The organism is Paenibacillus pinihumi DSM 23905 = JCM 16419, assembly GCF_000422505.1.
GTDB classification, from domain to species: Bacteria; Bacillota; Bacilli; order Paenibacillales; family Paenibacillaceae; genus Paenibacillus_D; species Paenibacillus_D pinihumi.
Genome location: NZ_AULX01000018.1, coordinates 115,343 through 173,013 on the forward strand (window position 1 = coordinate 115,343; position 57,671 = coordinate 173,013).

At 51.0% G+C, this 57,671-nt stretch carries 51 protein-coding genes (2 of these 51 running past the window's edge); 31 read left to right on the forward strand and 20 right to left on the reverse strand.

All coding sequences use genetic code 11. The annotated features are described in order from the left end of the window. From H583_RS0104205 to H583_RS0104220, 4 genes are all read left to right on the forward strand, one after another. On the forward strand, nt 1–341 hold the 3' end of the coding sequence (locus H583_RS0104205; RefSeq protein WP_036708451.1) for a hypothetical protein. 736 nt of this gene lie to the left of the window's left edge; the window shows 341 of its 1,077 coding nt (coding positions 737–1,077); the start codon falls outside the window, past its left edge; its stop codon occupies nt 339–341. A 127-nt stretch (nt 342–468) separates the two neighbouring features. Then, the gene (locus H583_RS0104210) at nt 469–1,161 is read left to right on the forward strand and encodes a YjjG family noncanonical pyrimidine nucleotidase (protein ID WP_028559377.1); all 693 of its coding nucleotides are present in this window, start codon (nt 469–471) and stop codon (nt 1,159–1,161) included. Between the two features lie 302 nt (nt 1,162–1,463). Next, nucleotides 1,464–2,030: a beta-class carbonic anhydrase gene (locus H583_RS0104215; RefSeq protein ID WP_028559378.1), complete on the forward strand. Its 567-nt coding sequence runs from the start codon at nt 1,464–1,466 to the stop codon at nt 2,028–2,030. A gap of 662 nt (nt 2,031–2,692) precedes the next feature. Continuing rightward, complete coding sequence (locus tag H583_RS0104220) at nt 2,693–2,992, forward strand: hypothetical protein (RefSeq protein WP_028559379.1); 300 nt, start codon at nt 2,693–2,695, stop codon at nt 2,990–2,992. Between the two features lie 99 nt (nt 2,993–3,091). On the opposite strand, the gene pyk is transcribed toward H583_RS0104220, so the two are convergent. Continuing rightward, nucleotides 3,092–4,507, reverse strand: a complete 1,416-nt coding sequence (gene pyk / locus H583_RS0104225; protein WP_028559380.1) for a pyruvate kinase — start codon at nt 4,505–4,507, stop codon at nt 3,092–3,094. Nucleotides 4,508–4,613: 106 nt separating this feature from the next. Between pyk and H583_RS0104230 the strand changes: the two genes are divergently transcribed. After that, entirely contained in the window at nt 4,614–5,396 is a 783-nt protein-coding gene (locus tag H583_RS0104230) for an AraC family transcriptional regulator (protein WP_028559381.1), read from the forward strand. 190 nt (nt 5,397–5,586) lie between these two features. Here H583_RS0104230 and H583_RS0104235 read toward each other — a convergent pair whose 3' ends face one another. Next, nucleotides 5,587–5,880 (reverse strand): protein kinase family protein, encoded by a 294-nt coding sequence (locus H583_RS0104235; protein WP_245585842.1) that lies wholly within the window; start codon nt 5,878–5,880, stop codon nt 5,587–5,589. A 219-nt stretch (nt 5,881–6,099) separates the two neighbouring features. Between H583_RS0104235 and rnhA the strand changes: the two genes are divergently transcribed. Beyond that, the gene (rnhA, locus tag H583_RS0104240) at nt 6,100–6,768 is read left to right on the forward strand and encodes a ribonuclease H (protein WP_028559383.1); all 669 of its coding nucleotides are present in this window, start codon (nt 6,100–6,102) and stop codon (nt 6,766–6,768) included. A gap of 77 nt (nt 6,769–6,845) precedes the next feature. On the opposite strand, the gene H583_RS0104245 is transcribed toward rnhA, so the two are convergent. The 4 genes from H583_RS0104245 to H583_RS0104260 all read right to left on the reverse strand — a co-directional run bounded on the left by H583_RS0104245 (nt 6,846) and on the right by H583_RS0104260 (nt 11,864). Continuing rightward, the gene (locus tag H583_RS0104245) at nt 6,846–8,195 is read right to left on the reverse strand and encodes a glycoside hydrolase family 30 protein (protein ID WP_036708453.1); all 1,350 of its coding nucleotides are present in this window, start codon (nt 8,193–8,195) and stop codon (nt 6,846–6,848) included. Between the two features lie 124 nt (nt 8,196–8,319). After that, nucleotides 8,320–9,885: an extracellular solute-binding protein gene (locus H583_RS0104250; RefSeq protein ID WP_028559385.1), complete on the reverse strand. Its 1,566-nt coding sequence runs from the start codon at nt 9,883–9,885 to the stop codon at nt 8,320–8,322. 71 nt (nt 9,886–9,956) lie between these two features. Then, nucleotides 9,957–10,838 carry a carbohydrate ABC transporter permease gene (locus tag H583_RS0104255; RefSeq protein WP_028559386.1) on the reverse strand — a complete coding sequence of 294 codons (882 nt, stop codon included), beginning with the start codon at nt 10,836–10,838 and terminating at the stop codon, nt 9,957–9,959. Between the two features lie 111 nt (nt 10,839–10,949). Beyond that, on the reverse strand, nt 10,950–11,864 hold the full coding sequence (locus H583_RS0104260; protein WP_028559387.1) for an ABC transporter permease: 915 nt from the start codon (nt 11,862–11,864) through the stop codon (nt 10,950–10,952). Between the two features lie 483 nt (nt 11,865–12,347). On the opposite strand from H583_RS0104260, the gene H583_RS0104265 reads away from it, so the two are divergent. Further along, nucleotides 12,348–13,367 (forward strand): LacI family DNA-binding transcriptional regulator, encoded by a 1,020-nt coding sequence (locus H583_RS0104265; protein ID WP_028559388.1) that lies wholly within the window; start codon nt 12,348–12,350, stop codon nt 13,365–13,367. 82 nt (nt 13,368–13,449) lie between these two features. On the opposite strand, the gene H583_RS0104270 is transcribed toward H583_RS0104265, so the two are convergent. Beyond that, nucleotides 13,450–14,007 (reverse strand): NUDIX hydrolase, encoded by a 558-nt coding sequence (locus H583_RS0104270; RefSeq protein WP_028559389.1) that lies wholly within the window; start codon nt 14,005–14,007, stop codon nt 13,450–13,452. Between the two features lie 154 nt (nt 14,008–14,161). Between H583_RS0104270 and H583_RS0104275 the strand changes: the two genes are divergently transcribed. Further along, a complete protein-coding gene (locus H583_RS0104275; RefSeq protein WP_028559390.1) occupies nt 14,162–15,544 on the forward strand; it encodes an aldehyde dehydrogenase in 1,383 nt (460 codons plus the stop codon). Nucleotides 15,545–15,751: 207 nt separating this feature from the next. Further along, nucleotides 15,752–15,931 (forward strand): hypothetical protein, encoded by a 180-nt coding sequence (locus H583_RS0104280; RefSeq protein ID WP_028559391.1) that lies wholly within the window; start codon nt 15,752–15,754, stop codon nt 15,929–15,931. Nucleotides 15,932–16,019: 88 nt separating this feature from the next. On the opposite strand, the gene H583_RS0104285 is transcribed toward H583_RS0104280, so the two are convergent. Next, nucleotides 16,020–16,736, reverse strand: a complete 717-nt coding sequence (locus H583_RS0104285) for a DUF421 domain-containing protein (RefSeq protein ID WP_028559392.1) — start codon at nt 16,734–16,736, stop codon at nt 16,020–16,022. A 167-nt stretch (nt 16,737–16,903) separates the two neighbouring features. Here H583_RS0104285 and H583_RS0104290 point away from each other — a divergent pair, with 167 nt between their 5' ends. Beyond that, nucleotides 16,904–17,296 (forward strand): hypothetical protein, encoded by a 393-nt coding sequence (locus H583_RS0104290; protein ID WP_028559393.1) that lies wholly within the window; start codon nt 16,904–16,906, stop codon nt 17,294–17,296. A 260-nt stretch (nt 17,297–17,556) separates the two neighbouring features. Here the strand turns inward: H583_RS0104290 and H583_RS31860 are convergent, their stop codons facing one another. Together H583_RS31860 and H583_RS37125 are read right to left on the reverse strand one after the other, a co-directional pair. Next, nucleotides 17,557–18,537 (reverse strand): hypothetical protein, encoded by a 981-nt coding sequence (locus H583_RS31860; RefSeq protein WP_051235969.1) that lies wholly within the window; start codon nt 18,535–18,537, stop codon nt 17,557–17,559. Beyond that, nucleotides 18,534–18,686 carry a hypothetical protein gene (locus H583_RS37125; RefSeq protein WP_169456461.1) on the reverse strand — a complete coding sequence of 51 codons (153 nt, stop codon included), beginning with the start codon at nt 18,684–18,686 and terminating at the stop codon, nt 18,534–18,536. The genes H583_RS31860 and H583_RS37125 overlap by 4 nt, the downstream gene beginning before the upstream one ends. A gap of 230 nt (nt 18,687–18,916) precedes the next feature. Here H583_RS37125 and H583_RS0104305 point away from each other — a divergent pair, with 230 nt between their 5' ends. The 8 genes from H583_RS0104305 to H583_RS0104340 all read left to right on the forward strand — a co-directional run bounded on the left by H583_RS0104305 (nt 18,917) and on the right by H583_RS0104340 (nt 33,515). Next, entirely contained in the window at nt 18,917–20,677 is a 1,761-nt protein-coding gene (locus tag H583_RS0104305; RefSeq protein ID WP_028559394.1) for a vWA domain-containing protein, read from the forward strand. A gap of 72 nt (nt 20,678–20,749) precedes the next feature. After that, a complete protein-coding gene (locus tag H583_RS0104310; RefSeq protein ID WP_028559395.1) occupies nt 20,750–24,139 on the forward strand; it encodes a tubulin-like doman-containing protein in 3,390 nt (1,129 codons plus the stop codon). 2 nt (nt 24,140–24,141) lie between these two features. Continuing rightward, complete coding sequence (locus H583_RS0104315) at nt 24,142–26,529, forward strand: hypothetical protein (RefSeq protein ID WP_028559396.1); 2,388 nt, start codon at nt 24,142–24,144, stop codon at nt 26,527–26,529. 25 nt (nt 26,530–26,554) lie between these two features. Next, nucleotides 26,555–27,823: a vWA domain-containing protein gene (locus tag H583_RS0104320; RefSeq protein ID WP_028559397.1), complete on the forward strand. Its 1,269-nt coding sequence runs from the start codon at nt 26,555–26,557 to the stop codon at nt 27,821–27,823. Nucleotides 27,824–27,946: 123 nt separating this feature from the next. Continuing rightward, the gene (locus tag H583_RS0104325; RefSeq protein ID WP_028559398.1) at nt 27,947–28,570 is read left to right on the forward strand and encodes a hypothetical protein; all 624 of its coding nucleotides are present in this window, start codon (nt 27,947–27,949) and stop codon (nt 28,568–28,570) included. Between the two features lie 32 nt (nt 28,571–28,602). After that, nucleotides 28,603–29,862 (forward strand): TRAFAC clade GTPase domain-containing protein, encoded by a 1,260-nt coding sequence (locus tag H583_RS0104330; protein WP_028559399.1) that lies wholly within the window; start codon nt 28,603–28,605, stop codon nt 29,860–29,862. Beyond that, complete coding sequence (locus H583_RS31865; RefSeq protein ID WP_051235971.1) at nt 29,862–32,795, forward strand: GAP1-N2 domain-containing protein; 2,934 nt, start codon at nt 29,862–29,864, stop codon at nt 32,793–32,795. The genes H583_RS0104330 and H583_RS31865 overlap by 1 nt, the downstream gene beginning before the upstream one ends. 216 nt (nt 32,796–33,011) lie before the next feature. Then, nucleotides 33,012–33,515, forward strand: coding sequence for a hypothetical protein (locus H583_RS0104340; protein ID WP_028559400.1), 504 nt, complete (start codon nt 33,012–33,014; stop codon nt 33,513–33,515). A 110-nt stretch (nt 33,516–33,625) separates the two neighbouring features. Here the strand turns inward: H583_RS0104340 and H583_RS0104345 are convergent, their stop codons facing one another. Beyond that, nucleotides 33,626–34,294, reverse strand: coding sequence for a peptidylprolyl isomerase (locus tag H583_RS0104345; protein WP_028559401.1), 669 nt, complete (start codon nt 34,292–34,294; stop codon nt 33,626–33,628). 184 nt (nt 34,295–34,478) lie between these two features. Beyond that, the gene (locus H583_RS35130; protein ID WP_051235973.1) at nt 34,479–34,853 is read right to left on the reverse strand and encodes a hypothetical protein; all 375 of its coding nucleotides are present in this window, start codon (nt 34,851–34,853) and stop codon (nt 34,479–34,481) included. A 204-nt stretch (nt 34,854–35,057) separates the two neighbouring features. Here H583_RS35130 and H583_RS0104355 point away from each other — a divergent pair, with 204 nt between their 5' ends. Continuing rightward, entirely contained in the window at nt 35,058–35,768 is a 711-nt protein-coding gene (locus tag H583_RS0104355; protein ID WP_028559402.1) for a class I SAM-dependent methyltransferase, read from the forward strand. Between the two features lie 87 nt (nt 35,769–35,855). Here H583_RS0104355 and H583_RS0104365 read toward each other — a convergent pair whose 3' ends face one another. Then, nucleotides 35,856–36,281 carry a hypothetical protein gene (locus H583_RS0104365; protein WP_028559403.1) on the reverse strand — a complete coding sequence of 142 codons (426 nt, stop codon included), beginning with the start codon at nt 36,279–36,281 and terminating at the stop codon, nt 35,856–35,858. 242 nt (nt 36,282–36,523) lie between these two features. Here H583_RS0104365 and H583_RS0104370 point away from each other — a divergent pair, with 242 nt between their 5' ends. The 3 genes from H583_RS0104370 to H583_RS0104380 all read left to right on the forward strand — a co-directional run bounded on the left by H583_RS0104370 (nt 36,524) and on the right by H583_RS0104380 (nt 39,459). Next, nucleotides 36,524–37,153, forward strand: a complete 630-nt coding sequence (locus H583_RS0104370; RefSeq protein ID WP_245585839.1) for an S-layer homology domain-containing protein — start codon at nt 36,524–36,526, stop codon at nt 37,151–37,153. 303 nt (nt 37,154–37,456) lie between these two features. Continuing rightward, a complete protein-coding gene (locus H583_RS0104375) occupies nt 37,457–38,308 on the forward strand; it encodes an AraC family transcriptional regulator (protein ID WP_051235975.1) in 852 nt (283 codons plus the stop codon). 158 nt (nt 38,309–38,466) lie between these two features. Beyond that, nucleotides 38,467–39,459, forward strand: coding sequence for an aldo/keto reductase (locus H583_RS0104380; RefSeq protein ID WP_028559406.1), 993 nt, complete (start codon nt 38,467–38,469; stop codon nt 39,457–39,459). Between the two features lie 256 nt (nt 39,460–39,715). Here H583_RS0104380 and H583_RS0104385 read toward each other — a convergent pair whose 3' ends face one another. Next, nucleotides 39,716–40,495 (reverse strand): Cof-type HAD-IIB family hydrolase, encoded by a 780-nt coding sequence (locus tag H583_RS0104385; RefSeq protein WP_028559407.1) that lies wholly within the window; start codon nt 40,493–40,495, stop codon nt 39,716–39,718. A gap of 91 nt (nt 40,496–40,586) precedes the next feature. On the opposite strand from H583_RS0104385, the gene H583_RS0104390 reads away from it, so the two are divergent. Beyond that, nucleotides 40,587–41,165, forward strand: a complete 579-nt coding sequence (locus H583_RS0104390) for a GNAT family N-acetyltransferase (RefSeq protein WP_161631188.1) — start codon at nt 40,587–40,589, stop codon at nt 41,163–41,165. A gap of 30 nt (nt 41,166–41,195) precedes the next feature. Here H583_RS0104390 and H583_RS0104395 read toward each other — a convergent pair whose 3' ends face one another. Further along, nucleotides 41,196–42,170, reverse strand: a complete 975-nt coding sequence (locus H583_RS0104395; RefSeq protein WP_028559409.1) for an aldo/keto reductase — start codon at nt 42,168–42,170, stop codon at nt 41,196–41,198. Between the two features lie 115 nt (nt 42,171–42,285). Between H583_RS0104395 and H583_RS0104400 the strand changes: the two genes are divergently transcribed. Next, a complete protein-coding gene (locus H583_RS0104400; protein WP_028559410.1) occupies nt 42,286–44,418 on the forward strand; it encodes a HelD family protein in 2,133 nt (710 codons plus the stop codon). Nucleotides 44,419–44,445: 27 nt separating this feature from the next. Here the strand turns inward: H583_RS0104400 and H583_RS0104405 are convergent, their stop codons facing one another. Both H583_RS0104405 and H583_RS0104410 read right to left on the reverse strand, forming a co-directional pair. Next, on the reverse strand, nt 44,446–45,279 hold the full coding sequence (locus tag H583_RS0104405; protein ID WP_028559411.1) for a hypothetical protein: 834 nt from the start codon (nt 45,277–45,279) through the stop codon (nt 44,446–44,448). A 192-nt stretch (nt 45,280–45,471) separates the two neighbouring features. Further along, on the reverse strand, nt 45,472–46,374 hold the full coding sequence (locus tag H583_RS0104410) for a LysR family transcriptional regulator (protein WP_028559412.1): 903 nt from the start codon (nt 46,372–46,374) through the stop codon (nt 45,472–45,474). 172 nt (nt 46,375–46,546) lie between these two features. Between H583_RS0104410 and H583_RS0104415 the strand changes: the two genes are divergently transcribed. The 4 genes from H583_RS0104415 to H583_RS0104430 all read left to right on the forward strand — a co-directional run bounded on the left by H583_RS0104415 (nt 46,547) and on the right by H583_RS0104430 (nt 51,653). Continuing rightward, on the forward strand, nt 46,547–47,521 hold the full coding sequence (locus H583_RS0104415) for an ABC transporter ATP-binding protein (protein ID WP_028559413.1): 975 nt from the start codon (nt 46,547–46,549) through the stop codon (nt 47,519–47,521). A gap of 24 nt (nt 47,522–47,545) precedes the next feature. Next, entirely contained in the window at nt 47,546–48,634 is a 1,089-nt protein-coding gene (locus tag H583_RS0104420; RefSeq protein WP_028559414.1) for an ABC transporter substrate-binding protein, read from the forward strand. A 63-nt stretch (nt 48,635–48,697) separates the two neighbouring features. Next, nucleotides 48,698–50,368 carry an ABC transporter permease gene (locus H583_RS0104425; protein ID WP_036708461.1) on the forward strand — a complete coding sequence of 557 codons (1,671 nt, stop codon included), beginning with the start codon at nt 48,698–48,700 and terminating at the stop codon, nt 50,366–50,368. Nucleotides 50,369–50,372: 4 nt separating this feature from the next. Next, a complete protein-coding gene (locus H583_RS0104430) occupies nt 50,373–51,653 on the forward strand; it encodes an MBL fold metallo-hydrolase (protein WP_028559416.1) in 1,281 nt (426 codons plus the stop codon). Nucleotide 51,654: 1 nt separating this feature from the next. Here the strand turns inward: H583_RS0104430 and chrA are convergent, their stop codons facing one another. The 3 genes from chrA to chrS are packed head-to-tail and all read right to left on the reverse strand — an operon-like array spanning nt 51,655 to nt 53,287. Beyond that, a complete protein-coding gene (gene chrA, locus H583_RS0104435; RefSeq protein ID WP_028559417.1) occupies nt 51,655–52,191 on the reverse strand; it encodes a chromate efflux transporter ChrA in 537 nt (178 codons plus the stop codon). Beyond that, nucleotides 52,179–52,814, reverse strand: a complete 636-nt coding sequence (gene chrB, locus H583_RS31880) for a chromate efflux transporter ChrB (RefSeq protein ID WP_051235977.1) — start codon at nt 52,812–52,814, stop codon at nt 52,179–52,181. Before chrB ends, chrA begins: the two co-directional genes overlap by 13 nt. A 2-nt stretch (nt 52,815–52,816) precedes the next feature. Continuing rightward, on the reverse strand, nt 52,817–53,287 hold the full coding sequence (chrS, locus tag H583_RS0104445; protein WP_028559418.1) for a chromate efflux transcriptional regulator ChrS: 471 nt from the start codon (nt 53,285–53,287) through the stop codon (nt 52,817–52,819). A gap of 337 nt (nt 53,288–53,624) precedes the next feature. Between chrS and H583_RS0104450 the strand changes: the two genes are divergently transcribed. The 3 genes from H583_RS0104450 to H583_RS31885 form a co-directional block, all read left to right on the forward strand. Beyond that, the gene (locus H583_RS0104450) at nt 53,625–53,981 is read left to right on the forward strand and encodes an antibiotic biosynthesis monooxygenase (protein WP_028559419.1); all 357 of its coding nucleotides are present in this window, start codon (nt 53,625–53,627) and stop codon (nt 53,979–53,981) included. A 174-nt stretch (nt 53,982–54,155) separates the two neighbouring features. After that, nucleotides 54,156–55,586 (forward strand): NAD-dependent succinate-semialdehyde dehydrogenase, encoded by a 1,431-nt coding sequence (locus H583_RS0104455; protein WP_036708464.1) that lies wholly within the window; start codon nt 54,156–54,158, stop codon nt 55,584–55,586. A gap of 338 nt (nt 55,587–55,924) precedes the next feature. Beyond that, nucleotides 55,925–57,671, forward strand: partial view of a putative bifunctional diguanylate cyclase/phosphodiesterase gene (locus H583_RS31885; protein WP_245585843.1) — the 5' portion only. 41 nt of this gene lie beyond the right edge of the window; 1,747 of the gene's 1,788 nt are visible here — the first part of the coding sequence; the start codon lies at nt 55,925–55,927; its stop codon lies beyond the right edge, outside the window.

Genomic DNA, 57,671 nt, shown 5'->3' on the forward strand with positions numbered 1-57,671 from the left:
GCGGCTTTGATCCGAACAGTCTGGATATGCTGATTTTCCCGGAACTTAGCCTGGCGATCTTTGACAGCACTGCACCGCATGAGCATTTTCCTTCACGGGAAGGAGATAGCATCCTGGATGTGTACGGACTTGCAATTCCGGAGGGGACGGATGAGAAGCACAGTGAAGCGGTAGCCGAAGTAAGCGCCCGGTACAAAACATCGATGAAGCAATCGATTGCCCTGCTGGCAGAGGTTAAGCGGCTTCGCGAACGATTGGAAGAGCTGTATAAGGAAGCGGCTGACCCAGCCGCGCTGTCCCTTATTGGCCGGGAATTGCTCTTGGAACTGGAACATGTGTAGTTAGTCGGCCTTTTTAATGACTACAGCCTGTAGCCTGTGATGATTCCATACCGGAATTTACAGGTTGCAGGCTTAATTATGAATCTTATGTTCTGTGGCAGCAAATTTTAAAGAGGGGGGAAGATAAGTGAAATATGACGTCATTTTGTTCGATGTCGATGATACGCTATTTGACTTTCGTGAGTCGGAAAGGAGGGCGCTTCACAACGCTTTTGTAGATTTTAAGCTTTCTGAGGGGGTCAACGACTATTCAGCAAGTTATAAAGAAATCAGCAAGGTGCTGTGGGACGAGCTGGAGCAGGGGAAGATGACCTTGAATGAGCTGGGAGCGGAGAGATTCAGAAGACTGTTTCTGACCCATCAGCTCCCGTTCAATGGGGAGGAGTTCAACAGAATTTATCTCGGGTATTTGGGGGCAGAATCCCATCTTCTTGCGGGAGCGGCAGAAGTGTGCGGGCAATTAGCGGATTGCCGGCTCGCGGTAATTACCAACGGCTTTAAGGAAGTACAGGCCTCAAGAATTACTCTCTCTGTGCTGAGGGACAAGTTCGAACAAATCATCGTATCGGAAGATGCAGGTATTCAGAAGCCTGACAAGGGTATTTTCGATTATGCTTTTGCGAAGCTCGATCTTACGGATAAATCCAGGGTACTGATGGTTGGAGACTCTCTGACTTCAGATGTTCTCGGCGGAAATAACTATGGAATTGACACCTGCTGGTATAATCCGCACCGCAAGCCAAACGTGACAAAAATCATACCGACTTATGAAATTTTTGAGCTTGAAGAACTTGTAAATATTACGGGACAAGCTAAATAGCAATTGATATGTATATTTATGCAAAAATTTATGATTCCTTATTTCAATGAAAACACTATTACTCATCATGAATATTATTAATATCCACAATATCAAGATCAGATAATCATCAGTTAATAGTATAAATATAATTTCACTTCTAAAAGGTTAATTGGATGAATTAAAAACGCATAATTTGGGTTTTTAAGGGAGAATAGTGGGACGGAAGCCCGAAAATTCCAGCGGGAAACCGTTGACGGCGGTCTTGAAACTATGAATAATAGAAACATGATATTTTGCCAATGCCAGAGGAGGCTTTTGAGATGTCAATTATTCCGGATATGATGGCGTTTAATAAAAAGTTTGTAGAAGAGAAGCAATATGAAGCTTACTTGACAAGCAAGGTTCCCAAGAAAAAGGTAGCTGTGCTCACATGTATGGATACCCGGCTTGTAGAGCTGCTGCCTCAGGCATTGAACATTAAAAATGGCGATGCCAAGTTTATTAAAAATGCAGGCGCGATTCTGACTCAGCCTTTCGGCAGCGCAATGCGCAGCATTCTGGTTGCAGTGTACGAGCTGGGTGCGCGTGAAGTGCTGGTTATCGGGCATCACGGCTGCGGTATGACGAATCTGGATACGCAGGGCATGGTCAGCAAGTTTGCAGAGCATGGAGTTGATCCGCTTGCTGTTGAGACCCTGGAGAACTCGGGAATTCGTATGGACAAGTTCCTGCGCGGCTTTACCAGTGCCGAGGAAGGCGTCATGCACAGTGTCAAAATGATCCGCAAGCATCCGCTGTTTCCGAAGGCTGTTCCGGTACACGGTTTTGTCATTGACCCGGAGACGGGCGCGTTGGAACTGATTGTTGAGGATTACAGGGAAGAATAATAATGAACAATGTGATCTATTAGGCTTCTCCATACCGGCTGCTTTGATTCGATTTTGTTTGGTGACGAGTGTGTCGTTGTGCTTGATCTGGACGGGCAAACTTGCGACCAGTATATTTTTGGAGATGGCCTGATAGGGAACGTTATAGCCCGGGTTTCTGCAGATGGACAATCGCTGGGTTGGAGTGCCTTCTTTACCGGCTTCAACCCGTCTGTCCGTGCAGAGCAGCATGGCAAAGATCTGTTTGGCTATACAAGCTGCGGCTGCTTGTTCAAGCTGCCTGTAGACCGTCCAGAAAGCCTGGGCGCACCCCATTTGGGGGCTTTTGTTTTATCTGGGAGTCCCGGCGGGCGGACTGTATTTTTAAGAATTCATTATATAATGATGCTTCGGAATGGTTATGTGATATGTACGTGGACATATTGTTGTCTTGTTTGGCGTTGTATGTTTTCGATGGTTCAAACAGATATTAGATCATATACATAGTTGTAAAGGAGCCTTACAACCATTGCGTAATGGCCGTTCATAAATTCCGAGCATCCAATTCAGGCACCTGCATAGTAAAGTTTGCAATCGGGCGATAAACGGATAAAATAAAAATAAAGGAACCACAAGCTCTGCCTTTTGGGGCGAAACATCTTCGAATGAAGGGAACGATTCGTATGAACGCAAGACTGGAACAATTGGAACAGAGACTGGAAGCGCAGCATCACCGGGACTTATTTCTTCAGACGAAACATACCCTGAAAGCACTGGACGATCTTGCAGAGCAGCATCGGCGTTTTACCTCTATGCAGGCCATTAGCGGCGTGAAGATTGTAGGCAGTGAAGAATCCCTGTTTTACGAAACAATTGCCGAGGCCAAGGAACAGATTGTGGTGACCCTGGAGAGAACATTGAGCGACCTCGAGCATAAAGGGGATAAGCATTACGATAAAAATTTCAAAGATGGCGTAGAGTAGCGGGGATCGGGAATCAACGCAACTCTATACTTGAATTCAAAAAGGAGCACCCTTCAAAAGGTGCTCCTTTCTTATACTAACATCCTGTACTGGGTAAAATTATACTTGCTGAATTTGCAGCAGGTTTGTGCGGCCGGATTCGCCAAGCGGAATGCCCGCCGACAATACAACCGTGTCCCCGGAAGCAATATGCCCATTCTCCAACGCCAGGCGTGTGGAAGCTTCGAACATCTCGTCTGTTGTAGCATAGCTGTCGCCTTTGATCGGTATAACACCGAACAGCAGGCAAATCTTCGCCAGGACATGCTCATGACGGGTAATCGCAAGAATTGGGGATTGCGGACGATATTTCGATATCATGCGAGCCGTAAATCCGCTTTCCGTTGCCGTAATAATAGCCCGTGCTCCCAGTTCCAGCGACGCGCTGACAGCGCCTTGGCTGATGACCTCCGTGATGTTGGGGGTATGCTGGGATTTTTTCTTGGCAAACTGCTGCTGATAATTGATCATGCTCTCTGCTTTGCGAGCGATCGATGCCATCGTCTGTACGGACTGGACCGGGTATTTTCCTGCTGCGGATTCGCCGGACAGCATGACCACATCAGCGCCCTGCAGAACCGCATTCGCCACGTCGCTGACTTCTGCGCGGGTTGGGCGCGGATTAAGCTGCATGGACTCCAGCATGTGAGTCGCAACGATAACCGGCTTGCCAGCCAGATTACATTTGGTGATCATCTCTTGCTGCATCATCGGCACTTCTTCAACCGGTACTTCTACACCAAGGTCGCCGCGGGCTACCATGATGCCGTCAGAAGCATCGAGGATGCTGTCCAGATTGTTCATGCCTTCTTCATTTTCGATTTTGGAGATAATTTGCACATGTCCTGCGCCGTGCTCTTCAAGAATGCGGCGAATTTCCAGGATATCCTCGCCTTTGCGTACAAAGGAGGCGGCAATCATCTCCACATTGTGCTGCAATCCAAATTTGATGTGAGCTACGTCGCGGTCGGTTACACCCGGAAGCGTCGTTTTGATGCCTGGCAGGTTAACGCCTTTTCTTGGTTTGAGCAGTCCGCCGCTAACAATTGCGCAGCGGATTTCCGTTCCTTCGCTGGACAGTACAGTCAAATCAACAAGACCATCATCAATAAGGATGCGGTCGCCTTGCTTCACGACTTGCGGCAGCTCCGCATAGTTTACACCGATGCGGCTCGCGTCGCCGAGAATCTCTTCAGCCGTCAGCGTCAGCTCTCCGCCTGCCTTCAAATCGACAGCTGCTTCCTTCAGCTTGCCGATGCGCACTTCAGGGCCTTTAATATCCATCATAATAGGCACGAATGTATTCAGTTCGCGCGCTGCTTGTCTGACATTTTCAATACGTTTTACATGATCTTCAAGTTCACCATGAGCCATATTTAAGCGGGCAACTGTCATCCCGGCCTGAATCATTTCCTTTAAGACTTCGACCGAATCACATGAGGGTCCCATTGTACAGATGATTTTTGTTTTTTGCATTTGAAGCACCTCCAAGAATAACTTTATTGTAGCTGTTCTTTTGATAAGAAACTATGAACTATAGTATACTAAGTGAAACATAGTACAGTAACGGGGAGCTTGGATGATGATAGGGGTATCTGAGGTTCGTCAGGATCATGGCGTAGAATGGTATGAGGAAGGGCAGATGCATCAGAACGGGTATTGTCTGATTGTTGTAACGTACGGTAAATGTGTCTATTGGGTTAATCATGAGAAGATGATCATGGAAAAGGGTGATCTGCTGCTTCTTTCCAGTAGTGTTCCTTTTTACGGCAAGAGCATTCCGACTGTCTTCCATACCAAATATAAAATCAAATTCCAGGCGCAGGAAGAGGCGCTGAAACTGACAATCCTGCAGCAGCCCGAGCTGCTGAAGCATAAGCTCGGCTGTTATGATGTTGTGGTCGAGCGTCTGAAAGGAATGCTGCATCAGTGGATGGAGAGGCCTTCCTATTACGAGCTGATGGCCACAGCCTTGTTCACCGAAGTGCTGGTGCAGATCAGCCAGGAGCTTGACCGTGGTATTATTCCGACGGAAAAGCACCGCTGTGCAGAACGGATGAAGCATTATATTCAGCAAAACTACCGCGAGAAGGTGACGAAGGAGGAGCTTGGCGACGCCATCCAGAAGACGCCGAACTATGCGGCAGCTCTTTTCCGGCAGGTAACGGGGCAGACCATTAGCGAATATGTGCATCATCAGCGGATCAAGACGGCTCTGTATTTGCTTACCGAATCCAGGCTGACGATAATTGAAATCGCAGAATATCTGGGTTATAGCGATGTGTCTTATTTTTATCGTATCTTCAAAAGGATAACCGGACATTCGCCATCAGATTATTTCCATGAGCGATCCCCGCTTGTATAGGAAAGAACCAGACAATAAGGAGAGATATTGAAGAAATTTATATATAGCAGGTGTGTCTTACGGAGCTTACATGGCCAGCCGCTACACGGCTAGTCATCCTGAACGGGTATTGAAACTGGTAAGGTTGGCAGGCGGAGTCTATTCATGCACAACTGCCGCAGCTTTTGCAAATAGGGCGAACCCTCAGCTGCTAGAGCAGAGGGTCCGTCTTCATAAAGCTTTTGGCCAAATTCTCGGTGTCGCGGTCTCTTTGTGCCGGCCTGTAGTCCTCCAGCACATCGATCAGATATTCTTCCCCATCCTGATAAGCTTTGAAAATATAATGTTCGGGGTCCATAATTTGAACATCATGCCCGCAATCCCGAAGACATTGCTCGAATTCCCTCATGCCGGGCTCCTTGCCTTCCTCCAGATAAATCAATCCTCTGAGCCGCTTCGTCTCATCCTTGCGGATGACCTTGAAATATACCGTATGTTCTCTCATCACGAGTGCTCACTCCTTTATCTTGAAGCAGTATAGCTTTATTATAGTGCAAAATGTTTCATTCAGCTGTGACATATTATACAATTCGTAAGCCCGGTTTTGGGATTTCCTAATTCTAACCGGGAATGAATGATCCGGCGTGTACCAGACATTGTAAGCCCCGCTTAAAAAATGATAGAATGACAGACAAAAGCCGAATAGAAAGACAGGTAAACGAACATGTCAAAATCCAAGTTTTATGTTGTATGGGAGGGCAAAAAGCCGGGTGTCTATACGAGCTGGCCCGAATGCCAGAAGCAGGTAGGAGGAGTGACAGGAGCCAAATATAAATCCTATGAGTCCAGGGCAGCAGCGGACAAAGCCTTTCAGGAGGGCTGGAAAAAGCATTGGGGTCAAGGGGCTCAGCCGGGAAGCGCTTCTGCCGGGAAATACAGCGGAGCAGCAGGCAAGCGCAAGTCTGCAGACATTGCGGCTGTCGGTGAAATTGACTATGACAGCATCTCCGTTGATGTCGGCACACACGGGAACCCCGGGCCGGTGGAATATCGTGGAGTTGATACCCGGACCGGACAAGTGTTGTTCTCCAATGAGAAGATCGGGAAAGGGACGAACAACCTGGGCGAATTTCTCGCGATTGTCCATGGTCTTGCCTATCTCAAGCAGCAAGGCAGCAGCAAGACGATCTACAGTGACTCGCTCAATGCGCTGAAGTGGCTGAGAGAGAAGAAGGTATCCACTACGCTCGTCAAGGATGAATCGACACGCCAGATTTGGGAGCTGATTGAACGGGCGGAGGAGTGGCTGCGCAACAACACCTACGACAATAAGGTGCTCAAATGGCAAACGAAGGTGTGGGGCGAAATTAAAGCGGACTATGACCGCAAGTAGGAAAGACACAAGCAGGGGCTAAAGCCTTTTGGTCGAAACAGACCTTTAGGCTTTAGCCCCTGCGTTATACGTAAGTGTTAAGTCCAATACAGCGTTACAGCTGCTTCCCCGGGAAGCGTATAGGTGGTGTATCCTTTGCCGGTATTAATCTCAATGACTCTTTCTTCATCCGTGCGGTTGGAAAGAATCAATACCGTTGATCCGTCCGGATTGCGGAATGCAGTGCTCTCCAATTGGTCACGTACCATGGTGGAATCGATACGATGGGCGCCTTGCTTAACGAATTTGCTAATGTGTCCCATGGTGTAGTAATCCAGCTCGTATTTCACAGCCTTTGTCTGCTGGTTAATCTGAACGAGTCCGCGGCAGGTGCTGTTCGACAGTACCGTCGGGCCATTGCGTTCATCCAGAGCGATATTCCACCAGACGACGCTCTTGGACCAGTTGCGCGTTGTGCGGATGACATGCTTCATCTGATCGAGAAAAGCGGTGCGGAAAGGCGGAATCCAGCTTCCCCCGGAAGCCTCGGTGAACCAGACGCCCTTATCCGGGAAGGCCTCATGAACGCGTGACATCGCCTCATGCTCGCCTCCGTATACGTGCCAGGCAACACCTGCGGTATAGCGTGAGGCACCCGGATCGGACAGCACGGTCAATGGATGCAGTGGAACATCCCAGTTATGGTCATAGCATAAAATCTTGGCCTTGATCCCAGCCTTCTCAAATGCCGGGCCCAGATGCTTCCCGATGAACTCTGCTTCCTCGGAAGGAGATACGAGCATGCCCGGATATTCCTTCGGCTCATATCCCGGCTCATTCTGGACGGAAACGGCATAGATCGGAATCCCGGCCTCCTCATAAGCCTGAACGAATTTCACAAAGTATTGGGCATAGACGCTGTAGCATTCCGGACGAAGCTTGCCTTTAATCATCTGTCCGGTCGTCTTCATCCAGCCGGGTGCGCTCCATGGAGAGGCCATGACTTTAATATCGGGGTTAATGCTTAAAGCCTCGAGGACAGCGGGAATAATGTAATCCCGGTCATGATCGATACTGAATTGCTTCAGCTCAAAATCCTCCTGGCCTTCCGGCAGATCATTATAGCTGTATATTTCGGATGTATAATCGGATGCCCCGATTACCTGCCGCAGGAAGCTGATGCCGATTCCTTCATTCGGATCAAACAGATGCTTCATGACCTTCTTCCGTTCATCCTCCGGAAGTACCTTATATACAAGATAAGCTGATGCATCGGTAAATGAGGCGCCAAATCCGTCCATTTCCTGAAAACGCGTACGTGTATCAACCAGAATCCGGTCTGTAATTTGCTTGACTGCAGGCGACTCCGTAATCTCGATCTCCTTTTGTTTCTCCAATTCCTGGGCTTGATCAATTGTACTCAACCAGGCTTCTGCAAATTGACGCATTAATGTTCCTCCTTACAAATCAGGCAGCGCCCCCCGGCGGCGGATGCCCCGGAAGCTCCTGCTGGATCCTTCCCGGATTTCCGCCGCGCAGACTAAGGCGCTGCCCGTTGTTATGATTTCAAGTTTATTTCAGGCCTCTTGCATCTGCGTAAGTATTGACTTCCTTCTGTACATATTCCAGAACGGCATCTACGCCTGCTGCTTTCAGTCTGCTGCGATAGTTCTCAATCGCCTTGTCTACATCCGGCACAAGCCCCATCATCAGCGGCTGGCCGAATTGCTGGTACACCTGGTTAACCGCAGCAAGCTGGGCTTTTACAGGCTGGTAGTCCATCAAAATCGGAGAGAAGATGTCTGGTCTGGCAATTGGCTTGTATTCCTCAATGAGAGCATCTTCGCCTTTCCAGCGGTCAGCGGATGGACGGTCATTTTTGTCTGTTCTCCAACCCCAGCTTGCAATACCATAAGCGGTTACCTTTGCCGGATCTTTGCCTGGAGCAGGGGAGACCAGTGCGCCGTTCTCATCAACGACGTAGTTATGGCCTTCCAGACCATAGGTCATCAGCTCATAGTAAGCCTTGTCATTGCGGAGCTTCTCCAGAACCATCAGAGAGCGCTCAGGGTTCGCAGCGTTTTTAGGAATTGCCATTCCGTTGTTAATGCCAAGATTCGGTACAACATAGTTATGGAAGCGGGAGAACGGGAAGTAGCCCATCTCGATTCCTTTGTAGTTTTTGTCAATATCGGCGATAAATCCGGCTGCTCCCGGTGTATTCCGCCAGTAGACGGCACCTGTATTGGTTTTGATAAAGTCACCGGATTCCTGCTTGATGGACAGGGTATTGGAAGGCCAGAAGCCTTTGTCTGCCCAAGTCTTCATCCGTTTAACCCACTCTTCAAATTCTGTTGTAAACGGGTAAGCAATTACATCACGCGGAGTGTCGTAAGATTTTGCGACGATAACGCCGCTGTCCCCACCGATGTTTTTGAAATCATTATAGTTGCGGAAAAGCGTATTCACTTCGTTCCATGCGCTTCCTTTAATTGGCGTTACGTTCTTAACGCTTTTCACAAGCTCCATATACTTCTCAATGGAATCCAGATCCTTGATTTCAGGAGCGTTAATTTCACGTCTCCAGTCTTCACGGTATACGATGCCATCCGGTGTGTATTCCGGATGCGTGCTTGGAATTGCGTAGATTTTGTCATTGATTGTAACGTCCTTCCAGTCATGCTCCGGCACATCCTTAAAGGTCTCAGGCGCGTAGACTGGCAGCAATTCAGTCAGATCGAGGAATGCTCCCTGCTTGGCAAATTTGAAGAAGTCCGCCCAGGATGAAGCGAAGATCATATCAACCTTTTCACCGGAAGTCAGCAACAGGTTGTATTTGGTCTGCCACTCATTCCAGGTTGTAAAGTTCAGTTTGACGGTTGTGTTCAGATCCTTCTCCAGCAGTTTGTTCCATTCTTTGATGACCTCAGGTGTATCTTTGTGAGCATCGCCGACCAGATACCAGTTCAGCTCCACCTTTTTGGAAGTGTCCGGCTTATTGTCTGTTACCGGGGTACTGCCACCAGTGCTTTGTTTGCCACTGCCTCCGCTATTGCCGCCGGCGCAGGCCGCCAGCATCGTTGTCAGCAGGGCTGTGGTGATACATAAGGTCAGCAATTTAAACAACCTGTTCTTCATCGATTTACTCCCCCTGAAATCAATAATATTTTTAAAACTGGCAACCGTTTTCTGTTCAGACAAGCCGGAGCTTAACCTTTTACGGCGCCAATAGTGAGACCTTTGACAAAATAACGCTGAACAAACGGATAGAGGAAGACAATTGGCCCGGTAACGATGATGGCGACAGCCATCTTGAGCGTCTCGGCAGGCGGCTTGAAGTCCGGTCCGAGATTGCCCGCGATATCGGTTTTCAGTACCGCAGCGCTGGCGAGTATCTTGTACAACAGGAACTGCAGCGGGTATTTGGATTCGGTGGTAATAAACATGTTTGCTGCGAACCAGTCGTTCCAGTAAGACAGCCCGAGGAACAGGCCAATTGTTGCCAGGCCGGGTGTGGCCAGCGGCAGAATCAGTTTCAGGTAAATGGTGAACTCCCCGGCGCCGTCAATCTTGGCGGATTCCGTAATGGATTCGGGAATGGATTTCATAAAGTTTTTCATCAGGATGATATTCCATGCGCTCATCAGTCCCGGGATCAGGAGAGCCAGGAAGTTATCCTTCCAATCCAGGTAGTTCACGATCAGGATGTACCATGGAATCAGTCCACCGCTGAACAGCGTCGTGAAATAAATGAAGAAGGCCAGACTGTCACGATATTTGAAATCTTTGCGCGAGAGCACGTAGCCGGCCATTGAGGTCAGGAACAACCCGAGTGCGGTTCCCCCAAGAGTGAGCAGAATCGTAACCCGATAGGCGGTGAAAATCTGCTCCGGATTCTGAAATACCGATTTGTAAGCATCGATCGAGAAGTTTTGCGGAATCAGCTTGAAGCCGTCCCTGATAATATCGTTCTCCGCAGACAAGGAGCCGGAAATGATCAGCCAGAATGGCAGGGCGCACAGCACGGTGAAAATGGTGATGACGATGTAGCCGATAATGTTAAACACGATAGTAGAGCGCTCAGCACGCATGTATAGGGCACCTCCGTAATGAAAAGTTGGGAGCATCCGGCGAGGATAGCCTTTCGATCCTTCAGCCGGTTTTGGCAAGCTGCACAGAAGCATAGCGCTCCAGGCAGCTTCCTAGAACAGCGCGTAATCCTTCTGAACTTTGCGGACAATCCAGTTTACAGTAATAACAAGTGCGAAGCCGAAGAATGATTGATACAGACCGGCTGCTGTACCCATACCGATATCAAAGTTGATTGCAAGTGAGCGGTAGACGTAGGTATCGATGATATCTGTTGTCTCGTACAGCATTCCGTTGTTGCCGACCACTTGCCAGAAGAGGTCGAATTGCCCTTTCAGAATGCCCCCCAGCGCGAGGAGAATCAGCAAAATAAAGGTTGGCTTGAGCATCGGGATCGTAATGTAGCGAATGCGCTTGAAGATGTTGGCTCCATCGATCTTGGCCGCTTCATGGTATTCATCGCTAATGCCCATGATGGCAGCCAGATAAATAACGGTTCCGTATCCAAGGCCTTTCCAGATGTTAAAGAAAATAATGATATATATCCACGGCGTTGTGTTCATATAAAAATCATAGGGTTGGAGCCCCAATTGGCGTAACAACGCATTTACGGCACCAGTTTCAAAGTTGAACAGGTTGTATACGAATGCACCGACAAGTACAAACGAAATGAAGAACGGCAGAAACATGACGGACTGCGTTGTTTTCCTGAACCACTTGCCGACCATCTCGCTCAGGAACACGGCGCAGACGAGCTGCAGAATATTCCCCAGGAAGATGAAAGCCAGATTATAGAGAACGGTGTTTTTAGTGAGTTGAAGCAGAACTCCCGACTCAAACAAGAACTTGAAGTTTTGCATGCCGACGAACGGGCTTCCGAACAAGCCGCCGTCAAAGCTGTAGTTTGTGAAGGCGTAATAGACACCAACCATTGGTATGTAGCTGAATGTAACGAAGAATAGAAGCGTCGGCAAAATCATGAAAAATAAAACCTTGTTTTTACCCAGCTCCTTGAAGAAACCTGACATGAACCCTCACCTCGAATCGCGATTAATGATGTCTGGCCCGCCGTTTCAACAACAACAGGAATTCATGGAATTGATAGCGCATACATATATTATCTGCAGCGTTAGATTCCTGTTGAATAGAAGCGGTGGTGTTGTCTGACAACGAACGTCTCACTCTGGAGCAAGATGGATGCAGATCGCATGTAAGCTTGCCCGAAATTCTAAAGAGAATGAATGAAATTAATGAAATCGATTTCAGGCTACTTAAAGAAATACGTTAAAGCACCACTCCTTTGATAAGATTTTACACCATTTCGTCAGAAAATGAAATCGATTTCCTAGAAATTTATTGAAAAAGCCTTTTCTTTTTAGAAGATTAGGCCTTTAGACATGAGAATAACGACAAATCAAGGAACGTAATGGCTATTGAAATCGATTTTATTTTGAATTATAATTACGCAATAGCCGTTTGTCAAACAAAAATAAAGTAAGGTTGATGAATATATGGATGCGAAAATAATTGACGTTGCGGCTAAAGCCGGCGTCTCGCCAGCCACAGTATCCCGGGTGCTGAACCAGGGCAGCAGTGTCACGGCCAAGACTCGGAGTAAAGTCATGAAAGCCATTGACGAGCTGAATTACCGCCCTAACGCTGCGGCCAAAAATTTGCGTTTGCAAAAATCGCTGTCCATTGGGGTCATCGCCCAAGACATTAATAACGCCTACTTTACCGAGATTATTAAAGGCATCGAAAACATGGCTTATGCGCGAAAGTATAAAGTGTTTATCTGTGATGCTGAAAATCAGGCGGATAAGGAGCGGGATTATTTGTCCTTGCTGATGGACCGTACGATGGATGGGGTCATTATGATTACACCTCAGCTTTCGGATGAAGAAATTTGCGAGGTCGTAGACAAAGGCTATCATATTGCAGTGATTGGCCGGAACGTGGAGCATCCGAAAGTTCCGTGCATTTATACCGATAACGTCAAGTTTTCACGTCAGGTGGTCGAGCATCTGGTGGAGTATGGACATCGTGATATTGTGTTCTTGAGCGGTTACCCTGAGGCAACAGACAGCTACGAACGTCTCGAGGGCTACCTGAAGGCGCTGAAGGACAATCATATCCCGTTCCGGCCGGAGCTTGTGGAGAATGGAGATTTCAATGAAACAGGCGGATATGAAGCGATGGAGCGACTGTTTGCGAAGAAGCTGACCTTTACAGCGGTGTTTGCAGCGAATGATGAAATGGCCCTGGGCGTCTACAGGGCCTGTGAGGAGCGGGGGATCGCCATACCGGGGCAGCTCGCCGTTGTCGGCGTCGATAATAACAGGATCAGCAAATATTTGACGCCGCGCCTAAGTACGGTAAACCAGCCGAAGTATACGATGGGGGCGATTATCGTGGAGAAGCTGATTGACCAGATGAATGAGAATCAATTCGAGGATAAGCGGGTCTTTACCGTTGATTCTGAACTGCTTGTCCGGACTTCCAGTAACTATCACATACAGAAAAAGAAATAAAAACCAGAAAAACACTCTTTATGTTTAAGTGCAGAAAAATGAAAGCGTCCTCTACCGTTGAACGGGGGACGCTTTTGTGTTTTCACACCCTGAATAATCCGTAGCCAGGGAATGGAATGAGAGGTGTTTCATCCTTGACGAGTCCGGTACCCGCTTGCTTGAGCGCGACGTCCACCAGCCATTTGGTGAAGTCAGCCACATTCATCTGTTCCATTTCCTCCAGGCTGAAAAATCCTGCATCATCTACTTCCACGCCGTCCGGTAACGGATCACCAGAGATATATTCCATGGAGAACGCCAAATAGATGTTATGAATGGAGCGCGGAAGATCACGGACAGCAACGATGCTTTGCACACGGGCATTGACGCCCGCCTCTTCCATGACTTCCCGGACAATCGTATCCTCAATTAGCTCTTCTTGCTCAATATAACCGCCGGGGTTGGTCCATTTGCCCTTGCCTGGCTCCTGTGCACGCCGTACCAGCAGCAGCTTCCCATCTTTCATTACAAGCGCCCCAACGCCTACGCTATAGTTGCCCCAATGCACATAGCTGCATGCTGTGCAAGCCAGCCTGACTGCACCGTCTACATCCCGGCTCTTAAGTGCGGCTCCGCACACTAAGCAAAATTTAGCATTCATCGTATTCACCTTATTTTCGAATATAGTTGTCGTTGATGTTCTCATCATAGTCCTCACGGAAGAAATCTTCAACCTCCAAGCTTGTCCCGGTATGAGCTGCTAATTTGTTTCACAATGAAATTAACCGTATACTGGAAGGAAATTGCAACCGGAAATGGGTGAGCTTATGGAGCAGGATATTAACGGGCTGGTCAGCCGTCAGCACAGTTATTTTGCGGAGGGGGAGACCAGGTCGCTGTCGTTTCGGATCGGACAGTTGCGGCGTCTCAAAGAGGCCGTCCAGGGGTATGAGTCAAGAATTATGGAGGCGGTCAGACGGGATTTCAACAAGTCTGAGTACGAGAGTTACCTTTCTGAATACAGTTCGGTCTTAATGGAAATCAACTTGATGCTTCGTCATCTTGCAAAATGGAGCAAGCCGGCCAGAGTACGGACTCCGATGACCCATCTTGGCTCCAGAAGCTATATTTATGCAGAGCCTTACGGTGTGACTTTGATTATCGCGCCCTGGAATTACCCGTTTCAATTGGCTCTGGCTCCGCTGATCGGGGCGGTCGCTGCGGGCAATTGTGCGGTTATCAAGCCCTCAGAGCTGGCGCCGCATACATCACAGACCATAGCGGACATGATCGCAGAATATTTCCCGGATACTTATATTGCAGTTGTTCAGGGGGATGCAGAAGCCAGCACAGCTTTGCTTAAGGAGCGCTTTGATTATATTTTCTATACCGGATCAACGCATGTCGGACGTCTGGTCATGCAGGCGGCAGCAGACCATTTAACGCCTGTAACTTTGGAACTGGGCGGCAAGAGCCCGTGCATTGTCCATCATGATGCCAGGCTTGATGTTGCGGCGATGCGCATAGTATGGGGCAAATTTTTTAATGCCGGCCAGACATGTGTGGCGCCTGATTATCTGTACGTTCACCGCTCTGTAAAGGATGATCTGGTTAACAAGCTAATTCGGGCGATTGAAGAAATGCACGGGGAACGGATTAGCATCGGAGAGTTTACACATATCGTAAATGACAGGCATTTTGAGCGGCTGGAAACTTATCTGGAGGACGGAAAAATTATCTATGGGGGCGGACGCCATAAGGATTCGAGGCTCTTTGAACCGACTCTCCTGGGGGAGGTTAAATGGGAGGATCGCGTTATGAGAGAGGAAATCTTCGGACCTATTTTACCCATTCTGGAGTACGATTCGCTGGAGGAGGCAATGCGTCAGGTTAACAGTAAGTCCAAGCCGCTGGCCTTGTACCTGTTTACGGAATCGCAGGCCGTGCAGGATCGGGTGCTTAGGGAGATTCCGTTTGGCGGCGGCTGTATGAACGATGTGATCTATCATCTGGTAAATCCGCATTTACCCTTTGGCGGGGTCGGCGAGAGCGGCATGGGGGCCTACCACGGGCGCGCCAGCTTTGATCTGTTCAGCCATAAGAAAAGCGTACTCAAGCAGACGACCCGTTTTGACTTCAAATTCCGTTACCCGCATTATAAAAATGCGTTGAAGCTGCTGAAAAAGTTTTACCGCTAAGGGCAAAAGGAGGCTGCTTCATGGCTGAGGCAGAGCTATCGTGAGGAAAAAGAAGGATATCTTTGATTGCATGCCCTTTGCTGTTGCTCCTTATTGCTGAGGATGTCTGATTGTAGGTCATACAGGCAGAGCAAGTTTTCCATCCTGCAGACGGTTCGATATACTTAAATAGACCGATCTCATTCATTAAATTGGAGGCTAGCAAAAGTGACTTACACAGAAATGCTTGGACGTCGGAGTACAATTTTGAAGCGGAATATCGGCAGTATGATCCGGAAACAGAACAAATGCGGCTTGAGCGGACAAGAAAGCAACTTCTATTATTCACTGCTCAGGGAGCTGCACCAGACCGAACAGGAACTGAATGCCGTCCGAAAGGATTCCTGATTGCATGCACCGCCGGCTGCCGCCAGAGAGCGATAGGCAGGGCGGTGTTTTTACATAGAAAACGTAATTTATTCAGAGCTTATGAAATCTAGTGGCGAAGAGGCGCGGGCTCGATATTTTCCTGATAGCGGGTAATGGTCAGCTTGCGTTTGCTATCAAGTGTGGCAAGGAACACATCCTCCGGCAGCAAGCCCTGTTCCTGCAGGTGCTCTACCAGCCAATTCTGCTGCACATGGAGTTTCTCCATGGCTTCCTGCTCGAATTTTCCTTCTAATATGACAGGGTAAGCCATATCCGGTTCACCTGCAGCTAATTGAAGAAGTTCGGGCGTCACCGGTGTTTTGGCCGGATTTTTAAGCACGCTCAGCTTGCCGTTGGATTCCAGAACAGCGAGCGTGACGGCGCTAATATTGAAAATATCGTGTTCCCGCAGCATATGCAAAATGTTATCCACCGAATATTTTTGCTTCCGCAGATTTTCCTCCATCATTTTGCCGTCCTGGATGACGATGACCGGCTCGAATGTAATCCACCGCCCGAAGGTCCGGAAGCGGATGGAGAGTGCTGCGACCAGCTTTTGCAGCAGGCCGATCATGACGATTGCGAAGGCGGTAGGGAGATGCTCAATCTGCGGATTCGCAATATCAGCCCCGATGACAGAACCAAGCGCCAAAATAATCAGAAAATCAAATACAGGCAGCTCCCCGATTGACCTTCTCCCCATAAAAAGTGTAACGCCGAGCAGAAGCGGAAACAAAGTAGCTATACGCATGGTTACAATGCCGAGTTCTTTCCAAAGCTCCATTATATAACCCTGCCCTTTTCTAGTGATGGAATATGGTTAGGTTAACCACTTGCAGGTGAACCGATTCGGAAGCTTGAGCCTTAATAGATGGTCAAGCTCAACTTGCAACAAACTGAATTTTCCCTGCGTATAATGGGTAACAGATCAAGATAGAAGGAGGAGCAGCGATGGTCAGATGGCCCGATGCAAGAAACGGCAGGTGGTGGACGTGGACTGTTTTGTCGGCGCTCATCCAGACAGGATTGCTTTGGGGAATCCGCTTTGGCCTTGCCGGGCAGCCATTTTCCTTGGGGATTGCCTTCAGGCTCATGCTTCTGGGAGTTGTATTGGCGGCGTTTTACGGTCTGTTCGGCTGGCTTGGAGCCAAATGGCTGTGGCTGGGAGGAACAGGAGGAATTGCTGTCGGCCTTGTGTTTATGGCTAAGTTAACAAGCGGTAATTCAGGCTGGGAGGACTTGATCAGTCTGCTGACCTTTCTTTGGCTCGTTGGAGCAGGGTTGCTGGCGGGGCTGATTTTGGAGGCCGTAATGGGCATCATCAGACTTGTAAAAAGAAAATGAATGCTTTGTGCGAGCAACGTACGGCCAGTTTAAATGAACAGTCGTTGTGAAAGCTGCAAGCTTCATGCCGGAATCCTTATTGGAAAAACATCCGGACATGACGGCTGTATTCGCTGAGAGCGATCTTATACTATGAAAAAAGCCCATGATGCGGTAACATCAAGGCTTTCTTCAGACAAAGGCCGACTGGCAACCACGGCGAGATTCATTGGGACTGATAAATCACCGGATGAGAGGCCGCTAACCTGTTCCCGGTGGTTTTAGTGGCGTGAATATCTGGTCGAACCTGCCAGAAAGGTCATCCCGCCCAGCGATTGAAATTCCGGGTCATGCTTGTAACGGGCATTAAAAATCGCGTAGACTTCAATCCCCACCTCGCCCCAATTCCTTGCAGGCTCAGATTTTAGAATCATGCACAGTCTAAGGAAGCGGTCCTTGGGCAGCTTGCCCGCATAGCGTACCAGCAGATGCGGATACATAATGACGTAGCGCTTCATGCGCACCGCCGCTCCAGCTACTCGCGTCAAAATCTGTTCGCCCTGCTCCATACGAAGAATTTGTAATTCATGGACGAGCACATACCGGAATGCTTTTTCTTTGATTAAATCTTTTCGTACCTTGGCCAGCTCCCCGATGTATTCCACCAGATCAGCGCTGAACCTGTGCGTCAGCAACGGCTCCAGCATCAAATCCATATCCTTGCGCAAAATGAATGATTGCAGCAGTAAAATTTGCTCCATCCTCAGCTGGTCCGTCCGGACGAGCATGCCGACCTCGCGCAGCATTTCGTAAGCGAGCGGCTTATCGCCCTCCTTGAATACTTCAATTGCCTCATCGTGGTCGATGCCCAGCCCTTCCACCAACTGTTCCTCGCCCCGTTTGAACAGCCGTGCCAGCTGGTGTCTGTAGCGCGTCTCCGCAAACTTGTTTTGCATGACAATTAACAGCACCATCAGGATCAGGCCTGCCGCTCCCGCAACAGCCCATTCCATATCATTCGTTCCGAGGCCGATGCCGGCACCCCATAACACCAGTGCAAGGAGGCGTTCCAGCCAAGCGGATCTTCCGGTCAAGTAAGCTGCACGTTCTTGGGCCGGGACAAGGGCTGATTTGCCGCATGCGCCGCATTCCTCATCGCCAAGAACAGTAAAATTTCCGCAGCTGCGGCAAATTTTAAGCTTTTCATAAGAATATTGTGTTCTAATATAAGGGGATATCTGAACGGGTATCTTTTTGTTCATTTGTTTTCACGCTCTCGTGTTTGAAGTACCGTCAGGACATGCTGGTCGAGCTTCTCCGGGGAGAGAGCACGTCTGCTGCGGAAATAATAGGCTGCCGCCCTGGAGGCGACAAAAAGAAACAATAGTCCCAGACAAACGTATGTAATCATAGGAAGTTCCTCTCTTGCACAGAAGTGATTTATAATAATCGATCCGTTATACTAACTAGTATATCACCATCCAAGAGGCGATGTTAAATCGCGCAATTTCTAGTGGTATCCTGTCAGTTCTGAGCATCTGTGCCGTGCCGGAATTTGACGCTTTATGTTGTACCATATGGGGGACATATAAAGATTTTGTCATCATGACCTATAAACTATCGTGAAAGAGGAGTTCAGCCATGATTCGAATGAATGACCGGTTTCGACTATTTATCGCAGTGCTTTGCGCCGTAGTGCTCGTAGTATCGGGCAGCTTGCCGGCAGCACGCGCGGCGGCATCCTCACCGCAAATCGATGCTGTGCTGGTGCTTGATGTGAGCCACTCCATGAGCAACAGTGATCCGGGGAGTATTGGCAATGAGGCGATGAAGCTGTTTATTGATATGCTGTCTGCCAAGGGAGACAGGGTCGGTATCGTTGCCTACTCGGAGAGGATCGAACGGGAGAAGGCGCTGCTCGAAATCCGCTCGCCGGAGGACAAGGAGAATCTGAAACAATTTATCGATCAGCTTAACCGAGGCTCTTATACCGATATCGCTGTCGGGGTGAAAGAGGCGGTACAGATTCTGAAGGACGGGGCAGGAACAGGCCGCGAGCCCATGATTGTTTTGATGGCAGACGGCAACAACGAATTCAATCCTCAGTCCGGACGGACGCAGGCTGATTCCGACAAGGATATGGAGCAGGCGCTCAAGGAAGCAGGGGATAACCAGATTCCCGTATATACGATCGGGCTCAATGCGGATGGCAAGCTGAACAAGGATGCGCTCGCTGCGATTTCCGAGAAGACGGGAGCCAAATCATTTTCGACCGATACGGCGGATGATCTGCCGAAAATATTAAGCGAAATTTTTGCCAGCCATATGGAGCTGAATATCGTTCCCGTCAATTCCATCACGGCTAACGGCGCCTTCCAGGATGTGACGGTGTCGGTTCCGAATGCCAATGTGCTGGAGGCCAACATCTCCATTATGTCCTCCAAGCCCGTGGAGACCAGGCTTGTCGACCCATCAGGAGCTGCGGTAGCTGTTCCATCAGATAATGTCCTGCTGTCCAAGTCCAAGAGTTATTCCCTTGTCAAGCTTCTGCATCCGTCAGAAGGAGACTGGAAATTGCAGATTAAAGGGGTCAACCGGGACAAAATCGACATTAATCTCGTCTTTAACTATGATCTGGAATTAGCGATCGATCCGCTCCCTGCAAAAGCCTATAAAAAAGGAGATCAGGTTGACGTCGTTTCATACCTGGTCAGCAGTGGCAAAAAACTGCAAGATTTGGCACAATACAGCAACATGAAGGCTGTCTTGCTCGTCAAAGATTTGGATACAGGAACAACGGAACAATTCGATATGAAAAATACGGGGGAGCAGTTCGAAGGTACATTCAAGCTTGCGCAGGAGCATGATTACGAAATCAGAGTCAAGGCTGAAGAATCAAGCTTTTACCGGGAAACCGCAGCCGTGAAGGTGAGCGCCAAACCGGGCGCCGTCTCAGGGAGCGGGGAGAATAAGCCGTTCTCTCTCGTTCCGGTCCTGCTCAGTGTAGCGGCGCTGATCATTATACTGGCTGCAGCCTACTTCATCAGGCGTTACATGAAGCAGGCCAGCCGCGGATTTGTCGGGCAGCTTGTGGTGGAGATACGGGATGAGAACACGGGCGACAAGTCCTTCCCGCAATACAAGAAGCTGTCTTCCTTCAAAGGAAAGCTTCATCTCCATCAGCTTCTGCAGCTGGCACCTGAGTTGAAAGAGACCGAGAAGGTTCTGTTCCTGCCCGGCACCAATGACCGCATCCGCCTGTTGAACCAGTCAGGCTGTACGATTGAGAGATCGGGACGGGCGCTGGATGCCAGCCGCGGTGTGGAGCTCAAGAGCGGCGACCGGATTACAGTTGCGCTGCAACAGGTTGATAAGACGATTTTTGTAGAATATCTCGTGTAAGAAAGCATAACCGGCTTCAAGTATATAGATTAGCAATGTTCATCAATTAAATTGTTTCGGGAGGCATAGAGGATGAAACCAATCGTCAGAGAGCATATACAGCAATTGGATGTGTCGCTGGGAGGCGGCATTGTCAGCGAAAAAATTCGTGTCGACACGATCGACAATCCGATCCTGATTATCGGGCTTGGCGGCACGGGGATTGATGCGCTGCTGCGTCTGAAATATCAGATTAACCGCCGCTTCAAGCTGCCGGAGGACCCGATTTCCAAGCGTAAGCAGGACAAACCCGGCAACGTGGAGTTTTTGGCCTTTGAGACGAATGAACAGGACCGCAACAAGAAATATAAAGGAATCGGACTTGATCCGATCAACGAATTTGTACTGCTGTCGAACCCGGAGGTTGGAGGACTGCTGCAAAACCGCAGCATATTAGAGCCTTATATTACCGATTGGCTCTCGTCTGAACTGACGATTACGGACGGAATGAACGGGGCGGCAGGTGTCAGACAGGCCGGCCGGCTGCTGCTGTTCACGAAGATCAATCAAGTCGTGCAAAGCATCGACAAGAAGATCAAGGCCCTCTCCGTCGGCACGAACAAGAAGCTGATGGTGTTTCTGCTCACCGGTCTGTCCGGGGGGACGGGAAGCGGCTGCTTCCTCGATATTTCCTATATTGTCCGTGGAATTATTGAACGGGACCATGGATCTGCAGGAATTGACCGTGTGAATATACTCGGCTACTTGTTCACGCCGGATATTAATCTGGCGAACAAGAGCCTCAGCGAACATACCCGCGAATATATCAAGAAAAACGGCTATGCGGCACTCAAGGAACTGGACTACTGGATGAATGTGGACAGCCGCGGCGACCGGTTCAAGCAGCAGTACGGCAGCATTCTGGGCGTGAACTCGCCGCTGCCGCCGTTCAACCTGTGCCATCTGATCTCGGCGACCAATACCGAGGGCAAGCTTCTGGAGAATGCCTATGACTACTGCATGAATGTGACCGCAGAGAATATTACGAATTTTATGGCGAGCGAGGACAAGCAGTCCGGTGAAGAGTTCGCCATTCACGACTATATCAGCAACATCCGCACCAATATTGCACAGATGAACAAGATGTACCCGGCCAATTACGACTACAACATCATTGGGGCGTCCTCGGCAGTGCTGCCGATTGAGGAAATGACAACTTATCTCGCATATAGGCTGTTCAACAAGATGGACAAAATGTTTGTCAAAGCTCCGAGCCAGGACGATGTGGAGAAGTTTGCCCGCAAGATGGGCATTGATCTCGATACGATGGTCAAGACCTTTGAATCCCGCGTGCCGGAGCCGCTGCCCGGCTATGAGAACAGCGAGCGTCTGAGTTATAGCAACGTCATTAAGCTTCAGGTCGTGAATATGGATACGGAGCTGGAGCAGAATTTCCTGGCGCGTGCCCGTGAGGAATATATCAAGGCGAAGAAGCAGCTCCCGGGCGAGATTGTCGGGCAATTCACCGAACAGATTCGCCGCATGTTTCTTCATCCGGAGCAGGGACCGTTCTATGTGTCGCGCCTGCTGTATAGTGAGAAAGGCTTCTGCATTCTGAAAATGCTGCTGTCCTATATTGAGACGCTCAAAGAAAGTATGACGCGCCTGCCGCGCGATATCGAAGCAGCTAGGGAACAGGCCGAAGAGCGGATGGGTGACGCCAAGAGCGCGTTTGTCTCCAAGGAGAAGAAGAAAAACTTCTATATCGAGGCCAAAATCAATGAATACTGGCTCCACGCCGATGTGGAGCGCATGGAGCAGATGATTGAGTTCTACGAAGATCTTCATGAGCTGCTTAACAATGAGAATAACCGGATTTATAAAGTATTTACGGAAATACTCAATGTGCTCAACAGCATTTTTGCCAAGAATGGCGATCTGCTCATTAACAGTGATGAGGAACTGGATCATCGCGGGAACAAATCGTACTACTGGAATCTGGTCAATGTGCCGGATATCTCGGATATGATTACCCGTATGATGGATAAACGGGACGGCGACGATCTGATCCGCGACTTTACCCAGGAATTGCTCAACCGTTCCAACCAGTGGGTGAAGGAGCAGGAGATTGATATTGTCAGCTCCATCTCGGAATTCCTGACGGATAAATTCGGTGATTTGATTACGAAGTCTATGGAAGAATTCCTGGTTTTGAAATACGGCAATGATGAGCCGGTGGAGAAATTCGTCGAGCGTCAAATCGCGAGCAAGCTCGATGACGAAGCAGTTGCTGTGTTCCATCTCAGCAATAGCTCCGGCAATCTGCACTTCCCGTCATGGGGCTTTGTCTCCGTTCCGGTGAAGGCGCCAAGCATCCTGAAGGGAATTCGCAATTACCAGAATAATGCGCTTGGCAAATCCCATTTCACAATCAAGGAAAGTGAAGTGAAGAACCGGATTTTCTGGCTGAATACGAAAAACGGGGTTCCGCTGTTTGTCTATACGCCGCTGAAGGTCTATGAGGAGAGCTATGAGCGGACGATTCTGGACAAAGAGGGCATCGGCCGGCATCTGGTGCAGACCGACAAGGTGAACTGGACGTATCTCCCTTCTCCGATTCCGGAAAAATCCTGGGGCGATACGTATGTGAACCCTCGCGTACAAACCTATAATGCACGGGTGCGCAGCGAATTCGACCGTGCTGCCGGCTTCAAGTCTATTGTCCAGAAGGACGTCGACAATACGACAAGCAGCCGTTACACGGTCCGCTTCAGCAAGCCTTTCAGCCTGACAGACACTTTGGCAGCTTTTGCTCTGCAGTCTTCCACAGGCAAGCCGAATCTGGGCGAGGTGAAGCGCGCACAGCTTGAGCTCCGCAGACTGCTGAGTGAAGGACTGGAGCCGGCGGGAGAGAAGGATATTTTCGGCAGTTTCACCGAGGAGCTGGCGAAAGAGAATCTGATCCGCTCGCCGGAGCTGCTGATCCGTGTCAGGGAAGAGCTGGCCAAGTATGAGCAGATCAGTGCGAAGGCCCAAGAGCTGGAGCAATTGCTGGATGTTCATCAAAATGAGGGCAAGGCGATGGATCAGTTTATCGAGGCGCTCTACACAGGAACAATTTGCAAGAAGGGCGCGCTTTACGTCTATGATCGCGATGAGGAAGAAGAGTCTTGGCCGCCGTTCGCCAATCTTATGAAGAGCAGCAGCTATGTCGAATTTGAGATCTATGAGAGCTTCGGCAAGCTGGAGGACAAATACCGCAGCACGCTGCTGCGCAAATCGGCGCGCCGGGTATCCGATATGACGGCCTCCGAGGATACAGCGCCGCTGCTCGGCAAGCTGGAGGAGCTGTACGGTACCTTCCTGGATGCGCGCGAGCGCCTGGAATATGAACGGATTGAGCTGGCAAACGGGGAGGAAGCCTATCAATTCTACCGGGATATGACCAGCAAACTACATGACATCCTCAGAAAGTTGAGATAGCTATGAACGTATTGCTGGACCGATACGCGGCAGGCTATGCCGCAGACGAACTGAAGCAGAGCGGCCGCGGGGATGACCAGAGCAGCATCCACTATCCGACCGTCTTCCTGTTCATTGGGGATGAGACCGGCGAAGCTATAGAGCCTATCATTCGCTCTAATGAAATGAAATGGGATAACAACGCGGGTGTCGTCTATTTACATGTAGCGGCCCGCTCTATTGATAGTCCTGTTAACGCGAAGATTACACGGGTTGTGCTTGATGATCTGCAGTCTGCCTGGGACAGCCGCCTGACTGTGCGCCGGGAGCTGGGAGAGAGCTTCCATGCAAATCCGAAAATACGGGTCGATCTGAACCGGTCGTTGCGCCAGGTAAACAGCATTATTGCCGATTATGGCAGAATGTACGTGTCGTTTGACCGGTTGCACCTAGCTGTTATTACGAGAGCAGATGATCCGCTGAATGTGCTGGTTCCCGATATTACATTGCTGGCCCAGTCGATTCTCCTGCAATCGTTCAAATCGGTACAGAAGGATCTTTACGTACTCGTTAATGAAAACGAGCAGTCCGACAGCTATGCGCTTGCGGGGGCGACGGGCGTCAGCTTTCTGCGCGAGGTGGAATATATGCAGCAGTTGGAATTTTCCTATTCTGCGCCGCTGCAGGTGACGGGCGACGGGCTCTCCATTCCGGTCACTCATGCTGCTTCCCCGCTCTTTGATCTGGTCTATCTGTTGTCAGACCGCAATGAGAAGGGCATGACGGCCGTCCAAGGCATGCAGGCCAACTATGCGATTATTTGCCTGGTCTTATTGTTGAAGAACCGCAAGCGCAAGGAAGGTGCGGCCGATGAAGGAACGCCCGGCTATAATAATGCTTCCTTCCGCAACAGCATGCTGGCCGATTCAGGCAGACAAGGCCTGGTCTCGGCAGGGCTGGCTTCGGTAACAAGGCCGAATTATGCTATTGCACTGACCGTGCTCTATCATTTTACCCGGCAGCTCATCCGGCGGATGCAGAGCGCGCCGGAGCCTGATGCCAGAGAGAAGCTGGCATTCTTCGGACTTGATCCGGCCTCCATGACAGAGCTGCTGTCTGCGGTAGTTCCGCCCGAAGAACAGGTAGCGGACATGAGCGCCTTGCTTACACGGGGAGGTGTACGCTATGAGCAGATCCGCAAAATGTCGCTGCGGGAAGCCGAGGAGGAATTGTTCGGTGACAGCTGCGAGCGGTTCTTCGCGAAGAACTTCCAGCAGGAAGCCGAGCAGCGGCTGGCAGCACTGAAGACGGGCGAGCTGCTGAGCCGTACGCTTGCCCGCAAGCTTGAGATCAACCCGGGCATTACCTGCTGCCAGATTGCGGACTGGACAAATGACCGGATGACTGAGAACAATCAGATCGGCAGCGTGGTTCAAGCTGTTCACGCAAGGGTGCGGGAACTGTCCGCAGAGCTTGACCAGCTCCGAGGGGAGCTGGAACTGGTCCGGGACACCAGGGCCGAGGACATTAAGTTTCAGAAGCTGCCTCTTATGGACAAACATAATTTACGCGCCTTCCTTAGGGCATTCTTCGATCTTGTCTACCGGAAAAAGCGGGCGGTTTTGCAGTTAGAGGCCGAGCTGGCCGTCTGCCGCCGCTTCTCAGCTGAGCTGGAGCGGGTGCATGAAATCTATCAGCGGCGGGTGCAGCAGCTGCTGGATTTGCAGGAGACGTTCAAGGAGGCCGCGCTTGCCAGCATAGAGCGTACCGATCACTATACCGGACAAAATATTTTTGATTACTATGAACGGGTTACAGAGGATGTCATGAAGGAGCTGGAATCGCGGCGCGGCGCAGGGGTGTTCTTCGAGGAGCGATATGTTGGCAGAATTGAACAGCTGCTGGAAGAAGGAAGCCATACGCTTGCTGAGCGGCTGATGCAGGTCTGCCGGCAGCATCTGCTGACAAGTGCCCCGTTCTCCCGAACCTTCGAGGAAGAGCTGTTGGAGCGGGCGAATGTATCCATTGAATACAGCAACCGCAAAGCGTTGTCCAAGGAGGAATTGTTCAGCCGTCTGCTGCGTACGCTGAATGATAACGCGGGCATTAATATCCGGTTGCTCGATTACACGCATGAGCACCGTTATGAGGAGCGTTATTTATTCGGAGACAGCAGCAGCGAATTCATCCGCTATGCTCTAAAAGCCGGGGAAGCCTCGTCGCTCGCCCATAAACTGGGCTGTGTGCATGAGAACCGCAGCAGCGGCGTGGATAAGCTGCAACTAATGGGCGGCTTCCACATTGAAGATTTGCGGTTCTATCGCAACAACAAGGTATATTACGAGACCTATATTCAAAATGGCGGCCAGTTCCACAGCATGGACACTGAAAAACTGCCGCAGCTTCGCTAATTTTAAATAGAAGGAGGCGTTCTTCATGCAGCGAAAAGTAAATCTGCTTCTGCTTCTGTTTAGTCTGCTGGGCGCAGGTATCGGATTTGCCGCCGGCGAGTTCCTGCTGGCCGCTCTGGAAGACCAAGCGCCCCGATTCGTGACAGCCGGGCTGTACTTCGGTGTCCTTGCCTTATTTATAGGGCTGTTCAGCCTGATTGCAGAGCTCATATCGCCGCGTCTTAGCGGTTCATCCTGGCGGCAGCGTTATACAGACCTGTCATGGAAGCTGCTTGTACCTGCAACACTGGTGCTTCTGTTTGTCGCAGGAGCCCTGCTGCAGGTGCTGTATCAGGTGAATTACGGGGGCATTGAGCCGCCAAAGGATTTGGTGCTGGTCATTGACAACTCCGGGAGCATGACGGAGACGGACACTGGGAATGAACGCTTCACGGCTGCCAAAAAGCTGATCGGCAAAATGGAGGATGATATGCGTGTCTCCATCGTGCTGTTCTCTGATAAGGCGGAGGTGCTTAAACCGTTTGTCAATGTCGGCAACACTGCAGAACGTACAGCGATTGAGTCCGATCTGAATGCTGTGGAGCAGCCGGATGGTGGAACGGACTTTAACCTGGCGCTGGGCAAAGCACTGGATATTATTCATACGAAGGACGATCCGGGAAGGGGGACGGCAGTTATCCTGCTGTCGGACGGATTCAGTGAGACACCGATTGACCAGCAGCTTCAGGAATTGAAGGAGCAGCAGATAAAAGTGCATACAATTGCACTAAGCGTCGGGGATTACAAGAGCTCCGGGTTGCTGGAGCAAATCGCGACAGAGACAGGCGGAAGCTACAATGATGTTACGGAGGCAGGCGAGCTGACGCATGTATTCCAAAACATCTATGATGCACTGGATGACCGGCTGCTTGTGACCTGGAGGCAAGGGCTGACCGGGGACAGTATGCTATACAGCGTACTCCGTATTGCAGCTGTAGTTTTACTGGGAGCTGCTATTGGCTTGTCGCTCGGAATGATCTTTGACAACCGTTATCTTGCACGCAGCTTCGGGATTGGCGGTGCAGCAGGAGGTCTGCTGGCCGGTCTGATACTTGAGAACGGCTTGTCCGGCGGCCCCTTTGCGGACGGTCTTGTCCGGCTTGCCGCAGCCCTGGTGCTGGCTGCAGTGATTGCGCTGTTTACACTGGTGATACCTGTGAAAGAGAACAGCCGGCTGTATCGGAGCGGGGGTAGCGCTGTCCGGACTCCCGTTACGCCAGGCAGAGCAAGAAACAGCCGCAGCAGCGGTTTTTAGAAATATTAAGAAGTTACAAGCTTTCTCTTTATAAATAGCTTCTACCTCTGAGCGTAACGAAGCTTTTACCCGTCAATGGACGGCAAGGCCGTTTACGCTAGATAAGCGGAAAGGCGGATGGACATGCGTTTCATGGAAGCATCGCCTCATACAGCCAGAGTGAGCGGGCTGTCCTGCCAGCAGGAGGACGACCGCTTCACACTCCGCTGGCACTGGCCGTCAGAAATTGATGCGGTGTATATCGGGCGTTCCGCTGTGGACGGCGGACCTGAAGGCGGCAGTCTGAGGCTGTATACGAAGGCTGAATATAAAGCGAATAACGGCTATCCGGGCCGAATGGAGGGCATCGGACGATATATTTATACGGTATATGCCTATCAGGAAGATGAAGAGGGCCCGCTTCTGATTAGCCAGGCGGATAGGGAGAATGAGCTGGCCGTCAGTTCTGGCAAAGCCCGGATTCAATACGAAATCCAGCAGAAGAGCGGCTGGTTCAGGAGCAGCAAGACGATTCAAATTCAGGTGATGACAGAGGTGCCAATCGGCAAGGACGTGCTCTGCTATGTAAAAAAGCAGGGCAGCTATCCTGCGGGTAAAGAGGACGGGGTGCTGTATCCGTTCGTCTCGGATTTTGCGCCGGGAAGAACGGTGCTGCCGCCGTTCGAGATTGGCAAACAGGATTTTGTACGCCTGTTTTTCACAGACGGGCAAAAGTACGGACAACTGTACGAACTGGCTCCAATGTGAGACCTGGGCTGTAGTGAACGGAGGGAAGAACGATGGGAATTATGGACTGGTTTAAAAAGCGGCCACAAGCTGAACAGAGGCCGCTGTTCCACGATATTGTCTGTCCTTATTGCTTTAGCAAATTTTCCCCGGAGGAGGTTGTGTTCCGTGCAACCCATCACAGGGAGGATGATGAGGATTACGCGCTTGGAGAGGATGAGGAACTGAACCGTTACCGGGAGCGGTTTGGGCTTGACAGAGTGCATGACATGGAGGCGGTGCTGCGTCCGCAGAATGTACCGGAGGAGCATCATGTATACTCGGACCATGTGCTTGTTGGCATGACGGACCGCTATGGAGAGCTTACAAGGCGCAGACTGTGCCCAAAATGCCATAACGAACTTCCGGTTACAGCCGGAAAAGTACCAAGCAATATTATTTCAATTATTGGCGCATCCCAAGTGGGCAAATCGGTGTACATGACCTCGCTGATTCATACGCTTCAGCATACTACGGCTGATCATTTCGATGCGGCTTGCATGCCGCTGACTACGGAAATCAGCCGCAAGTTCCGGACGAACTATGAGGAGCCGCTATTTGAACGGGGCGACCTGCTCGCATCCACGCAAAAGGAGAAGATGCAGGAGCCGTTTATCTTCCAGTTCGTATTCCGTGACGAATCGAAGCCGCCGCTGACACTCGTTTTCTTTGATGTCGCCGGTGAAGGCATGGTGGAGCAGGATTATCTTGGGCTGCATGGCCAGCATATTAAAAACTCCTCCGGCATTCTGCTGCTGGTTGATCCGCTGCAGATTCGCTCTATCCGGGAGAAGATCCGGATTCAGCTTGGAGACAAGCCGGGCGAATGGGTATCCCAGTACGATGAGCCGCGTGATGTAGTGCTGACACTGTTTGGCGATTTCATCGCCTATCAGGAGAACAGCAAGACGGATATTCCGACCGCTGTCGTACTGACCAAAAGCGATATGCTCCATATTCTCAAAGACGAGGAAGGCGAGTATATCAAATCCAACAGCAATATTTTCAATAACATGGTGCACCGCAATTATTTCAATCTGACCGAGTTTGAAAATATTGACGGTGAAATCCGCCGCTTCATGGAAAGAGTCGACCGTCCGTTCAAAGGAACGATGGATGTTTATTTCAAGGACACGGCTTATTATGCCGTATCAGCATTGGGCAGCAACCCGATGAATCAGAAGATGCAGACGGTGGTCAGTCCGATCCGCGTTGATGAGCCGTTTATCTGGCTCCTCTACAAGCTGAATTACATTGAAGGGAGACGGGATTGATGAATCATTCGGCTCCCGCTGCCATTCAGCAGCAAATGTATACCCGGGAGCGGCGCGGTGTGTTTCGTTCGACGGAGGGCTACGACACGATAGCCAAATCTGCGGGGCTGGACGGCCAGTTGATCAAGAAGCAGATTCATCCCCTCTGTGTGTATGACACGCCTGCCGTATTAACAGCAAGCGGAGAGAAGAATGAGTCCGCTTATCCGGCAGAGCTTCACCTGCTCCGGCTGGACAACGGTGATCTGTTGCTTGGCCGCAGTGTCTATAAGGCCGCAGATTTTACAGGACTGCGCAGTACGTTCTTTACGCATCATTACGTCATTCCCGGAAGCCGCTGGGACTCCGGAGAAGTCAGCTTCAAGGATATTATTGGGGCATCATTCGCAGAGCAATACGATATAGAACAGGGAGAAGAGCTGCCCGCGCTGGAGTCGCTGCCGCTGCAATCCCCTGATGGGGAGCCTGTTCCGCCGCGAGCGCTCCTGTCCGAGCTGAACCTTGGCGAGCGCCGTTTCGAGCAGTTGCTGTATGCGGCAATGTCTTCGGTCTCCGGGAAGAAGAAAGTCTATATTGCGCTGGACGTGCCGGTCGAGCAGCTCTCTGTGAAAGCGGCACTGCTGCTTGAGCTGTTGTATGCCGGTTTGCCGCCAGCTTTCCGGCGGCAGTTCGGATTCATGACCTATGCCAAGGAGCCCCAAAGTAAAAAGTCCATACATTTGACCTTTGTGGAGCGGGGCAGTCTGCGTCCGGGCGACCGCAATATTGAGAAGGAATTTATATTTGATTTGGAGAATGACCGCATTGCCAATGCAGATATGGATGCCAATAGCCATGCTTTCCTTGACTTTGCCTGGAGCAACCTGGAGCAGCCGGAAAGGATGGCGGTTTTCTTTGAATTTGCAGAGCGCATGTTGTCTGGCATGGAACCAGGGCGTGAGCTGTCCATTAGCAGTTATAATGAACTGTCTATCTTGTTCCAGTTGGAAGGAGGACAGGAGGAGCTCTACGGGCAGCACAAGAGCGGCATTCTGCAAAGCATGCTGAATTATTTGTCATCTCCCTCGGCTCTTATGGGGAAGGTGCGGCTTAATGATTTATATTTGTCCTGTTTTGACCGGGAGTTTGACCGCGTCCGTCAGGGCAGCCTGCCCGAAATCTTTGTTGCGGAGAGCTTCAGAGATTACTATCGTCTGGAAGGCAAGCATAGCGGCAACAAAATTATCGCCTACTTCATTCATGCGCTGAATCATGCGCAAGCACAAGGGGATAAAGAGGCTTTTGAAGCTCTCTACGGGGTGCTGACTGAGGAGCCAGTACTCAGCAAGGCATTTTTCACCAGGGTAATGACGGATGTGCGGCTCTGCAAGCTTTTATTCGGGCCTTATCTCGAAGACCAGCTTCACAAGACAAAGTCGGTGCAGGATGCGTTGGCTCTGGCAGAGCAGTGGTCTGAAGCCTACCCGGTTCTCTATGAGCTTGAACTATTCCACGAACTGGTGCGTACACAGGTTGCGGACAAGCTCCGCCCGGGAGCGCGGCTTTTGGAGACAGCCAGCAAACTTATGGACGAGGTTCGCAAGCGCAAGGAGGCAGGCGGGGTCCTGTCATTCGGTGAACTCAGCCTTCTTGAGGGGGTGGAACTCGCCGCTTACTGCAAGCTGATGAGCGTACTGCAATTGTCCACAGTTACAAGGCAGCAACTGCTTGATGCCCTGTTTCTGAGCTGGCCGGACCAGCTTCGCATATGGAATGCCGAGTTGACTGAAGACGGTCAGAGACTCACCGCAGCCAAGCTGTTGGCGGCTTACCGCTGGGTGACCCAGCCGGGTCCGGGGCCGGAATTGCTCTCCGATTTGCCCGCTGATGCGATAGACGAGGTGCAGGAGCTGGCCCGTCAGATGCTGGCAAGTGAGGCGGATACGGCCTCATTTGAGAGCATTATTCTGGCGTTCTACCGCAGCCCTGAGCTGGAAGCTGTGAATTATGCGGCATTGATTGATTTTCTGCATCAGAATGCGAAGCAAAAAGAGACCATATATACGTTCTTCAGGTGGTCGGAGCAGCATCCTGACTTTATGCGGCCGCGGGGATTTGTGCCTGCTTTCCGGACAGCAGTGATAGCCTACTTCAAGCAGTATGACAGGGAGGCCTTCAAGAAACGTGCGAATATGAAACGGTACTTCTCCAAGGCAGGTCCTGATCTGCAAGAGATTTATAAATACGCCAGGATGGAGCTGTCCTCGCCGATGATGCGCAGGTTCCGCAAAAATCCCAAGCTAACGGTGATCGCTGTAGTTCTGGTTGCCGGAGTTGCCCTTACATCCGGAGGAATCTGGATGGCCGGCGGAGGGGAGCCGGCTGGCGGCAAGGGCGCGGATGTATCCGTCTTGCCGTCTGACTCGCCGGACGTGGGCACTGGCGAAGGCAACGGGGGCGAGGGGACTGCTTCCCAGCCTGCCGTATATGCTGAAGAAGAGCTTGTGGACGGGGTAGGGAACGCTGTTGCGCTTGTCTTTCCATTTGAGGATGCGGCCGTATGTTCAGCCTTCAAGCCGGACCATTTGAAAATTATTTCTTCGACCGGTCCGCAACTTGAGCTAAAAGGGCTAAAGTATACGTCATCCTGCGGCTCGAACACTGAGGAGTCCGGCAGCTCAGGGGAAGTGAAGAATTCAGGCGGCAGCAACGGTACGGATTCCGCGGATTCTTCAGGAAAGTCCGAAACGCAGAATCAACCGGCAGGTGATGGTGATTCTGCCCAGGATGCAGAAAACGGGAATACTTCCCTTTTGAGTAATGCGCCATATAAGGTTACTGTGCAGCTTAATGAGCCGCTTGCGATTCCTTTAGCTAGTGTCATTCAAATCCAAGATAAAGAATATCTTCTTGTTGCGGCTCCTGAATCGGAGAGCAATCAAGACAAATCCTGATATGAGCGCTCTTGACAGCTATTTGGCTGTCAGGGGCGCTTTTTTTGTGCTGCGTGTTGCGTTGTCCATTACTGGACCAAAGTCCAGTTTTTTCTTTCCCCAGAGAATGAGGAGATTGCGGAAGAATTATGCTATTCTTGATGCAGAGAGAACAAGATAACGAAATGGTGTGGATGGCAATGAGAGAAGAATATAATTAAGGGAAGGTAGGGTGTTATGGTTAAAAAAGCGATTATCGGTCCCGTTTTGCTGCTGCTTGGGGTGTACTTATTTCTGCAGCCTGGAGGAACGATGAGCACAGGAAGCATATTTGCTTATTTTTGGCCGACGATATTTGTTATTCCGCTTGGACTATTTTTCCACTGGCTGTATTTTTCCATGACAGGCGGAAAAGGGGTAGGCCTGCTCATCCCTGGAGGAATTCTGTTCACGGCAGGCGTAGTTAGCCAAATTGCGATGCTTACAGGAGCATGGGGCAATCTCTGGCCGGGCTACTTGCTGGCTGTTGCTGTCGGACTGTTCGAATTTTACTGGTTCGGCAGCCGCAATAAATGGATGCTGATCCCGATTAATATTTTGACGGTGCTGTCGGTACTGTTCTTTACGGTGATGTCGATGGGGACGATTTTGAATCAGAAGCTGCTTGGACAACCACTAATTGCCATCGTGCTGATCCTCGCCGGAGCTGTGGTCATGATGTCCAGGAAAAAATCCTTATAACCAGATACCAGGCACATATGAAATAAAAACAGCCCGGCTTGCTCAATGGAACGTTACTTCCAGGGCAGGCCGGGCTGTTTGTTGTTTCAGTGCAGGAACATATCAATCTGTTACAAAATGATCTCAGGTTTCGGATAGTTGACGCCAAACTTATTGACGGTTACACGCTTTATAGCCATCGGATTCGCGGGACGGTCTCTGGAAGCCGTGCTTTGGTTTACAATTTCATCGACCACGTCCATGCCCTCTAAAACCTTGCCGAAGGCCGCATAGTCCTTATCAAGATGAGGGGAATCCGCTACCACGATAAAAAATTGAGAACCGCCTGTATCCGGGGACTCGGTACGGGCCATCGAAAGCACTCCGCGGGTATGCTTCAGATCGTTCTTAAAGCCGTTATTCGTGAACTCCCCCCGGATATCATAGCCCGGCCCGCCTGTTCCGCTCCCTTTCGGATCTCCGCCCTGGACCATGAAGCCCTTAATCACACGGTGGAAGATCGTTCCATCATAGAATCCGCGATCTGCCAGATGAATGAAGTTATTGACGGTGTTCGGTGCAACCTTGGGATAGAGCTCAACGGTGATGGTTTTGCCATTTTCCATTTCAATTGTTGCAACGGGATTTTGGGCTGAGCTGTCTGTCTGGCTTCCCGATGTGTTTGCCTCTCCAGATGGGGGTTGAGGCGCTTCGGTGCGGCTGCCGCAGCCGGTAAGCATTAAAAGCAAAGAAGTCAGAACGAGTGCCAGTATCGTCCAGTTCTTGCGTCGAATCGCCATATTCGTCGTATCCTCCTTTGAAGCTTGTCCAAGGGTTAGTATAGCATAATCTGCCATCTTTCAGCCAATGGCCTTCCCGGAGCGACCCGGTAGAACAGGATGCAAGTAAATAGGGCCCCTACCGTAGTTCATAATGGTAGAGGCCCTGTACTGGTGATGCTGGCTTCGCGTATTGGCGCGGAAATTAGATGAACAGGAAAGGAAGCAAAAATAATGTAGCAATTAAAGCCAGCTCAATACCGAATCCGGAACCAAAGCCGTGGCCTCCAAAACCTCCATAACCTCCGTAACCTCCATAAGGGGAGCCGTATCCGTAAGGATAAGATTTGGTTTTAGCTGTTTTTTGCAGGCCTTTTCTTCTTGAACCGCCCGCAGATTTAGCATGCTTTTGGACAGCGGACAATCTCGGTCCCTCCAGTCCTCCACGCAAATAGAGCTTACCGCCGCGGATACCGTCCAGACTGCCGTACAGGTGTTTTCCGTCGTTGGTGATGATGCAGACATGCTGGCCGATGTGGGGCTGGATTGTTTCTGCACAAACAGGGTGGATTCTGTGCATAGATATCCCTCCTTTTTTAGAATGAACCCGAAAGCAGCTTCAAATGGTTAAAAGATGAAGACAGAGCTTCCTGCTACAGCATACTTAACAGAGGGGCGGCTGGATTGGACGAACACCGGGTAAAGAAAAATTTTATTGCGCAAATTTGCGAACGGCACATATTGTCTTCCGTGCATATAATAGCCGCAGAGGAGGCGGTAAAGCGTGAACTATCACGATTTGTTGGCCCGTCTGGGGGAGGGCAGCGCGCATCCCGGCGGTTTTTTGTCTACCAAACGGCTGCTGGAGCAGCAACAGCTTCCGCAGGGCAGCCGCGTTCTGGAAATCGGCTGCGGCACTGGGAGGACGTCCTGTTATCTGGCCCGCTCCGGCTGTGAAGTTACTGCTGTAGACAGCAATAAAGCCATGATTGAGCAGGCTTCCAAACGGATTGCCAGAGAAGAGGCTGAGGTCAGACTGCTCCATGCAGACGCCTGCAACCTGCCGTTTGAGGATGATACGTTTGATCTGGTCTTTATTGAATCGGTCACGGTCTTTACCGAGGCCGCGGTGGCTTTGAAGGAATACCGGCGGGTACTGAGGCCTGGCGGAAAGCTGCTTGATCGCGAAATGATTCTTACGGGTGCGGATAGCACATTGCTGCGGGGCAGTCTCAAAGCGCTTTATGGCATGAAAACATTGGCCCGTGAGGAGGGGTGGCTCCAGATGTTGGAGCAAGCTGGCTTCCAAAATGCTGCGGCGCTTGATGTAAAAGCGGAAATTCTGGTCACGCTGGATGATGTGGATATGTACCGGGAGGTCGATCCAACTGTCTTCTTTGACGATCAGGCGTTTTATCTGGGGCAGATGAATGCAAGAATACTGGAGCGGTACGGGAAAAAGCTGGGCTCTGCAGTATTCACCGGAACCTCCTGAAGGACCCGGACTGCATGTGGGGTGCGCACGACAAGACAGCCGGCAGATTCAATCTGCCGGCTGTTCGTCCCTTGCTGCTTATGCAATTCAGTTGTTACGTTCCCCGTCAGCTTGTCCGTAGACGCTTCTTGTAAGTATATCCTTCATTTCGCCAGCCTGTGCTTCGTACTCGCGGAAGGAAATTTGCCCTTGCAGCAGCCGGTCATTAAGCAGCTCCATCATCTCACCCAATTGGAGCTGGATAAGTTCATCAGCATTTTTATTATTATTGCGGGCGATTTCAGCCAATGTGAGCCCGTTCTGCAGGGATGTATACACCTCATCGTTAGATCCTGCGCCAAGCGCACTCAGAAAATCATCCTCGCTGGACAGTCTGGCATCTGAGTCGGAGCTGTCCGTCTGGTTCAGAATATCAGTTGCGGCTCCGGCACGTGAGACGTTGTTGCCAGTCAAGCTGCCAATTGTCAGGGCAAAGGCAAGGGTCCCAATCATCACAATTCGTTTCGGATTCATTATAAGTCCTCCGTATTTCAATTCAATATATTTATCAAGGTCGGCATTTGCGCATTGGGTACTGAAATAAAAATAACACATGAACCTTAAATAAACGTTAATCTTTTTTAAAATAATGGCTCAAAACCGAAATCAGTGGTTGACACGGTACGCTGAAGCAACGCTGCGAGAAACTCCGATCGCTGTCGTTCCCAGATTTCCTGTATTCCTCTGTAGGTGGTCCAATTGCTGCCGTACTCGCTTTGACCATTACAGGACAAGCTTTTGCCGCAACAGGAACGGCATTTACTGATCTTGCCAATACAGCAGCTAAAGATAAAATTACTTCTTTGCAACAGAGCGGCCTTGTAAAAGGAGTTAGCAGTGATCGATTCAACCCGGATGCTACATTGACCGCAGCAGAGGGAACTCAACTGATTGTGAATGCTCTTCATTTGAATCTGGATCTTATTAATTTCGTAAAAGAGCCGCATGCAACAGACTATTTCAAGAGTGCGGATAATAATGCATGGTATGCACAGGCGTTGATTATTGCTGCCGTTAACGATATCGGCCTGCCAAATGATCTTGACCCAAACAAAATTTGGACGAAAGAAGAGTTCACGCATCAGCTGATTCTGGCAATTGAGAAGCACAGCAATTTGCCAATGATCAAAATCAAGCCAATGGAATTCGCTGACCAGGCTGATCTGAGCATCGCATATGACGGAAATATTCAGCGTGCGCTTGTGCTTGGCATTGCCACACTGGATAAGGATGAGAAGTTTAATCCGCAGAAAAAAATCACCCGTGCGGAAGCTGCGGAACTGATCTACAATGCGGTGGAGTATATTAAAGCGCACCCGGGCGAGGGACAGCCGAAAGAATCCTAGGCCATTAATGTTGTAAATGGTTTATCATATAAATCAACCGGAATAGCGGATGGATGAGATTGCTCATCCTCCGTTTTTTTGTATAAGGATGCTTTTACCGCCGGGAAATGTATTTTTGAAAAAAACAGGATCATGCTATAATTTTACATTATGTTTAAATTTTCATGTCCGCCGCTTCCGGGGCTTCGCACAAGAAGCTTGTCTCCTTGGGGCTGGCCGGACGCTGGTGTGACTGTGCAGTTATAATTAATAAATTCGTAGTTGAACTGCCAAGGTTTGTTCATGAGAACATGGAGGCGAGTTATGGCGTTCTTTCAATATAATCCGGCGCAGCCCAGCCAGGAGAACCCGGAATTGCATTTGTTGTTTTGGGGAAAAGAGGCCTGTGCTCCCGGTCATGCAGTCGGCCCTGGTATACGGGATGTCTATAAGGTGCATTTTATTCATCAGGGGAAGGGGACTGTGCGTATCGGGGATAACGTATGCCAGCTCGGCCCGGGGCAGGCGTTCCTGATTTATCCGCAGATTGTAACGTACTATGAGGCCGACCCCAGCAATCCGTGGACCTATTCCTGGATCGGATTCGATGGCACGGAGATCCCGCAATTGCTGGCACGAACCAGGCTGTTGCCGGAGCAGCCGGTCTTCCCGATGGATCTGCAGATTATGCCCTCGCTAGTGGAGCATATGACAGAATCACTCAGCCATGCAGGGTCGCTTGATCTGAGGCTGTCTGTTTTACTGCAGCAATTTTGGGCGGCATTGATTGACGAGTTCCCGGTATCACCGGATAAAGCCCGGACGGATTTCAAGAAGCAGGACGGCTATATTCATCAAGGACTGGAGTTTCTGCATGCCCATTACAGCGAGCAAGTATCGATTAGCCAGCTTGCGGCTTATATGGGGCTTGACCGCAAATACTTGTCCGTCATCTTCAAGGAAGCAGTCGGAATGCCCCCTCAGCAATATCTGCTCCATTACCGTATGGAACGGGCCTGCAAGCTGTTGCGCAGCAGCAGCTTTTCAATTGGCGAGGTCGCCGGTTCGGTAGGCTACAGGGATGCACTGCTATTCTCCCGAATGTTCAAGAAAGTTGTCGGCCTCTCACCCAGGCAGTACCGGGAGCAAGCGCAGGAAGAAGACATTAATCCATAAAGAACTTCCTTGCTGCTATAGGCATGTCCGCTACTTTTAAGATAAGGTAGTGAAAGGGGCCAGAGCGCCAGGGACTGTCATGATTGCCATGATATCAGCCCTGACGGCTGGCGGCCGGAAATTTAATGATCCGCTTTACGGAAGGGAGATTGAATGGAATGACGTATCAAGCGCAGGATAATCGTTATGACACCATGATATATAATCGCAGCGGCCGAAGCGGCCTGAAGCTGCCCGCCATTTCACTCGGGCTTTGGCATAATTTCGGAGGAATCGATGTATACGAGAATGCTAAAGCCATGGTCCGCAGTGCATTTGATCTGGGGATTACTCATTTTGATATCGCCAATAACTACGGGCCGCCTGCCGGGTCTGCTGAGGAAACCTTCGGCCGCCTGCTGAAGGAAGAGTTGTCCGCCTACCGCGATGAAATGATTATTTCAACCAAGGCAGGCTACTATATGTGGCCGGGGCCTTACGGTGAGTGGGGCTCCAAGAAAAACCTGGTAGCAAGCCTTGATCAGAGTCTGAAGCGGTTGCAGCTCGATTATGTCGACATTTACTACCATCACCGCCCGGACCCGGATACACCGCTTGAAGAGACGATGGGGGCGCTCGATTTGATCGTTCGCCAAGGAAAGGCACTCTATGTCGGCCTGTCCAATTACAGCCCTGAGGATACCCGCCGTGCATCAGCGATTTTGCGCCAGCTCGGTACGCCTTGCCTGATCCACCAGCCTAGCTACTCCATGCTGAACCGCCATGTGGAGCAGGGGCTGCTGGATGTCCTGGAGGAAGAAGGCATCGGCTCCATCGTGTTCTCACCGCTGCAGAAAGGCATTCTGACAGACCGCTACTTGAACGGAATTACTCCAGATTCCCGTGCTGCAGGTCCGAGTGTATTTCTGCGCCCGGAGGAATTGACTGAGCAGACTATGGATAAAGTCCGCCGTCTGAACGATCTGGCTGCCGGGCGCGGACAGAAGCTGTCCCAAATGGCGCTGTGCTGGGTATTGCGCGGAGGCCGTGTAACCTCGGCGCTGATCGGCGCAAGCCGTGTCAGCCAGATTGAGGACGCCGTGGGCGCGCTGGATAATCTGCATTTTACAGATGAAGAATTAAAGCTGATTGAGGATATTCTGGCCTCTTAATGGGGATTAAAGCAATAGAAATACGGAGCTGTCTCGATAGCCGTGGCAAATCATGTCTGGTTTAAATGGCTGCTCTGAAATGAGAAAACGGGGCGAAGCAGGGGTTATCCTGCTTCGTCCCGTTTTGGTTTATGCATGAATTCGCCATCGCCGGTGTGATTATAGTGTTGCCTTTTTGAGACAATACCCGTTGGCATTGAAACAAAGCGCAAAACATGGTATTCTGGCGTAACCGAATCAGACTGTCAGACTGTAATTAAGCTTCCAGCAATCCGGCGTGAATGAGGCCCTTGCGGATACCTTGCTCATCTACGGAGCTTGTCACAAAATCTGCATGTGCCAGCAGTTCGGGATGCGAGTTGCCCATTGCGATGCCGAGTCCTACATAATCGAGCATCTCTTTGTCGTTGAGCCCGTCTCCGAAAGCGACTGCTTCTTCCGGCTTGATTCCAAGCGACTCCAGCAAAAATTGGATACCCAGAGCCTTGGAGCCGTCAGTCGGCAGCACGTCCATCGCGTTTGGATGCCAGCGTACAAAGCGCAGCTCCGGGATGGATTCGATATAGTGATGCTCATCCGCTTCCCCGCAATGCAGGAACACCTGAAATACCTCGGAGTTTTCCCAGAATTCAGGGTCATAGTGCGGACGGTCTACCTTCAGTGAATCAACAGAGGAGATCATGAACGGATGATCCTCCGTATTGGAATAATAAAATGCCTCCCCTTCAAAGACGAGGGAGTGATTATTGCTGGCGGCATGCCGGACAAGCTGTTCCATGCTGGTTCTCGGGATTGCCCGTTTGAATACCGGCTTGCCCTGGAACACGACATAGGCGCCGTTCAGACTGACATAAGAGTCGATACCAAGTTTCTCGGCAATTGGCGTGAAAAAATACGGCGCACGGCCGGTGGAAATGACAGCTTCAATGCCGCGGGCTTTTAGCTCATGTATGGCATCAATGGTATCCTGGGGAATTTGCTTCTCCTCATTAACCAGCGTACCGTCAATATCAAAAAATGCAATCTTGTAGGCCATCTAGTTGTTCCCACTCCTTTAAGCGAATAGCGGTAAGGTTGCTAGTAGTATAATAGCGGAATTCAAAATGTGCAAGCAAAGAGGAGGCGAAATGATGATTCGTCCAGCGGAAATAAAAGACAGCAGGGAAATTGCAGGGTTAATCTATGAAATATGGGAAGGGATGGACTTGTTCATTCTGAAGCTTTACAGCCGGGAGGCCATCCAAGAGGGATTGATTCAGGCGGTGGCAGATCAGGATAATAAATTCAGCCATCAGAACATTCTGGTCGAGGAGCAGGATGGCCGGGTAGCCGGGATGATTGCCATCTATGATGGAGCCAGGGAATTCGTGCTGCATGACCGTCTGATTGCGATATTGCGGCAGTGTTTTCTGCGGGAGCCGTTTGAAGCGGACCAGGAAGCGGATATCGGAGAGCTGTATATAGACGCAGTATGTGTAGACAAGAGTTACCGGGGGCAGGGGCTGGGAACAAAGCTGCTCCAGGCAGCAGAGTCATATGGGGCAGAGAAGGGTTTTGCGGTCATTTCACTGAATGTGGAGCAGGACAATACGGGCGCACGCAGGCTGTATGAAGCACTGGGATACCAGGAAGTAAAGCAGATTATGATCGCGGGCCATCATTACGCCCACATGGTTAAGCCATCTGGCAAAGCAGCCGGCGCATAATACGCCGGCTGCTTTCACCGCTAATGGACATTAAGGCAGCTCGGTGCCTCTGGAGCTGACGTACAGGCTGTACCATTCCTCGCGGCTGAGGGTAATCCGGGCCGCTTCTGCACAGGCGCGGATACGCTCCGGATTGACTGTGCCGATAACCGGCTGGATTTTTGCCGGATGGCGCATCAGCCAGGCCAGCACGATTGCCTCTGCTGTTGTCTCCTTTTGCTTGGCCAGCTCGCCGACAAGGCGGGCGGTCTTCTCGGTAGCCGGGCTTGGATCTTTAGGCAGGCGGCCGGAGAAAATTCCTTGTGCCAGCGGGCCCCAGGATTGAAGCTGGATACCTTCCAACTGGCAGTACTCCAGCGTGCCGTCAGGGAAAATATTCGCTTTTGCAGCCTCCTGATTGACATGGACACCATGATCCAGCCATCCGGTCTTATCCAGACTCATCTCCAGCTGATTGGCAATAATCGGTACATCGGAGCCGCTCTTCAACAGGCGGATCTGGCCTTCGTTCATATTGGATACGCCAAAATGACGCACTTTGCCTTCAGCCTTCAGCTTGCTGAATGCTTCTCCGACCTCTTCAGCCTCCATGAGCGGGTCCGGACGATGCAGAAGAAGGATATCCAAATATTCAACACCCAGTCGCTGCAAGATTCCGTCCACACTATCCAGGATATGCTCTTTTGAAAAATCAAAGCGCTTCGGCGCACCGTTATCTTCAAAGCGGATGCCGCATTTGGATTGGATAATCATTTGCTCCCGCAGGCCGGGACGTTCGGCAAGCACTTGTCCGAATACCTGCTCCGCCTTGCCAAGTGTATAGATATTGGCGTGGTCAAACATGGTGATGCCGCTGGACAAAGCCGCATCTACCGCCTCGTGTGCCTGTTTCAAATGGTCTGCAGTTAAAGGACTGTTATCCCAGCCGCCTCCAAGGCCCATGCATCCAAGCACAAGCTGGCTTGCGTTAAGTCCGTATTGGTTTAAAGGAAGGGTTTTCAAAATTGTTCAGCTCCTCATCCGAAAAATGGAATGATGCACATACCCTTCTATTATACAAGCTTTTGCACCCTTTTCGAAAGGGAATCAAAACGATTTCAAATTAAGGAGGTATGAACCAATGGAATCGAATCGCATCTATGAAGAGGAACAGACCAGGCTCAGAGAGACGTTGGGGGAAATTACACAACAAATAGATGGAATCGGGGGCCGCTATTATGGCGATAACTTCCTCGAGCAGCTTCTGGATGTCAAGCGTGAGGAGGACCGGGTCCGTCTTGGCCTGCTGCAGACAGAGCCTTACTTTGGCAGGCTGGATTTTGTAGAAGAGAAATCAGATCAGTCGCTCCCGCTCTATATCGGCAAGCGCGGGATGGAAGACAGCAGAACCGGAGCACCCTACATCATCGACTGGAGAGCACCTGTAGCAAGCCTGTTCTATACGTTTACAGGCGGGGAAGAGCCGGTTGTCTATGAAGCCCCTGAAGGGCCTGTGGGTGGAGAGGTCCTGCTTAAGCGCAACCTGTCGATCCGCAAGCAATCGCTTGAACGGGTCGTAGACAGTTATGTGCGGGGCGGTGATAATCTGGGTCTGAGTGATGAATTCCTGCTCTACCGCCTAGGGGAGAAGAAGGACAACCGTCTGCGGGATATTGTCTCGACGATCCAGGCGGAACAGGACCGGATAATCCGTGCGCCAAGGCTGGCTGCGTTAATTATTCAGGGGGCGGCAGGTTCCGGGAAAACGACCGTTGCGCTTCATCGCCTCGCTTATTTGTTGTATCAATATCAAGGGCAGGTGCGCCCGGAGCGGATGGTTATTTTTGCTCCCAACGCGATGTTCCTGGACTACATTTCCGGGGTACTGCCAGAGCTTGGTGTTGGTGATGTAAGACAGGCTACCTTTACAGATTGGGTCATGGAGCTTTTGGATAAACCCAAACTGCTGGAGAAGGATGATGCGGAGGGCAAGATGTGGTTTTCGCTTGGCAAGAGCACTGAGGAACAGCTTGATCTCGCGCCGGGACGCCGCAAAGGATCGCTTGCCTTCAAGGACAAGCTGGACCAATTCATTGCCCGCTATGAAGCGGATTACCTCCCCGAGCAGGAGTTTGAGGCCTGGCCGGGCAAGGTGCTGGCTGCTGCTGAAATCACGGCCTGGTTCCGTGTGGAGTATCGCCACTATCCGCTCGCGCCGCGCCGTGAACGGCTGACAGCGAGAATGAACCGATGGCTGGAGATGGCGCTTAATGAAATTGCCGATCCGAAAATCCGCAAGGAGCGCAGCAAGACGGCCAAGCAGCGGATGCGAACCTATGTGAAGCGCCTTGGCGAACTGGATGCTCTAAAGCTGTACAAGCAGTTATTCGATGAACTGGCATCTGAATCTCCAGACCAGGCGAATATGCCGGGTGCTGTTCCTGAAGCTGTCGTGGAACAGACGAGAAAAAATTTGAAGAAATCCATTGTCAGACAGGAAGATCTGGCTCCGCTGGCTTGGCTTCATTTGGCCTTCCACGGCACGCCGGCCCAGAAGTTCGACCATGTCGTGCTGGATGAGGCACAGGATGTGCCGCCGCTGCAAATTGAAGTGCTGAAGGCGTGTATGAACGAAGCGTCGTTTACGATCCTTGGCGACCTGGCGCAAGGCATTCATGCGTATCGGGGCATTCACCGCTGGGAGGAATTCACTTCACTTTTTAGCTCGGAGCGCTGCTCCTATCATGAGCTGCGGCAAAGCTACCGTTCAACCATGGAAATTATTGAGTTCGCCAACACCATTCTGCCCTTTACCGACACGCTTCTCCCGCCGGCACAGCCTGTATTCCGCAGCGGAGAGCCTGTACACGTGCGGCAGCTCGCAGACGGGGAGGACAGGCTGAGCCATATCCGAAATTTCATTGCCGGAAATGAACAGGGCGGCATGGCCACTATCGCTGTCATTACCCGGACGGAAGACGAGAGTGCACAGCTCCATCAAGCCTTGCTGGATCAGGGCGTGGAAGTTAGCCTGATCGCCGAGGGACAGCGCGGATACAGAGGCGGTATCTCGGTGGTTCCAGTGCATTTGACGAAGGGTCTCGAATTCGATGCTGTGCTGCTCCTGGACGTTGATGCCGGACGGTATACGTCTGCGCCGCAGGATGCCAAGCTGCTCTATGTCGGCTGCACCCGCGCTTTACACCGCCTTGAGCTTGTCTATCAGGGCGAGCGGTCACCGTTGGTCCAGAGTGGCAGCCGGGCAGAAGAATAGCCCCGGGGATGATTACATCAATTGATTTTACTTCGGCAGCAGCGCCATCGCTTTTGCAATGATGCTGCTGTTTTTTTGCTCCAGTTGAAACAGCTGCTGGCGCAGGCTCACGATTTGTTGTGACTGGGCGTTCAGTGTGGCCAGGGATCGGCTGATTCCGGTTGTGTCCTTGCTTTTTACACGTTGATTAAAGCTTTTCCACTCTGTGGAGAGGCTTTTTTTCGTTGTGCTGATGGCATTGCGGCTTTGTTTCATCTGAATTTTGACGGCATCGGTCTCACTTAATATTTTGCGGATGGCAGCTGCGGAGCGGGATTTTGCAGTTTTGGCTGCCTTTAGCGCATTGTCCTTCAGCTTAATATCCTGACGGGCAAGCTGGACGGCTAACTGCAAGTCGGAAGCCCGGCTTGCAAGCTTCTTGGCGAGCTCCTTGTCGCCCTTGGTACGGGCGGACTTGGCCTGCTGGTTCAGTGTGCTGTGGAGTGTGAAGAGCGGCTGATAGCGCTGGCGGGTCTGTCTGGCCTGTGTGTCCAGCTTCTCGATTTTTACCCGGTCCAACTCTTTCATACGGGTGCGGACATTATGGATAGCGGACTCATTTTGATTCTGGATGCTTTTGGTTCTGGCTTCCCAATCAGTATCTTGTCTTTGCAGTTGCACCAGCTTGCTGTACTGTTGTTGGATATTGGACTTGGATGGGGTGTCTGCCCCTTCCAATGCCGCGTCCAGCCTTGATTGAACAGATGATCCCAACTGGAGCGAAGCGGCAGACGCAGGCAGCGGACTTGTCCATGTGAGGAGTGGGACCGCCCCGGCAATTATCAGCAGGGGAAGAAATTTTCTCAAAATAGCTTGCTTCATTTTGACCTCCTTTTATGGCGGGCAAACGCAAAAAAAAAGCACCCGTCAAGAGACAAGCGCAAAATATGCGCAGTCTCTTACGGGTGCTTCCGGCGTAAGTCCGTCCATTTGTAATTTTTGTTAATTGTACTATACACATGCCGGGCCGTCAACTCTGACTGGATGCCCTTATTATTTTCGCATAGCCGATTGTCATTCTTCCTGAATCGGTTCATTCCAGTCCATTAGTGCTGTTATGAATTGCTCTGTCAGCCTGGAGTCATATCGCTCCTTGTTGTAGCAGCAATAGATGGAGCGCTGAAAGTCGTTATAAGGAACAGCTTGTCCAAGCAGAACGCCCTGGCGAAACTCCTCCTGTACAGCAAGCTTTGAAATAAAAGCGATATGATTGCCCTGCCGGACCGTCTGTTTGATCGCTTCAATCGAGTCCAGTTCAAGGGTTCGCTCCAACTTGACACGATGCTGCTTCAGCCACCGGTCAGTCATTTCGCGGGTGCTTGAGGTGGAGCCGTGCAGGGCAAAGTTGGATGCGGCAATCCAGCCCGGATCGATCTTCTCCTGCGCAGCCAGATGATGATCCGGCGAATAAATGACCATCAGCTCATCCTTGCACAAGTTTCGGGCCGAGATCGGCGGCAGTACGAATGGCTCGGCGGAAATGATCCCAAGATCAATTTCATGATTCATCAGCTTCTCCTTAATCACAGGGGCCGGCTTTACAGATACGGACAGGCCGATATTCGGATTCATTTCTGCAAATTTGCTCAGCACCCGCGGCAGCAGGTAGGTTGCCGGAACATAGCTTGCTCCGATCGTCAAATGGCCTCGTGTAAGCGTGCCGAACTCGTAGACAATGCGTTCCGCTTCGGATGCCAGCCTGTTAATCAAGGAGGCATAGTGATGCATCGCCTTCCCCGCCTCGGTAAGGAAAATTTTGTCTGTCCGTGTCTCGAACAGCTTGACTCCCATATCCTGCTCCAGGCTTTTCATATGGTACGTGACGGTCGGCTGCTTGAGCCCCAGCTTATTCGCAACGGCTGTAATTTTTTTGTGTTTCTCAATTAACTCCAAAATTTGCAGCTTTAACAGATTCATCTCGGGTCAGCCTCCGTATTTCAGATTCTGTTCCCAAAATACCATAGAAAAATTCGATGAATGTTAAAATAAATCCACTAAAAGATTAATCTTTCATTTACACAACGCAAATAAAAGCCGAACAGTTACCGCCTATACTTAGAACCAAGCTAATGAACAGGCGGTAATAACGATGGGAGAAATTAGAATACGCCGGCTGGAAAAAGCCTTCGGGACTGTCAAGGCGCTCAAGCCGGTTGATTTAACAATCCGCTCCGGCAGTTTTACAACACTGCTTGGACCTTCGGGCTGCGGGAAGACAACGCTGCTGCGCATGCTGGCAGGGCTGGAAGAGCCGGACCAGGGAGAAATTTATGTAAATGGGGAATGCTTCTTCTCCAAAGATAAACGAACGAACAGGCCCGTTCATAAGCGCCATTTTGGCATGGTGTTTCAGGATTTTGCGCTGTGGCCGCATATGACCGTATTTGAAAATGTTGCGTTTGGGCTGCGGGCTGCAAAGCGGAAAACCGGACTCAGGGAAGAAGTGATGCACGCTCTGAAAACGGTAAGGCTGGAGGGAATGGAAAAGCGATACCCCCACCAGCTTTCAGGCGGGCAGCAGCAGCGTGTCGCGTTCGCCAGGGCGATTGCAATCCGTCCAGGGCTCATACTGTTCGATGAACCGCTGAGCGCTCTGGATGCTGTGCTGCGGGACGAGTTGAGAGCGGAGTTGATTCACCTTGTCAAGCAGATGGGCATGACGGCCTTGTATGTGACGCATGACCAGACAGAAGCGATGAGCATGTCAGATGAAGTGGTGGTCATGAAGGAGGGGGAGATCTTGCAGATGGGCACACCGGAACAGATTTATGGCACCCCTGCGCATTCCTTTGTAGCCCGCTTTATCGGCAAATCCAACTGGCTGGAGCCGGATAAGCGCATGCTGCGCCCGGAACACGTGCGATGGAGTGAAAATTCTGCGTCAGATCAGCAATTTACCGCAATCGTCAAACATGCCAGCTACATGGGGGACCGCTACGAACTCGAGCTGGACATTCATCAGGGCTCAGGCTCCTGGATTGCCTACTCCCCAACCCGCCTTGCTGCGGGAGAATATGTACAGGTATATGTATCGAAAGAACATATTCACGAGATTCAAGCTTAAACACCAAATAGGGAGGTTTGAAGAATGAAAATGGCTAAAAAAGGCATCATGCTTGCGTTGACTGTGTGGATGGGAATTGGATTGGCAGGCTGCGGAGCAGCGGGAGCAGGGAATACTCCGAATCCGGGAGATCAAAAAGCGCCTGCCCAGACCAGCCAGTCTAATGCTGCGGCGGACCAGGGACAAGGGCAGGACAAGCTGTTAAGCGGAAGTGTAGTCGTTTATAGTGCAGGGCCGGAAGGACTGGCGAACAAGATCAAAGAGGGCTTCGAGAAGAAAACGGGCGTGAAGGTAGAGATGTTCCAGGGAACGACAGGGAAAATACTGGCACGCATGGAAGCTGAGAAATCCAATCCTGCGGTCGATGTCATTGTGCTGGCCTCGCTCCCTACAATGCAGGCGCTTAGCAGTGACGGCGAGCTTCTGGCTTATCCCGAAGCTGAGAATGCAGACAAACTGATTCCTGAGTGGTCTGATGCCGCTAAAGGCTATTTCAGCTACAGCGCCTCCGCGCTTGGCATTGTATACAATACGAAGCTGGTGCAGGCCCCGCCTGCCTCATGGTCAGATCTGGCCAAGCCGGAGTGGAAAGGACTGGTTAACATTCCCGACCCGTCCCTTTCAGGCTCTGCCCTTGATTTCATGTCAGGCTATTTGAGTGCTGCCGGAGAAGACGGCTGGAAGCTGTTTGAGCAGTACAAGCAAAATGATGTTGCCATGGCTGGAGCAAATCAGGAAGCGCTGGATCCGGTGATCACAGGTGCGAAATCAGTCGTAGCCGCTGGTGTGGACTACATGGCGTATAAAGCCAAATCCCAAGGTGAACCGGTCGATATCGTGTATCCGAAGGAAGGAACGGTTATCAGCCCGCGTCCGGCAGGGATTGTGAATACAAGCAAAAATGTAGACAACGCCAAAGCATTTATCGATTATTTGCTGTCCGACGAGGCACAACAACTGGTTGCAAAGGCGTATCTGATGCCCGGCCGCTCCGATGTAGAGGCCAAGGACCGTGCCAATTACAAGGACATTGAGACTTATAAAGTCGATTGGCAGTGGATGAATGAGCATACGGAAGAGGTTGCGGCACGGTTTACCCAATTGTTCAAATAAATAAAGCGTAAGCGCGATACCGCCCGGTACAGCGTGTACCGGGCAATGACAGGTGGTCTAATAATGCCGTTAAATTCTTTGAAACCATATAACCGGATCGGCATGATGCTGGCTCTGATACTGCTCGGCCTGCTTATTGTACTGCCGCTTCTGTTTATTCTCTGGACAAGCGTAAGCAAGGGTTCGTCCATTGATTTGGGAGCACCGCTGCGCAATATGCTGGAGCATGACCTAAGCCAGGTTCTGTTCAATTCGATCTGGCTTGGACTATGTGTCATTGCAGCAACTACGGTCCTTGCGCTCCCGCTGGCATGGATGATGGCCAAGACGGCTTTAAGACGGCACAAATGGCTGGATATCGTATTATTGATTCCCTTCATGACGCCGCCCTATATCGGTTCAATGGGCTGGATGCTGTTCATGCAGAAAAACGGCTATATGGAGCAGTTTTTCCCGGCTTCCTCTGCGGTGACGCCTGCATTTTTCAGCTTCGGGGGCATGGTGGCGATCATGAGCCTTCACTTGTTTCCCTTCCTCTATTTGCTGCTGCGCAATTCCCTGCTGCAAATTGGCGGAAGTCTGGAAGAAGCTGCGGCGGTGCACGGCGGGGGCTTCTTGTACCGGACAAGACGGATTATTCTGCCGCTATTGCTGTCCGGCTATATGATGGGGGCACTGCTCATTTTCGTTAAAACGATAGCCGAGTTCGGGACACCGGCTACCTTCGGACGCAAAATCGGTTTTTACGTCATGACGAGCGAAATTCACCGTTATATTTCCAGCTGGCCGCTTGATTTCGGCAAAGCGACTTCACTCGCTTCCGTGCTGCTGGCCGCTTGTCTGGTAATGTGGTACATCCAGAGCGTGATCAGCAGCCGTTATTCGTACCGGCTTGTAGGCGGGAAGGGCTCTGGAGCCAGAATGCTGCCGCTTCGGGGCTGGCGCGGGCTGATCTGCTGGCTCTATGTGGGACTGTTGCTGCTGGCTTCGATCGGCATTCCGTATTTTTCCATCATTTCAGCCTCGCTGTTGAAGCTGCGCGGCGAAGGGCTGGCCTGGAGCAATCTGACGCTCAGCCACTACGCTGATCTGCTGGCTCCCGGATCGGAGAGCCTGAGGGCGATCTTGAACAGTCTCGGCCTGGCGGTAGTCGCATCGACAATCGCGGTTGTGCTCGGGACCTGGTTCGCATTAACAGTTGGACGCTCCAGCCGCCCGGGGCAAAAGCTGGTGGATTTGTTCAGTCTGCTGCCCAACACTGTCCCGGGAATCGTCATTGTTGTGGGGCTGATACTGTTCTGGAATGCCAAATGGATGCCAATCCCGCTATACAATACGTACGGCATGGTTGTACTTACGTATGTCATTCTGTTCCTGCCCTATACGGTACAGTATGTGAAATCCAGTTTTAATCAGCTTGATCCGGTACTGCTGCAGGCCGGGCATGTTTTCGGCGGACGCCGGCTGTATGTTCTGCGCAGAATACTGCTGCCGCTGCTCTTGCCCGGCATGCTGGCGGGCTGGATGATGACTTTCACCATATCGAACCGCGAGCTTGTCGGCTCGCTGCTTATTCTGCCGCCATCGATGCAAACCTCGGCTACTTATATCTACGCGCAGTTCGAGCAGGGCGCGGTTTCGATGGGGATGGCTATGGCGGTTGTCTCCGTTGGAGTTACGACAGTCATGCTGGTAATCTTGAATATCTTCAGTTCTAAACAGAAAGTGGAATGATGTTATGGCGTATTTGACGATCTGGGGCGGAGCTGGCGAACACGGCCGCTCCAGTTATTTGTTACAGCATGGAGAGCAGGCGGTACTGCTCGATTGTGGAGGGAAAAAAGAGGACGGCGGCGTGTATCCGCTCATTGATCCGGAAATAGCAGGACGGATTCAGGCCGTATTTCTGTCCCATGCACATGAGGATCATTCGATGGCGCTGCCGCTGCTGTACCAATATGGATATCAAGGGAAAATCTGGGCAACCCGCGCCACAGCACAGCAGTTGCCATCCTATTTTGCGGCATGGGAGCGTTACGCCCGTTCGCATGGACATGAGCTGCCGTATGACCAAGATGCAGCAGCACGGCTGGAGTTCGTATTCTTGGAAGAGCAGGGTACAGCTGGCGAGTGGCTGGAGGTGTTTCCGGGCCTAAAACTCAGATGGGGGAGAAGCGGACATTTGCCTGGCTCAGTCTGGCTTCTGCTGAATTGGGAGGGGCGTCTTATCTACTTCTCAGGTGACTACACTGAAGAGTCCATGGTGCTTGCCGCAGACCGTCCAAAACTGCCGGACGGGGTTGCCGCTGCGGACTTGGCGATTATGGATGCAGCCTACGGGGCAGACCCGGATTCACAGTCTGCCAAGCTGCACAGGCTGCGGCAGGCAACACAAAGCGCTTTGCAGCAGGGCGGCAGCGTGCTCTATCCGGTTCCGGTATATGGAAGAGGCCAGGAACTTATGCTGTGGGCGTATGACACCTTCCCTGATGCGCGCCTTGTCATTGAGGAAACGCTGCTGAAGCCGCTGGAGCAGCTAGCTGTCAAGTCCGAATGGCTTCATAGCGGGACGTCCCGGCGTGTAAAGGCTCTGCTCGCATCCGGGCGTCTCCATTGCATATCGAGCCATCGCGAAAGGGAGGAGGAGATCGCAAACGGCGAGAGTGCGGTAATTTTCACTGCTGACGGCATGATGGAGACGGAAACAGCCAAATGGTACTACGCACAGCTCGCCTCTTCTTCCAGAAATACAATTATACTGACAGGACATCTGGCCCGAGGTTCATTCGGGGACAAGCTGCTTCATCAGCCCTCAGGGATGGCGAAGATCGAGCATGTACAGTTCAAGGTGCATCAAGGAATGCCGGATGTACGCAATATGCTGCGGCAGCTTCCTGTCAAGGCGGCCGTGCTGGCTCATGCATCCCGAACCGCCACGGACCGGCTGATAGATGCGTTGCGGGATGAAGGATTTTGCGGACTGTATTCCCTGACCCCGGGCGAAAGGATTGAATTTTAATCTAAATAAAAGGAATAACAAGACCCCCGTATGCAAATGCCAATACGATTACGATCGCAGGATGCACCTTCCGGATGGACATCAGCCAAAAAGCCACAGCAGCGATGCCAAGCGACTGCCACAGGCCAATGGATTCAAGCGAGCTTGCGCCCATCTGCCAGGTTAAGAGCAGCATCATAATGGCGATTACAGGCTGAACAAGCAGGGTCATTCCTTTCACGACCCCGGAATTCCTGTAGCGTTCCAGTACCTTGAGCAGCATAATCAAGGCAACTGCGGATGGAACAACAGTAGCAATAAGAGCAATAATCAAGCCGCTGATACCATATACATCGTAGCCGATAAATGCGGCGATTTTGGTCGCAATCGGACCGGGCAGCGTATTGCCAAGGGCCAGCAGATTGGAAAACTGCTGGTCAGTTGTCCATTGCTGATGGGTTACAATTTCCTGATACATAAGCGGGATCGATGCCGGTCCGCCCCCATATCCAAGCAAGTTTGATACCAGGAAGCTGATAAGCAGATCTAACCATTCCACGGTGCAGACCCCTTTTCTGTTTCGTTCGTCCGTCCAGCTTTTCGAAGCCGGCGTTTCTTAAGCCAGCCTGCAAGCTTGTAATGGAAGGCTCCGTACAGCAAAAATAGAACAATAACCGCAGCCGGATGGATATCCAGCAATTGCAGCAGACCGAAGGCCAGCAGGAAGAAAATGAAGCCGACGGCCTTGCCTGAGCCTTTGACCGTGCGTTCTCCGAATTCATAGGCCATCATGCCAAGCATGACAGCAATAACCGGTATTACCGCCCCGATCATTCCTTGTATAATGGGAGATTGGCTTAGTACATTAACGACGGACAACAGGGCGATCATGGCAATCGCAGATGGCAGGATATGGGCCAGTATGGCAACAGCTGCGCCCGCTGATTTTTTGAGGCGGTAACCGAGATAAGCAGCGATTTTGGTCGCAATTGGACCGGGCAGTGCATTGGCGAAGGCCAGTATTTCCCCGAACTCTTCGTCGCTCATCCACTTGTAACGGGTGACTGCTTCATGACGGATGAGCGGGATGACCGACGGCCCGCCCCCGTAGCCGAGTATTCCGGTTTTCAGCATGGCCCAGGACAGGTCCAGATAAGGTTTTGCTTTCGGTGTCTCCGGCATAACTACAGCCTCATTCCCATCCGGCTCTTGTACCGGTTAATCAGCACCTGGCATTCGACGCTTGTAATGCCGGGCATTTTATACAGTTTTTCCTTCATAAACTGCTCCATCTCCTGATGATTGATGAACAGCGCATGCATATGGAGCTTGCTTGGACCGGTCATATGATACAGGCTGGTTACGACCTGTTCTTCGGCAAGCAATGCAGCGGCTTCATGAAGATGGGCGGGAGATACCTCTACGTTGAAAAATGCTGAGACATGAATTCCGATCTTCTCGGGATTAATAACAGCCGCAAAGCGCTCAATTACGCCATGCTCCATGAGGGCATTGATTCGAGCCTGCACTGCGACACGCGATAAGCCGACCTCTTTGGCGAGATCGGTGTACGATATTCGTGCGTTTTTATTCAATAATTGAATAATAGAGCGGTCAATGTCATCTATTTGAACATGACTGATGTTTTCTTCCATTTAATGCCCCTCCTATACATATAAATAACAAAGTGCAATTAAAAATATATATTTGGTTTCTATATGATAGAATTATAATCACTATGACTAACCATATCAATGATTAAATTTTGTTTCCCTTTAGAAATTCCATGCCATTTCGCGGTTCATAACGGAAAAATGGCCTGTGTTTAGCAATAGTTTCGTAAATTCATGTCATCATGTATAACATGAATCCTGCGCTCAAAGGACTTGCGCTCTTCATTGCTTTGCTATTGATGTTTCGCATCTGGTACACTGTAAAGGTAGCAATATGCAGTAATTTGCAATGGTGCGGATATGGAGAAGGAGGTGCGATATGATCGTAGCAACGAATACAATACGGATTAAATCGGGTCATGTGGATGAGGTGGCAGAACGGTTCAAAAATCCAAAAGGTGTTCAGCATTCCCCTGGTTTCGTAAAGCTGGAATTGCTCAAGCAATCCGGTGAGGAACATGATGAATTGAAGGTATGCACGACTTGGGAGAGCAAGGAAGCTTTTGATGCATGGGTTAATAGTGACGCCTTCAAACAGGCCCACGCACGCCCAGGCAAAAGTACGGAAGGCTCCGGTGAAGGAAAGCCGGAAGGACACCCGTCTGCAGGCGGACCCGGCTCAGGAATTATGCTGGGGGCAAAATTGAGCATTCATGAGGTTGTTTTTCAGCTCTAATACGCATTTGGAAAGCCGGACTTGATATCCTTCTGAGAAGGGACAGGGGTCCGGCTTTGATTTCGCCAGGGGTAACAGGTCAGCCATACCTCAAGGTCCATTTGTGGCGGCTGCTTCAACTTTGGCCGGTCGTGTTATATTCTTTACAAGGATAACGAGAAGAAGGTGAACAACATGAATCAATGGTTGATGTATATAAACGGAGAATGGGTGCAGGCCCGGTCCGGAGAGAGATACGAGCTGATCAATCCGGCTGACCGTTCGGTTGCAGGCACGGCTCCGCACGGCGGTGCAGAGGACACGGCGCGTGCTATTGAAGCGGCCCAAGCGGCATTCAAGGGCTGGGCCGGTCTCCCGGCCAAGGAAAGGGCAGGCTATCTGAACCGGCTTGCGGATCTGCTGGAGCAGCACAAGGAAGTGCTTGCCGGACTGATAACGTTGGAGATGGGCAAGCCGCTTGCAGAGGCACGGGGCGAGGTAGCCATCTCTGCTGATTATCTGCGCTGGAATGCCGGAGAAGCTGTGCGCAGCTATGGCAAGGTGATCCCGTCGTCGTCTGCGGATAAACGCCTGCTTTCCATCCGCCAGGCTGTTGGTCCGGTAGCTGCAATTACGCCATGGAATTTCCCGCTGTCCATGGCTGCGCGCAAGATTGGCCCGGCACTTGCAGCCGGCTGCACGATTGTGCTCAAGCCTGCCTTGCAAACGCCCGGAGCCGCGGTCAAATTTTTTGAGTTGGCAGAAGAAGCAGGCATTCCCGCGGGCGTAATGAATCTGGTGACCGGCGATCCGAAAGCGATCGGGGACAAGCTGCTGACCCACCCTGCGATTCGGAAAATTACTTTTACCGGCTCCACGGCAGTTGGCAAGCAGCTTATGAAGTCGGCAGCCGATCAAGTGAAGAAAGTCTCGATGGAGCTTGGCGGACATGCGCCGCTGATTGTATTTGAGGATGCAGATCTGGAGCAGGCCGTTGCAGGAGCCATGAACAGCAAATTCCGCAATGCGGGGCAGACCTGTATTTGCGCCAACCGGATTTATGTTCAGCGCCAGGTTGCGGACAAGTTTATGGAGATGTTCAAGGCAGCAGTGGAGAAGCTTGTAATCGGTGACGGGCGGGCAGAGGAAACAACGATCGGTCCGGTTATTGATGAGAAGGCTCTTCACAAAATCCAGAGTCAGGTTGAGGATGCCGTAAGCAAAGGCGCCCGCATTGTGACAGGGGGCAAGCCAATCGGCAGCTTGCCGGGTAACTTCTTCGAGCCGACAATTTTGCATGGTGTGGATCAAACGATGACGATTTCACAGGAGGAAACCTTTGGGCCGGTTGCGCCAATCTTCCTGTTCGATACGGAGGAAGAAGCCATTAGCCAGGCCAATCATTCGGTCTACGGCTTGGCTGCTTATTTTTACACCAAGGATTTGGGGCGGACAATCCGTGTGTACGAGGCGCTGGAGTACGGGATTATCGGCTGTAATGATGCGGTGCCGACGGCAGTACAGGGTCCCTTCGGCGGTGTGAAGGAGAGCGGTACCGGAAGAGAGGGCGGTCCGGACAGTCTGGCAGACTTTCTGGAGACCAAATTTGTATCGATCCGGATCTGATTCCCTCGTTTATCTTGTCAGACTAATTGTTGAAAAAGCAGGCGCTGCCCGGATCCGGGCAGCGCCTTTTGAATGCGCAGCAGCTATGTCAGCCTGGACAATTATATTCATTTATCCGCAAGGTTTTTTAAGCTATACTTGGTGTAAATAAAGAATTAGAAACAAAATGTAAAAAATATTCGTTTTTGGAAGTGTGTTTCCGATAATATGAAGAGCGGGCAAAGACACCAAAGGGGTACAGAACATGATCAATCGGCTTCATCAATCGGATCGCAGCGTATGCTGCACAGGACACGACCAGCCGGGTTCCCTGTTCAGGGGACGGGCTCTTGCACGATATGCAGGTCACTGTCCGTTGTTGCAATGTTTCAATCGGCTGTCAAAGCAGGTTAATTCTTGTACGGAAAGCGATGGAGACGATGGGTAAAAGCAGCGCAGCCAGAAGGCTGAAAGTAATGGAACAGAGTTATTTGTCCTTATGTGAATTTCTTGCGGATGCTGTGTTTGAGATGAACCGGGAGGGGCGGCTGATTAGGGTCAACCCTGCCTGTTCGTTAATCTCCGGTTATTCCGCGGAAGAACTGCTGCACATGGATGTGCTCAGTCTCTTGGATGAGAAGAGCCGGGAGAAGGCGAAGGTCTATTATCCGCTTGTATTAAAGGGTCATTTCGACCGGCTCGAACTGGTCATGGTGCGCAAGGATGCTGCTAGAATACATATTGAATGCAACATGATACCAGTTGATATTGATGGTCATATCGAATCGTTTTTTGTCATTGTCAAAGATGTAACCGCTCCTCAGATCATGGACGTCCAGTCAGGCGTGGTTCTCAATTCCGACCCGTTGACAGGGCTTCCGAACAGGGAGCAATTTGTGAGGCGGCTGGAGCAGCTGGCCGGCGAAGGGGGCGGTGCCGGACAAGCCGGGAGCTACACCCTGATATACCTGAATGTCGACCGCCTCCAGTTCATCAATGATTCACTGGGCTATGTGCAGGGTGATTTGCTGCTGCAGCATGTAGCAGCTGTGCTTCGGGAACTGCTGACGCCCGGTGGACTTGTTGCCCGGATGAACGGGGACGAATTTGCATTGCTATCCCCGGCATCAGGTGAAGCACAGGCGGCCACGGAGCTTGCGGACAAGGCAGCCTCTATGCTGTCCGCACCATTACAGCTTCTGGGGCTGGAGATCATAGCTTCGGCCAGCATGGGGATTGTACTGCTGAACGGCTCCAGCAGCGTGGAGGCGGGGAATCTCATCGGCAAGGCCGTGATGGCCATGCGGCACGCCAAGAAACACCGCCCGGAGCTGCAATATGCGCTCTATACGGAGGAAATGGATGCCCGGCTGTCCTGCCAGCTCCAACTGGAGAGCGGGCTTCGCAGTGCAATCCTGCTGAACCAGTTTTATCTGCGCTACCAGCCGATCGTGAACGTCTATACCGGGACGATTGAGGCGGTTGAGGCACTGCTCAGATGGGAGCACCCGGAGCTCGGCATCGTCCCGCCGGATACATTTATTCCGATCGCCGAGGAAACCGGAGAAATTATCGCTATTGGAGGCTGGGTGCTGCGTACAGCCTGCCGGCAAATCCGGAGCTGGCATGATGAAGGGCTTATACTGCGTATTGCCGTCAATGTGTCGCTGCTCCAGTTGCGGGAACCGGATTTTCCGCTGTTTGTGAAGCGTGTGCTGGATGAAGCGGGACTGGAACCCAAATGGCTGGATATTGAAATCACGGAAAGTGTGCTGATTGAGGATCAGGAGCAAATGAAGGCACGGCTTGCCGAGCTAAGGTCGATTGGGGTCCATGTTGCGATTGATGATTTTGGAACGGGCTATACCTCCTTGAACTATTTAAAGAATTTCCCGATTGATTATTTGAAGATTGACCGCTCATTTATTCGTGATATCAATAACGATGCGAACAACAATATTATTTTGGCTTCCTTAATAGAGCTTGCACATCATTTGAAAATCCAGGTTATAGGGGAGGGAATTGAGACACAGGAGCAAATTGAGTTTTTGCGTTCCAAGGGCTGTGACGAAGGACAGGGCTATCTGGTCAGCGCGGCTGTCGATG

Excerpts from the sequence above, each read along its gene's own strand:
- H583_RS0104215 (WP_028559378.1), top strand. The coding sequence starts at position 1,464 with ATGTCAATTATTCCGGATATGATGGCGTTTAATAAAAAGTTTGTAGAA.
- H583_RS0104220 (WP_028559379.1), top strand. The coding sequence starts at position 2,693 with ATGAACGCAAGACTGGAACAATTGGAACAGAGACTGGAAGCGCAGCAT.
- pyk (WP_028559380.1), bottom strand. The coding sequence starts at position 4,507 with ATGCAAAAAACAAAAATCATCTGTACAATGGGACCCTCATGTGATTCG.
- H583_RS0104230 (WP_028559381.1), top strand. The coding sequence starts at position 4,614 with ATGATAGGGGTATCTGAGGTTCGTCAGGATCATGGCGTAGAATGGTAT.
- H583_RS0104235 (WP_245585842.1), bottom strand. The coding sequence starts at position 5,880 with ATGAGAGAACATACGGTATATTTCAAGGTCATCCGCAAGGATGAGACG.
- rnhA (WP_028559383.1), top strand. The coding sequence starts at position 6,100 with ATGTCAAAATCCAAGTTTTATGTTGTATGGGAGGGCAAAAAGCCGGGT.
- H583_RS0104245 (WP_036708453.1), bottom strand. The coding sequence starts at position 8,195 with ATGCGTCAATTTGCAGAAGCCTGGTTGAGTACAATTGATCAAGCCCAG.
- H583_RS0104250 (WP_028559385.1), bottom strand. The coding sequence starts at position 9,885 with ATGAAGAACAGGTTGTTTAAATTGCTGACCTTATGTATCACCACAGCC.
- H583_RS0104255 (WP_028559386.1), bottom strand. The coding sequence starts at position 10,838 with ATGCGTGCTGAGCGCTCTACTATCGTGTTTAACATTATCGGCTACATC.
- H583_RS0104260 (WP_028559387.1), bottom strand. The coding sequence starts at position 11,864 with ATGTCAGGTTTCTTCAAGGAGCTGGGTAAAAACAAGGTTTTATTTTTC.
- H583_RS0104265 (WP_028559388.1), top strand. The coding sequence starts at position 12,348 with ATGGATGCGAAAATAATTGACGTTGCGGCTAAAGCCGGCGTCTCGCCA.
- H583_RS0104270 (WP_028559389.1), bottom strand. The coding sequence starts at position 14,007 with ATGAATGCTAAATTTTGCTTAGTGTGCGGAGCCGCACTTAAGAGCCGG.
- H583_RS0104275 (WP_028559390.1), top strand. The coding sequence starts at position 14,162 with ATGGGTGAGCTTATGGAGCAGGATATTAACGGGCTGGTCAGCCGTCAG.
- H583_RS0104285 (WP_028559392.1), bottom strand. The coding sequence starts at position 16,736 with ATGGAGCTTTGGAAAGAACTCGGCATTGTAACCATGCGTATAGCTACT.
- H583_RS0104290 (WP_028559393.1), top strand. The coding sequence starts at position 16,904 with ATGGTCAGATGGCCCGATGCAAGAAACGGCAGGTGGTGGACGTGGACT.
- H583_RS31860 (WP_051235969.1), bottom strand. The coding sequence starts at position 18,537 with ATGAACAAAAAGATACCCGTTCAGATATCCCCTTATATTAGAACACAA.
- H583_RS37125 (WP_169456461.1), bottom strand. The coding sequence starts at position 18,686 with ATGATTACATACGTTTGTCTGGGACTATTGTTTCTTTTTGTCGCCTCC.
- H583_RS0104305 (WP_028559394.1), top strand. The coding sequence starts at position 18,917 with ATGATTCGAATGAATGACCGGTTTCGACTATTTATCGCAGTGCTTTGC.
- H583_RS0104310 (WP_028559395.1), top strand. The coding sequence starts at position 20,750 with ATGAAACCAATCGTCAGAGAGCATATACAGCAATTGGATGTGTCGCTG.
- H583_RS0104315 (WP_028559396.1), top strand. The coding sequence starts at position 24,142 with ATGAACGTATTGCTGGACCGATACGCGGCAGGCTATGCCGCAGACGAA.
- H583_RS0104320 (WP_028559397.1), top strand. The coding sequence starts at position 26,555 with ATGCAGCGAAAAGTAAATCTGCTTCTGCTTCTGTTTAGTCTGCTGGGC.
- H583_RS0104325 (WP_028559398.1), top strand. The coding sequence starts at position 27,947 with ATGCGTTTCATGGAAGCATCGCCTCATACAGCCAGAGTGAGCGGGCTG.
- H583_RS0104330 (WP_028559399.1), top strand. The coding sequence starts at position 28,603 with ATGGGAATTATGGACTGGTTTAAAAAGCGGCCACAAGCTGAACAGAGG.
- H583_RS31865 (WP_051235971.1), top strand. The coding sequence starts at position 29,862 with ATGAATCATTCGGCTCCCGCTGCCATTCAGCAGCAAATGTATACCCGG.
- H583_RS0104340 (WP_028559400.1), top strand. The coding sequence starts at position 33,012 with ATGGTTAAAAAAGCGATTATCGGTCCCGTTTTGCTGCTGCTTGGGGTG.
- H583_RS0104345 (WP_028559401.1), bottom strand. The coding sequence starts at position 34,294 with ATGGCGATTCGACGCAAGAACTGGACGATACTGGCACTCGTTCTGACT.
- H583_RS35130 (WP_051235973.1), bottom strand. The coding sequence starts at position 34,853 with ATGCACAGAATCCACCCTGTTTGTGCAGAAACAATCCAGCCCCACATC.
- H583_RS0104365 (WP_028559403.1), bottom strand. The coding sequence starts at position 36,281 with ATGAATCCGAAACGAATTGTGATGATTGGGACCCTTGCCTTTGCCCTG.
- H583_RS0104375 (WP_051235975.1), top strand. The coding sequence starts at position 37,457 with ATGGCGTTCTTTCAATATAATCCGGCGCAGCCCAGCCAGGAGAACCCG.
- H583_RS0104380 (WP_028559406.1), top strand. The coding sequence starts at position 38,467 with ATGACGTATCAAGCGCAGGATAATCGTTATGACACCATGATATATAAT.
- H583_RS0104385 (WP_028559407.1), bottom strand. The coding sequence starts at position 40,495 with ATGGCCTACAAGATTGCATTTTTTGATATTGACGGTACGCTGGTTAAT.
- H583_RS0104390 (WP_161631188.1), top strand. The coding sequence starts at position 40,587 with ATGATGATTCGTCCAGCGGAAATAAAAGACAGCAGGGAAATTGCAGGG.
- H583_RS0104400 (WP_028559410.1), top strand. The coding sequence starts at position 42,286 with ATGGAATCGAATCGCATCTATGAAGAGGAACAGACCAGGCTCAGAGAG.
- H583_RS0104405 (WP_028559411.1), bottom strand. The coding sequence starts at position 45,279 with ATGAAGCAAGCTATTTTGAGAAAATTTCTTCCCCTGCTGATAATTGCC.
- H583_RS0104410 (WP_028559412.1), bottom strand. The coding sequence starts at position 46,374 with ATGAATCTGTTAAAGCTGCAAATTTTGGAGTTAATTGAGAAACACAAA.
- H583_RS0104415 (WP_028559413.1), top strand. The coding sequence starts at position 46,547 with ATGGGAGAAATTAGAATACGCCGGCTGGAAAAAGCCTTCGGGACTGTC.
- H583_RS0104420 (WP_028559414.1), top strand. The coding sequence starts at position 47,546 with ATGAAAATGGCTAAAAAAGGCATCATGCTTGCGTTGACTGTGTGGATG.
- H583_RS0104425 (WP_036708461.1), top strand. The coding sequence starts at position 48,698 with ATGCCGTTAAATTCTTTGAAACCATATAACCGGATCGGCATGATGCTG.
- H583_RS0104430 (WP_028559416.1), top strand. The coding sequence starts at position 50,373 with ATGGCGTATTTGACGATCTGGGGCGGAGCTGGCGAACACGGCCGCTCC.
- chrB (WP_051235977.1), bottom strand. The coding sequence starts at position 52,814 with ATGCCGGAGACACCGAAAGCAAAACCTTATCTGGACCTGTCCTGGGCC.
- chrS (WP_028559418.1), bottom strand. The coding sequence starts at position 53,287 with ATGGAAGAAAACATCAGTCATGTTCAAATAGATGACATTGACCGCTCT.
- H583_RS0104450 (WP_028559419.1), top strand. The coding sequence starts at position 53,625 with ATGATCGTAGCAACGAATACAATACGGATTAAATCGGGTCATGTGGAT.
- H583_RS0104455 (WP_036708464.1), top strand. The coding sequence starts at position 54,156 with ATGAATCAATGGTTGATGTATATAAACGGAGAATGGGTGCAGGCCCGG.